This window comes from Kineococcus aurantiacus, from assembly GCF_013409345.1.
Taxonomy (GTDB): domain Bacteria; phylum Actinomycetota; class Actinomycetes; order Actinomycetales; family Kineococcaceae; genus Kineococcus; species Kineococcus aurantiacus.
In genome coordinates this window covers 1,775,282-1,832,952 of the sequence record NZ_JACCBB010000001.1, presented here as the reverse complement: position 1 = coordinate 1,832,952, position 57,671 = coordinate 1,775,282, and the positions used below count along the sequence as shown (strand labels likewise).

Sequence of the window (57,671 nt, the reverse complement as noted above, 5' to 3'; positions counted from 1 at the left end):
CCATGCGCACTCCCCGAGCCGTCAGCGCCCTCGCCGTCCTGGTCCTGGCCCTGTCGGGCTGCTCGGCGCTGGGCGCGTCGAGCCCGGACCCCCGACCCGTGGGCACCGCGACGGCCGTCGCGAGCGAGAACGCCACCGACCCCGCGCTCGCGGCGTTCTACGGCCAGCGGCTGCAGTGGGTCGACTGCTCGGGGGGTTTCGAGTGCACCCGGCTGACCGTGCCCGTCGACTACGCCGACCCGGCGGGCGCCACGGCGTCCCTGGCGGTGGTGCGGACGCGGACGGCGGCGGAGGGGGAGGACCGCCTCGGTTCCCTCGTGCTCAACCCCGGGGGGCCGGGGGCCTCGGGCGTGGAGTACGCGCGGGCCGCGCGCACCGTCGTCTCGCAGGACGTGCGCGACCACTTCGACGTCGTGGGCCTCGACCCGCGCGGGGTGGGGGAGTCGGACCCGCTGCGGTGCCTGCGCGACCGGCAGGTCGACCGGTTCCTCGCCACCGACCCCACCCCCGACGACCCGGCCGAGGTGCAGGCGCTGTCGGCGCGGACCACCGAGCTGGGGCGGGGGTGCGCGGCGTCGGGGGAACTGGCCGCGCACGTCGACACGCTGTCGGCGGCCAAGGACCTGGACGTGCTGCGCGCGGCCCTCGGCGACGACAAGCTGAACTACCTCGGCAAGAGCTACGGCACCTACCTCGGCGCCTGGTACGCCGAGCAGTTCCCGCAGCGCGTGGGGCGGTTCGTCCTCGACGGGGCCATCGACCCGGCCCTGAGCAGCGAGCAGCTCAACGCCGGGCAGGCCGCCGGGTTCGAGGTCGCGCTGCGCTCCTACGTGCGGGACTGCCAGAGCGGCAGGAACTGCCCGCTGACCGGCGGCGTCGACGACGGCGTCGCGCAGGTCCGGCGGTTCCTCGAGGGCCTGGACGCCGAACCCCTGCCCACGGGCACCGGCCGACCCCTCGGGCAGGGCCTGGGGTACCTCGCCGTGGCCAACCCGCTGTACGCGCCGCAGTTGTGGCCGCAGCTGTCGAAGGCGCTGAAGGCCGCGTTCGCCGGGGACGGCTCGGTGATGCTGGCCCAGGCCGACGCCTACACCCACCGGTCCGCGGACGGCAGGTACGCCGACAACTCCGCGACCGTCATCTACGCCGTGAACTGCCTGGACCGCGACGACGACGAGAGCGAGCCGCAGGTCGCCGCGGCCGTCGAAGAGTTCGCGCGGGACGCCCCGACGTTCGGCCCGTACCTGGCCTGGGGCGGGCTGGCGTGCACGAACTGGCCCGTGGCCCCCGTCGGCCAGGTCCGCCCGGTGCACGCGCAGGGCGCGGGCCCCATCGTCGTCGTCGGCACCACGCGCGACCCCGCGACCCCGTACGCGTGGGCGCGGAGCCTGGCCGGGGAACTGTCCTCGGGCCGGTTGCTGACGTACGACGGCGACGGGCACACGGCCTACGCGACGGGGTCGTCGTGCGTCGACTCCGCCGTCGACACGTACCTGATCGCCGGTACCGCCCCCGACGAGGGGACGACCTGCGACTGACCGCTGCCGGCGCACCGGGCCGGGCGTGGCCGTGGTGGGGGTGCGGGTTCCTCAGTCGTCCAGGTGGGCGCGTTCGCCGTCCCGGTCGAAGATCGACAGGACCTCCAGCGGCCCAGACCCCGGGGCCGCGCTGATCCGGTGCGGGACCATCGTGGAGAACTCCGCGGCCTGCCCCGGCCCCACGTCGACGACCCGGTCGCCGAGTTCGAGGCGGGCCCGGCCCGACAGCACGGTGAACCACTCGCGGCCGGGGTGGACGCGCAGCCCGTCCGACGGCGCCGGCGGGGTCCGGGAGGCGGCGAAGCGCATCTTGGCGACCGTCTGCCCGGCGACGGCGCGCTCGCGCGACAGCAGCCAGGTCGTGACCCCCGAGCGGTGCCGCGGTTCGGGGCGCAGCACGACGTCCTCGTCGTCGGTGGTGGCGACGAGGTCGTCGAGGGTGGTGCCGAGGGCGCGGGCGAGGGGGACCAGCTGGTCCAGGGCGATGCGCCGGCCACCGGTCTCCAGCCGGCTCAGCGTCGAGGCGCTCATGGAGCAGCGGGCGGCCAGGTTGTCCAGGGACCAGCCGCGGGCCAGGCGCAGGCCGCGGATCCGGCGGCGGATGAGGTCGTCGATGTCTTGCTCCACGCGCAAGATGCTATGCGCAGCGCGCACGAGCCTCCTACCGTGGACGTCATGAGCCACGGCCACACCCACCCCCCGGCCCACACCCAGGCCCACACCCACCGCGCCGGTCACGAGGACGGGCACCGGCGGGCTCTCGACCTCGATGCCCTCGTCTTCGGCGACCAGCTGACCGCCGTCCTCGACACCGTCCTCGCCGAGCTCGGCGACCGCACCCCCCACCGGGTCGTGGACCTGGGGGCCGGCACGGGCACCGGCAGCCGGCTGCTGCGCGACCGCCTCCCCGGCGCCGACCTCACGGCCGTCGACAACGACCCCGGGATGCTCACCCACCTGCGCGCGCAGGGGTTCACGGCGCTCGCCGCCGACCTCGACGACGGGTTCCCCGACCTTCCCGGCGTCGACCTCGTGTGGGCGTCCTCGTCCCTGCACCACGTCACCGACCCCGCCCCGCTGCTCACCGGGGCCCGGGCCGCCCTCGCCCCCGGCGGCGTCCTCGCCGTCGTCGAGGTCGAGGGCCTGCCCGCCTTCACCACCGACCCCGCCGAGGACCGCGCCCGCACCGCCGCCCTCGCCGCCGGCTGGAACCACCACCCCGACTGGACCGCGACCCTGCGGGCCGCGGGGTTCACCGTCCAGCGCCACGACGTCACGACGACGGCGGAGCCGTCGGCGGCCGCGCAGGAGTACGCCCGGCTGTGGCTGGAGCGGTATCTGCACCTCGACGGCGCCGACGAGGGTGGCGCGCTGACCGCGCTCCTGGCCGGTGACCTCGTCCTGAGCCCCCGCGCCACCCGGGCGCTGTGGCTCGCGCGCGCTGCGTCCTGACGAGCTGCGTCCTGACGGGGGGCGTCGCCCGTGGTGAGAGGACCCCGCCACGTCCTGTAGGCTCACTGTCCGTGCCCGCGAGGGCGCACGCACCACCAGCAGTGCCGCCTTAGCTCAGTCGGCCAGAGCGACGCACTCGTAATGCGTAGGTCCGGGGTTCGATTCCCCGAGGCGGCTCCACGAAGCCCCGCAGGTCACCGACCTGCGGGGCTCTTCGCTTCCCGGTCGCGGTGACCCCCGGAGGACGTGCGCCCTCGTGGTGCTCGCTGCCACCGACCCGCCGGCGGTGCACTGGAACACGCGCGCCTGCGCCGGGTCAGGTCGTCGTACCCGGCGGCCGCCGGGACGGCGGTCACCTCGTCCTCCACCGCGCCTCTCCCAGCGGTTCCGCACCTGGCCTGCCGGCCCTTGACGACGCGGTTCGCCGCGCGCAACATGATCAGGCACTCCCACCGGTTGCCGGAGGCCGGGGCGGACCGCGACGAACTGCGCCGGACCGTCCACACCGGGCGGACGGCACCGGCCGACCTGCTGACGACGCCGGCACCGCAGGAGCGGGGACGCCCCTCGCCGTGCACCGACCGGCGGGTCCGCGACGTGGCGGCGCACGCGACCCCCTCACCCCGGACGGGGCTCACGCAGGTGCCCGCCGCCCCGCCTCCCGCGCCCTCTCAGCACCCCGTCGCACCAGCGTTCCGCACCGGTCCGGTCGTTCCCCCTGGAGGTCGTCATGACGTACGGCATCGTCGTAGAGGTCGCAGCACCGGCCGAGGCCTACGACGCGATCCACAGCGCCGTCGTGCGCGAGTCCGGCCCTCGCGTCGACGGTCTGCTCCTGCACGTCTGTCGCAGCATCGACAGCGGTTTCCAGGTGATCGAGGTGTGGAACTCCCGGGAGGAGTGCGACCGGTACACCGCGCAGGTGCTCGGCGAGGTGATGGGTGCAGTGCTCGGGCAGTACGGGCGGGAAGTCGGCCCCCCGGTGGTGCAGGAGTTCGACGTGCGCGGCCTGGTCCTCCCCGCGGCCGGGATCGCTCGCTGACCCCGGCGGCGAGCTCCGCCCAGAACCTCTCGACCTCCTCCAGCGTCTCCGCGCGGACGCAGAGGCGGAACGGTTCGCTGGTGGTGGTCGTCCCGTTCCCACGGCGCGTGGTGACCTCGTCGCGACCGCCTCGACGGTCGACGCGTCGTAGCCGACGTCGGCGAGGACGTCCAGGGTCGCGTCGAGGAGGGCGACGGCGCAGGTGGGGTCCCGCTCGCCGCCCCGACCCGCTCCCCGGGGGGCGGGGAGCGGGCCGGGCGGGTCAGGACGGGCTCAGAACGGGTAGTGCGGCAGGTCGCCGCGCACCGTGACCCACTGCACCTCGGTGAACGCCTCGAGGTTGGCCTCGGCGCCGCCGTGGCGGGAACCGGTGCCGGAGTAGCCGACCCCGCCGAAGGGGGCGAGCGCCTCGTCGTTGACGGTCTGGTCGTTGATGTGGACCAGCCCCGAGGGGATCCGCTCGGCCAGGGCCAGGCCCTTCATGACGTCCTTGGTGAGGATGCCCAGCGACAGGCCGTACTCGGTGCCCGAGGCCAGCCGCACGGCCTCCTCCACGTCGCCGAAGGCCACCACGGGCGCGACCGGCCCGAAGATCTCCTCGGCGTAGGCGGGGGCGGTCTCGGGGACGCCGGACAGCACGGTGGGCCGGTAGAAGAGCCCCTCGTAGGTGCCGCCGGTGCGCAGCCGGGCCCCGGCCTCGACCGAGGCGGTGACCACGCCGTGGATGCGGTCGCGCTGGCGGGCGTCGATGAGCGGGCCCACGGCGACGTCGTCGCCGGCGGGGTCGCCCACCGGCAGCCGCTCGGCGTGCTCGGCGAGGGCGGCCGCGTAGTCGTCGGCGATGCCCGCCGCCACGAGGTGCCGGCTGGTGGCCATGCAGATCTGCCCGGCGTGGTTGAAGGACCCGAACGCGCCCACCGAGACGGCCTGCTCCAGGTCCACGTCGTCCAGGACGATCAGCGCGCTGTTCCCGCCCAGCTCCAGGTGGACCCGCTTGAGCCGGTCCGCGGCGGCGCGGGCGATCTGCTTGCCGGCCGCGGTGGACCCGGTGAAGGCGATGACGGGGATCCGGGGGTCCTCCACCAGGGCGCCCCCGACGTCGGCGCCGCCGGGCAGGACGTGGAACAACCCCTCCGGCAGCCCGGCCTCCTCGAAGATCCGCGCCAGCACCACGCCGCCGCAGACCGCGGTGCGGGGGTCGGGTTTGCAGACGACGGCGTTGCCCAAGGCCAGGGCGGGGGCGATGGCCCGCACCGACAGGATGACCGGGGCGTTGAACGGGGCGATGACGCCGACGACGCCGACGGGCAGCCGGCGGGCCAGGGACAGCCGCGGCTGGTTCGAGCGCAGGACCTGCCCGTGGGGGTGGGAGGCGAGGGCCGCCGCCTCCCAGCACTCCTCGGCGGCCACGTCGCGGGTCTGGAACCGGGCGAAGGGGCGGATCGCGCCGGACTCGCGCACGATCCAGTCGTCGATCTCGTCGCCGTGCTCCACGAACAGCTGCGCGGCGCGGCGCAGCACCCGGGCCCGCTCGTCGTAGGGCCGGGCCGCCCACTCCCGCTGGGCCTGCTGCGCGGTGAGGGCCGCGCGCTGCACGTCCTGCGCCGAGGCGGCCCCCACAGCGGCCAGGACCTTCCCGGTGGCCGGTTCCACGGCGTCGTACTCCCCGCCGGAGCCGGTCACCCAGCCCCCGGAGTAGACCTTCCCCTGCCACGTCCTCGGCTCGAGCAGCATCTGCGCTGTCCCTCCTGTCGTCCTGCGGCGCGTCGTCGTCGGGCGCCGTCCACGTGCGAACCCCCGGCCGGTGCTCGGGAGGGGGCTGCCCGCCCCCTCCGGCCCCGCCCGGGTCGCTCGCGCACTCTGCGGGAGCCGCCGCCGAACCGCCAGTCGTCCTCCCGCCCAGCGGAAGAGCGGACCCCTCAGCGGGGGACGCGGCTCCACGCCAGCGCGATGACCCGCGCGGCCCGGTCGGCGGCGCGGCGACGGCACGCGCGGACGTTCAGCACCGCACCGGCCACGGCCGCCCCGCACGCCAGCGCGCGCCCGAGCCCGGGCAGGCCGGTCGCGCCGTCGCCCAGGAGGGCGACCCCCACCAGGTCCAGGGCGAGCACCAGCAGGGCCCCCGCCACGAACCCCGCCAGGGCCCCCACGGCCAGCGCCCCCGCCCGCCGGCCGGTCCCGGCCTCGTCCTGCACGAGCAGCGGCCACCCGGCCGGCACCGGACCCCACTCGGGTTCCGGCTGCCAGTCGGCCGGCGGGATCCACGCGGTGTTCACGTGCGGCCAGTTCGGCGGCGGGTTGAACCTCACGGCCGGACCGTAGGCCCGCCCGGGCCGCCGCCGGGACCGAACGGGCCCCGCGTCACCGGGACGGCCCCCGCGCGACCCTGCCGGTGAGGTGCGCTCACCGGCTGCGACGGCACCCTGCGAAACTGCCCCACCGTGCTGACCGACCTGCTCGACCCCGCCGCCCACGCCGACCACTGGCTGTGGGCGCTGTGCGTGCTGCTCGCCGCCGTCGTCGTGGGGGCGGTCCTGCCGGTCCTGCCGACGGGGGCGGTCGTCTCGGCCATGGCCGCCCTGGGCCACCACCGGTCCTGGCTGTCCCTGGGGGAGGTCGTCGTCGTCGGCGCCGCCGCGGCCTACGTCGCCGACCTGGTCCTCTACGCGCTGCTGCTGCGCGGGGCGCACACCGGGCCCGGGCGCTCCCTGCGCCGGCGGGCCGAGCGGTACGGGCACCTCGACGAGCTCGGCGAGCGGCTGGCCCGCCACGACGTCGGCACCCTCGTCACGTCCCGGCTGCTGCCGGGGGCCCGCGTGCCCGTCCTGGTCGCCGCGGCCGCCGCCGAGTACCCCGTCGCCCGGTTCGCCGTCGCCGACGTCGTGCCCGCCGCGAGCTGGGCGCTGGCGTACTCGGTGCTCGGGCTCGCCGGGCGCGGGGTCAGCGACCGGCCCTGGGTGGGTGCCGCGGTGGCCGTCGCGCTCGGGTTCGCGGCCTCGGGCGCCGTCAGCCTCGCGCGGCGGCTGCGGTCGCGCTGAGCTGCGCGGCCAGCTGCTCGGCCGGCAGCGGCCGGGACAGCCAGAAACCCTGCGCCGCGTCGCAGTCGGCGGCGCGCAGCGCCTCCAGCTGCCCCGCCTCCTCCACGCCCTCGGCCACCACGCCCAGGGAGAAGCTGTGCGCGGCGCCGATGACGAGCCGCACCAGGTCGGTGTGCGCGTCTTCGTGGGAGGCCACGAAGCTGCGGTCGATCTTCAGCGTGTCCACCGGCAGCCGGGACAGCTGCCCGATCGAGGTGTAGCCCGTCCCGAAGTCGTCCAGCGCCACCCGCACGCCCAGGGCCCGCAGCGCGCGCAGGTGCTCGCGGGCGGTGGGCTCGTCGAACAGCACCGTCTCGGTGATCTCGACCGTCAGCCGCTCGGGCACGATCCCGGCCCCGGCGCAGGCCAGCGCGACGTCGCCCAGCAGCCGCGGCTGGGCCAGGTGCCGGCCCGAGACGTTCACGGCGGCGTTGACGCCCGCGAGCTCACCGCCGTCCGCGTCCCAGGCGGCGAGCTGCTCGGCGGCCCGCGACAGCGCCCAGCGCCCCACCTCGCACACCAGGTCGGAGTCCTCGGCGACGGGCACGAACGCGTCGGGGCCCACGAGCCCGTGCCCGGGCCGGTCCCACCGCACGAGCGCCTCGACGGACCGCACGGCGCCGGTGCGCAGGTCCACGACGGGCTGGTAGTGCAGGACGAGCTGGCCGGCGTCGAGCCCGGCGCGCAGCGCGCCCTCCAGCTGGGTGCGCCGGGCGATGTCCCGGCGCAGGGCGTCGTCGAAGACCGCGACCGTCCCGCGGCCGGCGGCCTTGGCGCGGTAGGCGGCGGCGTCGGCCTCCAGCAGCAGGCGCTCGGCCGAGCCGCCGCCGGCGGGGCTGACCGCCACCCCGACGCTGGCGCCCACCCGCACCCGCACCCCGGCGTGCCGGCCCGACAGCTCCACGGGCGCGCTGACGGCGGCGATGACGCGGGTGCCGAGGTCGACGAGGCGGGCCTCGTCGTCGACGTGCTCGACCACGACGACGAACTCGTCCCCGCCCAGCCGCGCCGGGGCGTCCCCGCCGCGCAGGGCCCCCGCCATCCGGCCCGCCACGACGCGCAGCAGCTCGTCGCCGGCGGCGTGCCCGTGGGTGTCGTTGACGGTCTTGAAGTGGTCCAGGTCGACGAACAGCAGGCCCACCCGCCCGTCGTGGCGGGTGCTGCGGGCCAGGGCCGCCGCGACGAGCTCGGTGGCGTGCGTCCGGTTCGGCAGCCCGGTCAGCGCGTCGTGGGAGGCCTGGTGGGCCAGGACCTCCTGCAGGAGCTCGCGCTCGCGCAGCGCGCCGACCATCTGCAGCACCGAGGCGTGCACGACCTCCCCGAGCGGGCCGTGCACGGGCCGGCGCACGACCTCGGCGTCCAGCGCCCCGTCGGCCACGGCCCGGGCCTGGTCGCGCACGCGCCGCAGGTTGTCCACGGCCGCGGCCAGCCCCCGGGCCACGGTCCGGACCTCCAGGGGCCCGGACTCCTCGACGTTGACGAGGTCGCCGTCGCTGACCGAGCGCGCCTGCTCGGCCAGCCGGCGCAGCGGCACCGCGACCCAGCGGCGCAGCAGCAGGGCCGCGGCCAGCGTGCCGGCGACGATGAGCGAGCACAGGCCCACGAGCAGCCCCAGGGCCCGGCGGGCCGCGGCGGCCGGTTCCCGGGCCCGGTCCACGGCCCGCTCGCCGGTGGCGCGGACGAGGGTGCGCAGCGCCTCGTCGCGCGTGCCGTTGGCCGTCGTCAGGCCCACCAGCTGCGCCGGGGTGGGCGCCGCCCCGCCCAGCGCGGCGGCCTGCAGCGGGGCGTCCAGGGCGGCCGCGGTGGGGGCGGTGGCCGCGAGCCAGTCGTCGCGGACGGCGGGGGAGGCCTGCTCCAGCACCTCCACCGAGGCGTTGCGGTACCCGCCCCAGGCGGTGAGGAAGGCGTCCCGGTCGCCGGTGCCCCCCGTGCCCGCCGTGCCCGCCGTGCCCGCCGTGCCCGCCGCGGAGCGGACCGCGTCGGCGAGGAACAGCGGCACCTCGACGCTCGCCAGCGCCGAGGCCCGCGAGACCAGGCGCAGGTCCAGGACGGCGCGGGTGCCGGCGTCGTCGAGGCCGGCGATCCGGGAGGCGGCGAGGAGGTCCCCGACGCGGGTGGTCAGGTCGGCGGCGACGGCCTGGTAGCCGGCGAAGACGACGCTGAGGTCGGCCCCGTCGGCCGAGCGGGCCCGCAACCCCGCCACGGTCGCCGCGACCCGGTCGGCGGTCCGCCGCGCGGCGGTGGAGCGGGCGGCGGCCAGGGCCTCGTCGGTGCCGGCCCGCACGGTGCCCAGCTGCGCGGCGAGGGCGGGCCCGGCGACCACCGACAGCGAGGAGACGGTGCCGGCGTCGACGCCCACGGACGTCGCGCTGGCCGGGTCCCGCAGGACGGCCTGGCCCAGCACGGGCACGACCTCGCGGGCGACGGCGGCGCGGACGGCGTCGAGGGCGACGGCGGCGCGGACGGCGTCGGCGGCCTGCCCGGCGGCCCGGGCGCGCCCGGCCTGGTCGTCGACGGCGTACGCCATGAGGCCGACCAGCCCCACGACCGGGGCCAGGACCAGGACCAGGAGGCTGCGGTGCAGGGTGGCGGGCCGGCGCCGGTGACGGCGACCGGGGCGCCGCCGGGGGCGGGACCGCAGCACGAACGCTCCTTCGGGGAGTCACTCACCGTGTGGTGTTCCCCGCAGCGTGTCACGAAATGGTCCCGCGTCCGACGGGGACCCGGCCCGGGCCCCCGTCGGCGGGGCCGTCGTCAGGGCTTCAGCAGCACCTTGAGGGCGCCCCGGCGCGCGCTCAGCTCGTCCAGGGCCGCCCCGGCGTCGGCCAGGTCGAACTCGTGGGTGATGAGCGGGCTGGGGTCCAGGACCCCGGCGGAGAAGGCGCGCACCGCGTAGGCCCACGCCCGGGTGGGGGCCCCGAAGACCGTCAGGACGTGGACGTTGCGCGAGACCAGGTCGAGGGAGGACAGGTCGTCGTGGTCCTCGGCGGGGATGCCGGTCAGGACCACCCGCCCCCCGCGACGGGCCAGGCCCACGGCGGTCCGGGCGATGCCGGGGACCCCGGCGGCCTCGACGACGGCGTCGAACGTGGCGTCCAGCGTGCTCACGTCGCCCGTGTAGTGGGCCGCGCCGCACCGCTCGGCCAGCTCCCGGCGCTCGTCGTTGTGGTGCACGACGGTGACCTGCGCCCCGGCGCCCTTGAGCAGCTGCACGCACAGCAGCCCCAGGGTCCCGGCGCCGACGACGGCGACCTTCGACCCCACGCTGACGTCGGCGAGCAGGACGGCCTCGGCCACGCACGCGGCCGGCTCGATCCCGGCGGCCGCGCGCAGGTCGGCCCCCTCGGGCAGGACGTGCAGGTAGCGGGCGGGCAGCGTCAGCCACGTGGCCCAGCCGCCGGGCAGGGTGAACCCGGTCTCCTCGTACTCCTGCGGCCAGCCCTCGGTGTCGCCCTCCAGCGAGGCGGGGGTCCCCTCGGCGGTGCGGATGCCCTGGCCGACGACGGCGCGGCCCACGAGGGACTGCGGCACGCCCGCGCCGACGGCCGCGACGGTGCCGGACCACTCGTGGCCCGCGACGACGGGGTAGCGGACGAACTCGGCCGGGCGGGTGCCGGCGAACACCTCGCGGTCGGACCCGCAGATGCCGCAGTAGGCGACCTGGACCAGCGCCTCGCCCGGGCCCGGGTCAGGGGTGACGGTGTCGAGGAGTTCGAGGGTGCCGGGCTCGCTGATCTGGACGGCGCGGCCGGTGCGTTGCGTCATGGGCGCAAGGTATCCGGTCCGGCGGGGGTGACCCGACGCGGTGCGGGCGGCTCAGGCGGCCGGGCCCTGCGCCCGCTCGATGACCTCGCTGAGGGCGGCGACGAGCCGCTGGGCCTCGGGCAGCGACAGCTGCGCGATGTCGCCGATGAAGACGCGGGGACCGAAGCGGCGCAGGACGGTCTGGCCGTTCTCGGCGTAGGCGAGGTCGGTGGACTCCAGGCGGACGGGGCAGGGGCGCTCGGCGCCCTCGTCCCCCTCCAGCGGGACCACGCGGGCCTCGAAGCTGTGCAGCCAGCCGCCCTCGACCTCCAGGCCGCGGGCCGCCCAGGCCGGGGCGTCCCAGCGGATGACCTGCAGGTCGTCGTCGGTCACCGGGGCGGGGGCGCCCGCGGGGGTGCGCTGGTCGTCCATCGATGCTCCACAACTGAGTAGTAGGTGCTCAAGGATGCTGCTGAACGTGAGCGATTAATCGCACAGAGTCGCGAGGCTAGCCTGCCAGACCCTCGGTGATTTCGCCGCGTGTTCACAGGAACACTCTCAGTCGATCATGTGGAGACCTGGACCGTCCGTCCGGAGGTCGTCCCCAGGAGCGAGTTGCCCTCGCGTTCACCGCGGCGGCACCATCGGGACGTGCTCCCGACGCTGGTGGTGCTCGACCCGTTCTGGCCGAGCCGACGCGCGTACCTCTTCGACGGGCTGTGTCGGCGCCCCTAGTCGTTCCCCCGACGTGCCCGACACCCACCCGCGACGACCGAGGACCCACCGTGAGCGACGAGACCACCCCTGCCTGGAAGTTCGAGACCCTCCAGGTGCACGCCGGCCAGACGCCCGACCCCGCGACCGGGGCCCGCGCCCTGCCGATCTACCAGACGACGAGCTACCAGTTCCGCGACACCGACCACGCCGCGGCGCTGTTCGGCCTGACCGAGCTGGGCAACATCTACACGCGGATCATGAACCCGACCCAGGACACCGTCGAGCAGCGCATCGCCGCGCTCGAAGGCGGCGTCGGGGCCCTGCTGGTCGCCTCCGGCCAGGCCGCCGAGACCCTCGCGATCCTCAACATCGCCTCCGCCGGCGACCACGTCGTCTCCAGCCCGCGGCTGTACGGCGGGACGTACAACCTCTTCCACCACACCCTGCCCAAGATGGGCATCTCGGTCACCTTCGTCGCCGACCCCGACGACGCCGCCTCCTGGGCCGCGGCCGTGCGCCCGGAGACCAAGCTGTTCTACGGCGAGACCATCTCCAACCCCGCCGGGGACGTCCTGGACATCGAGACCGTCGCGGGCGTCGCCCACGAGCACGGCGTCCCGCTCGTCGTCGACAACACCATCGCCACGCCCTACCTCGTGCGGCCCTTCGAGCACGGCGCCGACATCGTCGTGCACTCGGCGACGAAGTACCTCGGCGGGCACGGCACGTCCGTGGCCGGCGTCGTCGTCGACTCCGGCCGCTTCGACTGGACGGCCTCGGACCGCTTCCCCGGCCTGACCGCGCCCGACCCCAGCTACCACGGCGTCGTCTTCACCGACGCCGTCGGGCAGCTCGCGTACCTGATCAAGCTGCGCGTGCAGCTCCTGCGCGACCTCGGCCCCGCCGTCTCGCCCTTCAACGCCTTCCTCATCGCCCAGGGCCTGGAGACGCTGTCGCTGCGCGTGGAGCGGCACGTCGAGAACGCCGGGGAGGTCGCGCGGTTCCTCGAGGCGCGCGACGACGTCCTGTCGGTGAACTGGGCCTCGCTGCCCTCCTCGCCCTGGCACGCCCAGGCCCGCAAGTACGCCCCGAAGGGCTCCGGGGCCGTGCTGGCCTTCGAGATCGCCGGGGGCCTGGCGGCCGGCAAGGCGTTCGTCGACGCCCTCGTCCTGCACAGCCACGTCGCCAACATCGGCGACGTCCGCTCCCTCGTGGTCCACCCGGCCTCCACGACCCACAGCCAGCTCAGCGAGCTGGAGCAGCTCGCCTCCGGCGTCACGCCGGGCCTGGTCCGCCTCGCCGTGGGCGTGGAGAACATCGAGGACATCCTCGCCGACCTGCGCACCGGCTTCGCCGCGGCAGCCGCCGCGGTGCCCTCCGGCGCGTCCGTCTGAACCGCCCGCGTCGGGGACACTGGAGGAGCAGCGCAGGGCGAGGAGGAGCGGTGGTCGTCGACGTGGGTGTGGGTTCGCGCGAGCTGGCGGAGGACGTCCCGGCGCAGGTGGCGCGCGCGCTGACGCCCGCGGCGCCCCCGGCCTCCGGCGGCTGGCACGACGGTGACCCCGTCGGGCGCCGGCGGTTCGCCGACGTCGGGGACCTGCCCCTGCAGCTCGGCGGGGTCCTGCCGCAGGTCCGGCTGGCCTACGAGACGTGGGGCGAGCTCGACGCGGACGGCTCCAACGCCGTCCTCGTCGAGCACGCCCTGACCGGCGACTCCCACGTCAGCGGCGAGGCCGGCCCCGGCCACCCCACGGCCGGCTGGTGGTCGGCCCTCGTCGGCCCCGGCAAGGCCCTCGACACGCGCCGCTGGTTCGTCGTCGCGGCCAACGTCGTCGGCGGCTGCCAGGGCTCCACCGGGCCCTCCTCCCCGCGACCGGGCACCACCCGCCCGTGGGGCTCGGCCTTCCCCCGGATCACCGTCGCCGACCAGGTCGCGGCCGAGGCCCGCCTCGCCGACGCCCTGGGGATCGCCCGCTTCGCCGCCGTCATCGGCGGGTCGATGGGCGGGATGCGGGCCCTGGAGTGGGCCGCGGCCCACCCCGGCCGGGTGGGCGCGTCGCTGGTGCTGGCCTCCGCGGCGGCCTCCACCGCCGACCAGATCGGCGGGCAGAGCGCCCAGATCACCGCGATCGTCAGCGACCCCGGCTGGCGCGGCGGCGACTACCACTCCGCGCCCGACGGGCAGGGCCCGCACGTGGGCCTGGGTCTGGCCCGCCGCCTCGCGCACCTGTCGTACCGGACCGCGGCCGAGCTCCAGGCCCGCTTCGGCCGCGAGGCGCAGTTCGGCGAGGACCCGCTGTCCCCCGAGGGCGCGGGCCGCTACGCCGTGCAGAGCTACCTGGACCACCACGCCGACAAGCTCGTGCGCCGCTTCGACGCCGGGTCCTACGTCGCGCTGACCGACGCCATGAACACCTGGGACGTCGGGCTGGGCCGCGGCGGCACCGAGGCCGCGCTCGCCGCGGTCACGACGCCGCTGGTCGTCGTGGCCGTCGACTCCGACCGGCTCTACCCCGTCGCGGACTCCCAGCGGATCGTCGACGCGGCCCCGGCCGTCGTCGGGGGCCTGCGGGTGGTGACGTCCTCCTCCGGGCACGACGGGTTCCTGCTGGAGGCCGCGCAGATCGAGCCGCTGGTGGCCGAGACCCTCGCCCTCGGCCGCCGCTGACCCCGGGCCGGCACGGACCCGACGGGCCCGGACGGACCACGACGGCCGGGGACCGCTCCGCGGAGCGGTCCCCGGCCGTCGGGTCGGGTCGGGCTGGGCCAGGTCGGGTCAGGCGGGGACGGCGGCCTGGTCCCGCACGTCGGTGGCCGCCTCGCGGGAGGGGTCCATCGACGTCTCGTCGAACGGGCGCCGCCCGGCGAGCACCTCCGTGAGCTGCTCGCGGTCCAGCGTCCCGGTCCAGGTGGCGATGACGAGGGTCCCCACCGTGTTGCCGATGAAGTTCGTCACCGCGCGGGCCTCGGACATGAACCGGTCGATGCCCACGATGAGCCCCACCCCGTCCAGCAGCGCCGGCTTGTGCGAGGCCAGCCCACCGGCCAGCGTCGCCAGACCCGCCCCGGAGACCCCCGCGGCGCCCTTGGAGGCGATGACCATGAACAGCAGCAGCGACACCTGCTCACCGACCGACATGGGCTGCCCCAGCGAGTTCGCGATGAACAGCGACGCCATCGTCAGGTAGATCGCGGTGCCGTCGAGGTTGAACGAGTACCCCGTGGGGACGGTGATGCCCACCGTCGAGCGGTGCACCCCGGCGTGCTCCATCTTGGCGATGAGCCGCGGCAGCGCCGTCTCGGAGCTGGAGGTGGAGACGATGAGCAGCAGCTCGCGGGCCACGTACCGCAGGACCTTGAAGAGGTTCAGCTTGGCCACGACCCGCAGCAGCAGGCCCAGGACGACGACCACGAACAGCGCGCACGTGACGTAGAACCCGGCCATCACCGTCGCCAGCGCCTTCAGCGCGTCCGCGCCGGTCTCGCCGACGACGGCCGCGATCGCGCCGAACGCCCCGACCGGGGCGGCCCACATGACCATCGCCAGCACCTTGAAGACGACCTTCTTGATCGTCTCGACCGCCTGCAGCGCCCGCTGCCCCGCCTCGCCGAGGCCCTGCAGGGCGAACCCGACGAGCAGGGCCACGAACAGCGCCTCCAGGACCGAGCCGTCGGTCAGGGCCGAGAACAGCGACGTCGGGATGATCCCCAGCAGGAAGTCGACCGACCCGCCGCTCTCGTGCGCGGTCTCGGCCAGCTTCGCGCCCTGCCCGCGCAGGTCGTCGGTCAGCTGCAGGTTCGTCACCGGCAGCAGGTTCCCCACGACCAGGCCGATGACGAGCGCGAAACCGCTCATCACCAGGAAGTACAGCAGCGCCGTCCCGCCGACCCGGCCGACCTTGGCCGCGGCGCGCACCGAGCCGATGCCGAGCACGATCGTGCAGAAGATGACCGGCGCGATCATCATCTTCACGAGGGCCACGAAACCGGTGCCCAGCGGTTTGAGGTCCTTGCCGACGTCGGGGAACAGCAACCCCACGCCGATGCCCAGGGCGACCGCCACGATGACAGCCAGGTACAGGAAGTGCGTGCGGTCCTTCTTCGTGCGGTTCAGAGCGCCAGTGCTCATGGGACCCTCTCAGGACGTCGGGAGCGGTTCTGGAGGTGATGGTGGTCACGTCAGCCCCGCGGTGGCCCGCTTCCGGTCGTTTCGTCCACCGGACCGGGCGCCGGGCCGGTCGTCGCGCCGGTCGTCGCCCAGGGCGTCGGACAGGGCAGAGGCACTGGACGCTGGCCTCCCGCGTCCTCGTCCTGCAGCTGCTCGTCGTCCTGCTCGTCGTCGTCGGCGCCACCGCCGCCCTCGGCTGGCAGCTGCGCACCGACACCCGCCGCGACGCGACCGTCGAGGTCACCGACGTCGCGGCCGCCGTGGCGCAGGCCCCCGACGTCCGCGACGGCCTCGCCGACCCCGCCACCGCCGACCGCGCCGCCATCGCCGCCCACGTCGAGGCCGTCCGGCGGGCCACGGGCGTGTACTTCATCACCGTCATGGACCGCGACCGCATCCGCTGGACCCACCCCGACCCCTCGCGCATCGGCGGGCGGTTCGTCGGGCACGCCGACGCCGCCCTCGCCGGCGGCCGCGTCGTGGAGACCTACACCGGCACCCTCGGCCCGTCCGTGCGCGCCGTGCTGCCGATCCGCGCCCGGGTCGACGGCAGGGACGGGGTGGTCGTGGGGGCCGTCGCCGTCGGCGTCGCGACCCGCTCCGTCACGGCCGACCTGCTCGACCGCCTGCCCGTCCTGCTCCTGGCCCTCGCCCTGGCGCTGGCCCTGTCCGTCGTGGGCAGCTGGGCCCTGTCCCGCTGGGTCCGCCGCCGCACCCACGGCCTGGAACCGGCCGACCTCACCCGGCTGTGGGAGGTCAACGACGCCGTCCTGCACTCCCTGCGCGAAGGGCTCGTCGTCGTCGACCCCGCCGGCCGCCAGCAGGTCGTCAACGACGAGGCCCGCCGCCTGCTGCCCTCCCGCGACGACGGCACCCTCGACGTCCCGCCCGCGCTGCAGCGCCTCCTGGGCTCCGGCGAGGACGTCGTCGACGACGTGCAGGTCACCGACGACCGCGTCCTCGTCGTCAGCCGCCAGGACGCCCGCTGGGAGGGGCGCCGCGTCGGCACCGTCGTCACCCTGCGCGACCACACCGAGCTGCAGGCCCTGACGCGCGACCTCGACGCCGTGCGCGGCCTCGCCGACGCGCTGCGCTCCCAGGCCCACGAGGCCGCCAACCGGCTGCACGTCGTCGTGACCCTCGTCGAGCAGGGCCAGCCCGAACGCGCCGTCGAGTTCGCCACCGCCGAACTGGCTGCGGCGCAGCAGCTCACCGACCTCGTCGTGGCCGACGTCGCCGACCCGGCCGTCGCCGCGCTGCTCGTCGGCAAGTCCGCCCAGGCCGCCGAACGCGGCGTCGAGCTGGAGGTCGAACCCGACACGGCCCTGGCCGACGGCCTCCTGCCGGCCCGCGACCTCGTGACGGTCGTCGGCAACCTCGTCGACAACGGCGTCGAGGCGGCGCTCGCCCACGAGGAGCCGCGCTGGGTGCGGGTCCGGATCACCGCCGCCGACGGCGTCGTGCAGGTCCGCGTGACGGACTCGGGGGAAGGGCTGCGGGCCGCCGAGCTGGACCGGGCCATGCAGCGCGGCTGGTCCCGCAAGGAGCACCGGCTCTCCCCCGAGGGGGCGCACGGGCTCGGGCTGGCCCTCGTCGGCCAGGTCGTGCGCCGGCACGGCGGCCGGGTGCGCGTCGAGGAACCCGTCACCGTCGACGACGGCGGGGGCACCCTCGTCGTGGACCTGCCGGTGGCGCCGTGATCCGGGTCCTGGTCGTCGAGGACGACCCGCTGCTCGCGGCCGGGCACGCCGAGAAGGTGGCGCGGGTCCGGGGGTTCACCGTGATCGCCGTCGCCCACTCCGGCCGCGAGGCGCTCGCCGCCGTCGGGGCCGCCGGGGCGGCCGAGCCCGTCGACCTGGTGCTGCTCGACATGACGCTGCCCGACGTCGGCGGGCTGCAGGTGCTGCGGGCCCTGCGGGCCGCGGCCGTGCCCGCCGACGTCATCGCCGTCACGGCGGCCCGCGACCCCGCGGTGGTCCGGCAGGCGCTGTCGATGGGGGTCGTGCAGTACCTGCTGAAGCCCTTCACGGCCGCGGACCTGGAGGAGCGGCTGCGCGCCTACGCCCGCTTCCGCGCCGACGTCGCCGCGGCGGCGGGGGAGTCCGGCATCGACCAGCAGGCCATCGACGAGGCCCTGGCGCAGCTGCGCACGGCCTCCGGCCCGGCCCGCGGGGTGGCCGCCCCGACGCTGCGCACCGTCGTCGCGGCCCTGCGCGCCGCCCCGGACGGGCGGGGGCTGTCGGCGGCCGAGGCGGCCGCGGTGACGGGGCTGTCACGGGTCTCGGCGCGCCGGTACCTGGAGCACCTGGCGTCGGCGGGCCGGGCCCGGCGCGAACCCCGCTACGGGGGCTCGGGGCGGCCCGAGCTCGCCTACCACCCCACCGCCGCCCTGTGACCCCGCACGTCGGGGACAGCGCCCGGGGTCAGGGCAGCAGGGGGCGGCAGGCGGCGAGGGCGTCGGCGACGGGACCCACGGGCAGCGTCCCGCAGTCGATCCCCGCGTACCGGCCGGCGAACGGCAGCAGGTCGGCGTGGAACTCCCGGGCCGCCCGGGCGTCGCCGAGGCGGGCCGCGGCGTGCGCGTGCAGCGTCGTCAGCGGGAGCCACAGCATGTCCCGGCGCACGGGGGTCCGGGCGGCCCAGCGCTCCCGCGCCTCCTCCACCAGCTCCGCGTCGAGCAGGCACAGCACCAGCGGGGCGGCCGTCGAGCTGCGCCCGGAGGCGTCCGCGAACCGCATGTCCGGCAGGGCCTCGCGCAGCCTGTCGCGGTTCCAGGCCGTCGCGAACCGGCCCACCGCCGCCATGTACGGAGCCGAGGCGTCCCCGGCCGCGGCCATCGCCGCCGTCGCCTCGGCGTACCGGGCCCCGCCCTCCTCGACACGCCCCTCGACGAGGTCCACGACGGCCCGCCACACCGCCAGCACCGACAGCAGGTGCCCCACCTGCCCGGACCCGGCGACCGAGGCCGCGGCGGCGGCCGACGCGTCGGCCCCCACCAGGTCGCCGCGGGAGGCACGGGCCAGGAAGCGCAGCCAGTGCCCCACGGCGAGGAAGTCGTCCACCCCGCACCGGTCGGCGACCTCGACCAGCTCGTCCGCGAGCGCCGGCCGCTCGTCGTCCAGGTCCGGGCCCAGCGCGGCGTACCCGCGCAGGTTCAGCGCCAGGCACAGCAGCCGCGGGTCGCCGGACCCGCGGGCCGCCTCCAGGGCCCTGGCGCTGCAGGCGATCGACGCGGGCACGTCCCAGGTCTCCAGCTCCAGGAACCGGGCGTGCTCCAGGCGGACGCGGTCGGCGGCCGGGGTGGGCGCGGCCAGCAGCCGTTCCAGAGCGGCGAGCCGGCGCGGGTCGCCGGCGGGTTCGCGCCGGACGGTCCACACCAGCGGTGCGTGCCACGACGTCAGGACCGTGCGCAGCAGGTCCGCGTCGTCGCCCGCGTCGGCGAGGGCCGCCGTCTGCGCCGCGCGGGCACCCACGGCGTCCCCGGCGGCGGCCAGGGCTCCCACGAGGGCCGAGCGCAGGCGCACCGCGACGCCGGCGTCCGGGGCCCGGGTCAGGTCGTGGGCGGTCAGGGCCCCGGTGAGCAGTTCCGCGGCGCGCTGCGGGGAGGTCCGCGCCGCGCGGGCCGCCGCGCGCTCGGCGTGGTCGCGGGCGGGCCGGGCCGTCGCGGGGGTCAGCCCGGCGAGGGCGTGGTGGGCCAGGGCGTCGACGTCGTGCGGGGCCAGTTCCTCCAGCACGCGCACGACGTGCCCGTGCAGCCGCCGCCGGCGGCCCGGCGGCAGGTCGTCGGCCAGCACCTCCCGCACGAGGGCGTGCGAGAAGCGCACCCGGCCGGGTGCCGTCTCCTCCAGCAGACCCGCCACGACGGCGGTGTCGAGGGCGTCCTCGGGGTCCTCGGCGCTGAGCCCGGCCAGGACGTCCACGTCGAGCTCGCGGCCCAGCAGCGCCGCCGTCCGCAGGAGCTCGACGGTCGCCGCGGGGAGGCGGGAGAGCCTGGCGCGCAGCACGTCCGCGATCTGGGCGGGGACCCGGCCGGGGGAGCCGGGGCCGGCGAGCAGGCGCGCGAGCTCGCGGACGAACAGCGGGTTCCCGCCGGTGCGGTCGGTCAGCCACTCCACCGTGGCCGGGTCCAGGGCCCGGCCACCGGCCTGCTGCGCCAGGGCCGCGACGGCGGTGCGGTCCAGGCCGGTCAGCGTCAGGTGCCCCGCGGACGCGGGGGCCAGCGCGGCGCGGACCACGGCCAGGCCGGGGCCGGCCTCGGAGGCCCGGTAGGCGCACACGACGAGGGCGGCCGTCCCGTCGAGCTGGTCGACGACCTGCCGCAGGAGCTGCCGGGTGACGTCGTCGGCGCGGTGGACGTCGTCGAGCACGACGAGCGCGGGGGCCGCCGCGGCGAGGTGGGCGGCCACCGCCCGGGCCAGGTGGAAGGTGCCGCGCGGCAGGGTGTCGGGGACCCCCGGGGTCCCCAGGTCGTCGAGGACCTCGTGCCAGGCCCAGCCCGGCGGCGCGCCGTCGACCTCCGGGCACCGGCCCCGGGTCGCCGTCCAGCCCGTCAGGGTCCGGGCGAACGCGTCGAGCAGCGTGCTCTTCCCCTCGCCGGCCTCGCCGTCGACCCACACGACGCGCGCCTCGCCGGCGACGACGGCCTCCGCGGCCGCGGTGCGCAGGGCGGCGAGCTCGGTGTCCCGGCCGACCAGCGCGCGGGGTTCGGCCGCCGGAGCCGGTGCGGGTCCGGTGACCACCGGCGGGGCCAGCAGCAGCGCCGGGTCCTGGCGCAGCACCGCCACCTCGACCGAGCGCAGCACGGGTCCGGGGTCCACCCCGAACTCCTCGGCCAGGTGCCGGCGGGTCCGGTGCAGCGCGGCGAGGGCGTCGGCCTGCCGGCCCGAGCGGTACAGCGCGAGGGCCAGCAACCGCACGGCCTCCTCGCGGGCGGGGTGCTCGGCGGCGTGCCGGTCCAGGTCCGCGACGACGGCCGCGGTGTCCCCGGCCTCCAGGCGGGCCGCCGCCAGGGTCTCGACCCCGGTCAGGCGCAACTCGGTCAGCCGGGCCGCCTCGGGGGCGGCCCAGAGGCTGTCGGCCACCTCGGCGTAGGGCGGCCCCGACCAGCCGGCCAGCGCCCGGTCCAGGTCGCGGCCACCGGTGACGGCGTCCTCGAACCGCCAGGCGTCGACGGTCGCGCGGGGCAGCCGCAGCGCGTAGCCGGGGGCCAGGCTGACGAGGACCGTGGCCTTCCCGCGGGCGGGGCGGTCCGGTTCCAGGGCCCGGCGCAGGTGCGAGACGTGGACCTGCAGCGCGGCCAGCGCCGTGGGCGGGGCGACCCCCGGCCACAGGTCCTCCAGCAGCCGGTCGGTGAAGACCACGTGGCCCTGCGCGGCGACGAGGCGGGCCAGCACCGCGCGCCGGACGGGGCCGCCGAGGTCGACTCCCCTCCCGTCGACCTCGGCGCGGACCGCGCCGAGCACGGACACCCGCACCCTGCCGTCCGCCGGTGCCTGCACCCGGCAGAAGCTACCCGCGGACGACCCGTCCCGTGACCAGGACGCGGTGGGGATCGTACCGATCACCGAGGTCGCGCAGCCGGGCGCGGGTCGCCTCGTCGTAGCAGCGGGCGAACCGGGCGGGATCGTCGCCGCCGGCGAAGTTCGGCAGCGCGCCCGGGGCCGACCAGTCCTCCAGGGCGGCCAGGACGGCGTCCCCGGCCGCGCCGGCGTCGGGCGACCCGGGCAGGGCCAGGCCGACCGTGAGCACCGTGAAGGCCGCGTCGCGGTGGCACAGCGCGCTGGGGTGCTCGGGCTCGGCCGCGACCGCGCCGCCGAGCTGCCGCAGCTCCACCCCCGTCAGCGGGGTGCCGGAACGGGGACCGGCCACGGCCAGCAGCGCGTCGACGGCCGCGGCGGGCAGTTCCCGCAGCAGCCCCGAGCGCTCCGTCGCGGGCAGCGGGTCGGTGGGGTCGGCGTGCACGGAACCGATCGCCGCGCAGGGCAGCACCGCGACCGTGTCGAGGACGGGACCCAGCGCGCGCAGGGGTTCCAGGAGCCGGGCGCCCTCGGCGGGGTCGGCGGTCCAGACGAACCGCACGCTCAGGACGGACTTCCCGGCCAGGGCCGGCGGCAGCCCCGGCAGCGGCGGCACCTGCGCCAGGACGACCGACGTCGTCGCCTGCGGCGGGAGCCCGGCGCACCAGCGGGCCCACGCGTGCAGGGCGGTCCCGGCGTCCTCGGCCGCGAACCACAGCGCACCGCCGTACACCTCGGCCAGCGGCAGCAGGTCGAACTCGACGGCCGTGACGATCCCCAGCGTGGACTTCCCACCGCGCAGCCCCCAGAACAGGTCCGGCTCGGTCGCGGCGGTGACGTGCCGCCTCTCGCCGTCGCCGGTGACGACGTCGAACGCGCGGACGAGGTCCGAGCTCGGGCCGATCGTGCGGGCCAGCGGGCCGAGCCCGCCGCCGGTGAGGAAACCCGCGACCCCCACGCCCGGGGCCGAACCGCAGGGCGCGGCGAGGCCGTGCTCGGCGGCGGCGGCCAGGACGTCGGTCCACAGCGTCCCGGCGCCGACGCGCGCGGTGCGGGCGGCGGGGTCCACCGAGCACCCGTCGAGCCCGGCGGTGTGCACGAGCAGGGTGTCGCGCCCGACCGGACTCGCGCCGTGCCCGGTGCGCTGCACGGCGACCTTGAGGCCGAGCGAGCGGGCCGTGCGCACGGTCGCGGCGACGTCGCGGGCGCTGCGGACCGCGACGACGGCCGCGGGGGTGACGGGCACGGTGACGTTCCACGGGGCGGCCAGTTCGGCGTGGCGCGGGGAGCCCGGCAGGTGGACGTCGCCGTCGAGGTGCTTGCCGAGCTCGCCGAGCAGGTGCAGGTCGTCGGCCGCCGTGCGCGGCGGGCGCGGCGCGAGCAGCAGCAGCGGGATCCGGCGCTCGGTGAGCTCCTGGTAGGTGGCGTAGGTGTCGGCCGCCGCGACCACGAGGGGCCACAGGACGGCGTGCTCGGCGTCGGTGGCGGCCCGGGCCCGCAGCTCCTCGGTGCGGTCGCGGCGGCGCAGCGTGACGTCGGGGTGGGCCAGGGCGTTGCCGAACCACGCGGGGTCGCGCGGGGCCCCCGCGTTCGAGGCGACCAGGACCGTCACGTCGGCGAGCCCGGGGAGCTCGGGGAACCGGAAGCAGGCCAGGGCGCTCGTGCGGGGTTCGCCGCTGCGCCGGCCCGTCGTGGTGATGAGCAGGGCGATCTCGACGGGACCCATGGCCCCGCCGACCTTGCCGCCGGTGGCGCGGTAGAGGCCGACGTGCGCGCGGCTGACCGCGGCGACGAGGCGGGCGGCGCGCGAGCCGGGGGCCGCCGTCGCGGCGAGGGTGGAGAACCTGCGGGACAGGGGTGCGGTGGTCATGGCGACGACGGTGCCCGGCGCCGCCTTCCGCCCACTTGCCGCGGACTTGCCGGGGCCCCGGGAGCACCCCTGCCCTAGGGTGCGGGACGTGGCAGCAGCGGAGCGCATCACCGACCGGCTCGTGGGACACGGCGAAGGGCCGTGCTGGTCACCGACGTGGGGAGGGTTGCGGTTCGTCGACCTCTACGCCGGCGACATCGTGACGCTGGCCGCGGACGGGTCGACCAGCCGGCGGCACTACGGCGAGGTCGTGGCCATCACCCGGCCGCGCGTGGGCGGGGGAGCGGTCGTGGCCGTCGAGCGCGGCATCGTGCTCGAGGACGCCGACGGCACCCTGAACCCGCTGCCGGAGCTGTGGGCCGACGCCGACGGGCTGCGGATGAACGAGGGCGGGTGCGACCCCGACGGCCGCTTCTACGCCGGGAACATGGCCTACGACCAGGCCGACGGCAAGGGGCAGGGGCGCGCGTCGGTGTTCCGGTTCGACGCCGACGGGCGGGCCGAGGTGGTGGTCGGGCAGGTGACGATCTCCAACGGCCTGGGCTGGAGCCCGGACGGGACGCTGGCGTACTACAACGACACCCCCACCGGCCGCACGGACGTCTTCGACTACTCCCGCGACGGCGGCCTGCAGAACCGGCGGCCGTTCGCGCAGGTCAACGACGACAGCGGGCGCAACCGTCCCGACGGCCTGACCGTGGACGCCGAGGGCGGGGTGTGGACGGCCCTGTTCGGCGGGTCGGCGGTGCGCCGGTACGCGCCCGACGGCACGCTGGACCAGGTGGTCGAGGTCGGCGCCCGGCAGGTGACGGCGTGCACGTTCGGCGGTGAGGACCACTCCGAGCTGTTCATCACGACGTCGCGCGAGGGGCTGGACGACGACGACGACCCGGCGGCCGGGAGCATCTTCCGGTACGTGCCGGGCGTGAAGGGGCTGCCGGCGCTGCCCTACGCGGGCTGACAGGGCCCGGCGGCGACGCGGACGAGGGACTCGGCGACGACGAGGTCGCCGGTCCACGTCACGTCGACGCAGTCGCCGGTGCGCAGGCCGGCCACGGCGAGGTGCTCGACGTGCTCGGTCCAGGCAGACGTCGTGGCCGCCGGTGCGCAGGCACACCTCGCCGGGGCGGGCGCCGGTGACCCGGCCGGTCGCGGTGGTGCGCCCGGGCTGGTGCAGCAGGACCGCCGCGGCGAGGGCGAGCAGCACCGCCGCGACGACGACGGGCAGGGCGCGACGGACCACGTCCCCGCGTCGGCGCGCGGCGGGCGCCCCTTGAGTCAGACGGACTCGCGGACGGGCGGTTCGGGGGCGGGGGAGCCGCCGTCGTGCCGGCCGCGGGCTTCGTCGCGCAGCCGCTGGGCGAACTCCTCGGCCATCATGAGCCGCTCGCGCAGCTTCTCGACGCGGGCGTCGGCGGCCTGGCGGAACTCGTCGAGCTTGGCGAACAGCTCCTCGCGCGGGGTCGCCGAGGGGATGCGGCCGTCGAGGGCGTCGAGGACGGACAGCAGCTCGCGCATCTCGTCGAGGGAGAAGTCGAGGGGCTTCATGCGCTTGAGGACGAGCAGCCGGTAGACGTCCATCTCGGTGTAGAGCCGGAAGCCGCCGGGGGTGCGCTGGGTGGGGCTGACCAGGCCCATCTCGTCGTAGTAGCGGATGGTGCGGAAGCTGTACCCGACCCGCTCGACGACCTCGCCGATCTGCATGAGTCCGGACATGTCTCTCCCTGCTCGGCGGTCGGCCGTCGTCGTGACGACGGTCGATCGTAACGGGGGCGCCGCCGCGTCCGGCCCCCTCGCGGGCCCTTTCGCCCGGACGCCGGGTGCCGACGCGCCGGTGGGCGGGTGTTCCCCGCGGGGCGTGTGGTGGCTAACCTTCACGCTGTGACGCGACTGACTACCGTGGGTGACACTCGTGACTGACCGTGCAACCCGGCGCACGCTCCTCGCGGTGGCGACGTCCCTGCCGCTGCTCGCCCTCGGCGGCACCGCCGTCGCCGACCCGGTCTACCCCAGCCAGGACGAGGTCGACCGCGCCCGCGCCGCGGCCGACGGCACCGCCGCCCGCGTCGACGACCTCCAGGCCCAGCTGGGCGCCCAGCAGACCCGCCTGGAGGACGCCCAGACGCAGCTGTCCGTCGCCGCCGAGGACTACGACGAGGCCCGCGCCCTCCTGGACCAGCGCACGCAGGAGACCGCCGCCGCCCAGGACGCCGCCGGGCGCGCCGCCGCCGCGTACGCCGCGGCCCGCGTCGACCTCGGCCGGATGGCGTCGGAGAGCTACCGCGGCACCTCCGACGGGTACTCCCCGCTGGCCACCGTCCTGACCTCCGGCTCGGTCGACGAGTACGTCACCGGCCGCGTCACCCTGGAGCACCTCACCGGCAACCGCGCCGACGTCCAGCAGCGCGCCGCCGACGCCAGGACCCTCGCCGAGTCCACCGCCACCCGGGCCGCCGACGCCGAGCAGGCCCAGCAGGACGCCACCGACCGCGCCGCGACGGCCCGCACCGCCGCCCAGCGCGCCGCCGACACCGCCGACGCCCTCGTCGCCGACACCCGCCGGCGCACCGACGACCTCGTCGCCCAGCTCGCGCAGCTGCGGCAGACCTCCGTCGCGCTCGAGCAGCAGCGCCAGGCCGGCCTCGAAGCCGAACGGCGCGCCGCCGCCGAGGCCGCCGCGAGGGCCGCCGCCGAAGCCGCCGCCCGCGCCGCCGCCGCGGCCGCCGCGAAGGACGCCGCCAGGGACGCTTCGAAGGCCGCTTCGAAGGCCACCGCCGCCCCCGCGCGCCGGTCCGGGGGCAGCTCGCCCGCCGCGACGACCGTGCGCCGGGCCGCAGGACCCACCGCGGGCGCGGACACCGCGGTCGACTGGGCCCTGGCCCAGCTCGGCAAGCCCTACCTGTGGGCCGCCGACGGCCCCGACTCCTTCGACTGCTCCGGCCTCACGCTGCGGGCCTGGGGCGCGGCCGGGATCGGGCTGCCGCACTCCTCGCGGCTGCAGTACTCGGGGGAGGCCAAGGTGGACCTGTCCGACCTCGAACCGGGCGACCTCGTCTTCTACGCCACGGACACCTCGAACGCCTCGACCATCCACCACGTCGGGATGGTCATCGCCCCCGGGACGATGGTGGAGGCCCCGCACAGCGGGGCGAACGTGCGGACCGCCTCGATCTACCGCTCGGGCCTCATGCCCCACGGGACCCGGCCCGCCTGAGGGGGCCGGGGGGACCCAGGGGGACGGATCGCTGTGACAGCGCTCGCAGTGATCGCGAGCGTTGTCACAACGATCCGAACCCCGCGGGCTCAGTGCGCCGAGGCGCCCAGCTCGTACGAGGTGCCCTTGGCGCGCTCGAAGCTCGCCTGGATCTCCTTCTCGGCCTCATCGCGGCCGGCCCAGTTCGCGCCCTCGACGCTCTTGCCGGGCTCGAGGTCCTTGTAGGTCTCGAAGAAGTGCTGGATCTCCAGGCGGTCGAAGTCGGAGACGTCCGACAGGTCCTGGATGTTCGCCCAGCGCGGGTCGCCCGCCGGCACGGCGAGGATCTTGTCGTCGCCGCCGGCCTCGTCGCGCATGTGGAACAGGCCGATCGCGCGGCAGGTGATCAGGCAGCCCGGGAACGTCGGCTCCTCGAGGATGACGAGGACGTCCAGCGGGTCCCCGTCCTCGCCCAGCGTGCCCTCGATGAACCCGTAGTCGTGCGGGTAGCGCGTGGAGGTGAACAGCATGCGGTCCAGGCGGATGCGACCGGTCGCGTGGTCCACCTCGTACTTGTTGCGCTGACCCTTGGGGATCTCGATGGTCGCGTCGAACTCGACTGGGGTGCTCACGTGGCTCCTCTCGACCGGGGCCTGCGGACCCCGCCTGTCGTCGGTGCGTCCTGGGACGCCGGAAGGCCGGCCGGAGGACCCCCGGCCGACGGACCGCGCTAGTGTCGCGCAGAGCAGGCCCGCGCACCGAACCGGGCTGCACCCGCCCGTGACCGGGCACCACCCGAACGCAGCCGGGACGACGGGGGAGCAGCAGCGTGCGCAAGGCCGGACGGGCCCGATCCGCGGCCGTCGTGACCACCGCCGCCGCCCTCGTCCTCGTCGGCGGCTACGCCGGCCTCGACGCCACCGGGGCCGTCCCCGGGCCCCTGACGACCACCCCGCCGCCCACCGCGAGCGCCCTGCCCACCGCGCCCGGCGCCGCCGTCACCGACCCCTCGCCCCCGGCCGTCCTGCCCGCGCTCGACGCCGCCGCCCCCGCCCCCGACCCCGCCGTCCTCGGCGGCACCCTGGGGCCCCTGCTGGCCGACCCCGCGCTCGGGGCGTCCGTCTCGGCCAGCGTCGTCGACGCCCTCACCGGTGACGTGCTGCTCGACGCCGCCGCCGACGTCGCCCGCACCCCCGCCTCCACCACGAAGGTCCTCACGGCCGTCGCGGCCCTGCGCGCCCTCGGCGGCACCTCGCGCGCCACGACGCGCGTCGTGGCCGGCGCCACCGCCGACGAGGTCGTCCTCGTCGCCGGCGGCGACGTCCAGCTCACCGCCGGCACGGGCGACCCCGACGCCGTCGAGGGCCACGCCGGGCTCGGCGACCTCGCCGCGCGGACCGCGGCCGCGCTGCGCGCCGAGGGCCGCACGACCGTCGCCGTCCGCCTCGACGACGGCGCCTTCACCGGCCCCGCCACCTCCCCCGGCTGGGGCAGCGGCGACGTCGGCTCCGGGTTCGTCATGCCCGTCGCGCCGCTGGCCGTCGACGAGGGCCGCCTGGCGCCGGGGGAGACCGCCCCCCGCTCGGCCGACCCCGCCCTGGCCGCCGCCGTGCTGTTCGTGCGGGCCCTGACCGCCACCGGCGTCACCGTCCTGGACCAGGGGTCCGGGCCCGTCGTGCGGGCCGCCGCCGCGCCCGGGGCCCGGCAGCTGGCGGCCGTCGAGTCCGCCACCACCGCCGAGCAGGTCGAGCACATGCTCACCACCAGCGACAACACCCTCGCCGAGGTGCTGGGCCGCCGCGTCGCCCTCGCCACCGGCCGCACCGGCACCTTCGACGACGCCTCCGCCGCCGTCGTCGACGAGGTCGCCGCCCTCGGCGTCGACGTCACCGGCGTCGGCCTGCAGGGCGTCAGCGGGCTGGGTCGCGGCACCCGCGTGCCCGCCCGGGCCCTGACGTCCGTCCTGGCCCTCGTCGCCGGCGGCGAGCACCCCGAGCTGGGGCCCGTCGCGGCCGGGCTGCCCGTCGCCGCCGTCAGCGGCACCCTCGCCGACCGCTACGACCAGCCCGGCTCCGTCGCCGCCGCCGGCGTCGTGCGCGCCAAGACCGGCACCCTCACCGGCGTCAGCAGCCTCGCCGGGTTCCTGCGCGACGCCGACGGCCGGCTGCTCGCCTTCGCCGTGATGTCCGACAGCGTCGCCCCCGGCGGCTCCGTGCAGGCCCGCCGCGCCCAGGACCGGTTCGCCACCGCCCTCGCCGGGTGCGGGTGCCGCTGACCGGCCGCACCCGCCCCGCGTACCGTGCGGGCATGCGCGCACCGGGGGACGAGGACCTGACGGTCTCCGACGACGGGACCGCCCCCGACGGCGGGCGGGACGGCGGGGGGGACGGCCGGGCCGTCGCCGACCTCGTCGACTTCGACCTCGCCGCCCAGGTCGCCGCGCGGCTCGCCCGCCCCGGCCCCCGGCTGGGGCGCGACGAGATCGACGACGTCGTCGCCGAGCTGCGGGTCGCCGCCGACGACGCCGCCGGGCCCGTCGCCGCCACCGCCCGGCTCAGCGCACCCGTCCCCGTCCCGCCCGCGCTCGTCGTCGACCGCGCCTCCTGGACGCGGGCCAACGTCGACGCCTTCCGGTCGCTGCTGGGCCCCGTCGTCGTCCCCACCCGCCCCGGCTCCACGCCCGCCGCCGTGGACCGCGCCGCCACGGCCGTGGGCCGCCGCGCCACCGGCGCCGAGCTCGGCAGCCTCCTGGCCTTCCTGTCCAGCCGCGTCCTGGGCCAGTTCGACGTCTTCACCGGCGTCGACGGCGGCGGTTCGGGCCGGCTGCTGCTCGTGGCGCCCAACGTCGTCCAGGTCGAGCGCGACCTCGACGTCGACCCCCACGACTTCCGCCGCTGGGTCTGCCTGCACGAAGAGGCCCACCGCCTGCAGTTCGGCGCCCACCCCTGGCTGCGCCGCTGGGTCACCGACGAGGCCCGCAGCCTCTCCGGGGACCTGCTCGCCCAGCCCCGCGACCTCGGCGAGCGCCTGGCCGGCATCGCCCAGTCCCTGCCGGACGTGCTGCGCGGCACCTCCGACGGCTCCGGCGTCGGGATCGCCGACCTCCTGCAGACCCCCGCCCAGCGCGAGCGCGTCGCCCGCCTCGTCGCCGTCATGTCCCTGCTGGAGGGGCACGCCGACGTCGTCATGGACGACGTCGGCCCCCAGGTCGTGCCCAGCGTCGCCACCATCCGGGCCCGCTTCACCCAGCGCCGCACCGGGCGCGGGACGCTGGACCAGGTCGTGCGCCGCCTCCTCGGCCTCGACGCCAAGACCCGCCAGTACGCCGACGGCGCCCGCTTCGTGCGCGCCGTCGTCGGGGCCGTCGGCTGGGACGGCCTCAACGCGGTCTGGACCGGCCCCGACCGGCTGCCGCTGCCCGCCGAGATCGCCGACCCCGCGGCCTGGGTCGCGCGCGTCCACGGGTGAGGCGGCGGTGAGCGGGGTGGGGGCGCGGTGAGCGGTCCGCCGCCCGCCGTCGCCGCCGTCCGCGTCGCCGTCCGCCGCACCCTCGCGCGCCTGGACGGGCCCGTCCTCGTCGCCTGCTCCGGCGGCGCGGACTCCCTGGCGCTCGCCGCGGCCACCGCCTTCGAGACCGACCGCGCCGGGCTCGTCACCGTCGACCACGGGCTGCACCCCGGTTCGGCCGCCGTCGCGCGGCGCGTGCTGGAGCAGGGCCGCGCCCTCGGGCTGCACCCGGTGCGCGCCGAGCGGGTCGCGGTGGGCCGGACGGGTGGTCCCGAGGCGGCCGCCCGCACCGCCCGGTACGCCGCCCTGGAGCGCGCGGCCCGGCAGGAGGGGGCCGTCGCGGTGCTCCTGGCGCACACCCTCGACGACCAGGCCGAGACCGTCCTGCTGGGCCTGGCCCGCGGGTCCGGCACCCGCTCCCTGGCCGGGATGCCCGCCGTCCGCGGCCTGTTCCACCGGCCCCTGCTGGGGGTGCCGCGCGCGGTCGTGCGGGCCGCCTGCGACGGGCTGGAACCGTGGGAGGACCCCGCCAACGCCGACCCCGCCCTGACCCGCTCCCGCGTGCGCCACGACCTGCTGCCCGCGCTGGAGGCCGGGCTGGGGCCCGGGGTCGCCGCCGCCCTGGCCCGCACGGCCCGCGCCGCCCGCGACGACGCCGACGCCCTCGACGACCTCGCCGCCGCCAGCACCCCCTTCCGCGACGGCGGCGCCGGCGTCGAGGACCTCGCCGGGGCCCGGCCCGCGTTCCGGCGGCGGTGGCTGCGGGCCGCCGCGCTGGCCGCCGGCTGCCCCGCGGGCGCCCTGGCCGCCGGGCACGTCGACGCCCTCGAAGCGCTCGTCCTGGACTGGCGCGGGCAGGGTCCGGTGCACCTGCCGGGCGGTGCGACCGGTGCCCGGGCGTGTGGCAGGCTCGTGCTCACCCCCCACCGCTGAACACACGGGAGAACTGCGTGGACGCCGCCACCGCCGGGACCGACCTCGAGCACGTGCTCCTGACCAGGGAGCAGGTCGCGACCCGGGTCGCGGAGCTGGCCGCCCAGCTGGACCGCGACTACGCCGACAAGGACGTCCTGCTCGTCGGCGTCCTCAAGGGCGCCGTCATGGTCATGGCCGACCTGTCGCGGGCCATGAGCATCCCGCTGTCGATGGACTTCATGGCCGTCAGCTCCTACGGCTCGGGCACCAAGAGCTCCGGCGTCGTGCGCATCCTCAAGGACCTCGACACCGACATCTCCGGGCGCCACGTCCTCGTCGTGGAGGACATCATCGACTCCGGCCTGACGCTGTCGTGGCTGCTGGCGAACCTGTCCTCCCGCGGCCCGGCCTCGGTGCAGGTGTGCGCGCTGCTGCGCAAGCCCGACGCGGCCAAGGTCGAGGTCGACGTCGCGTACGTCGGCTACGACATCCCCAACGAGTTCGTCGTCGGGTACGGGCTGGACTTCGCGGACAAGTACCGCAACCTCGACTGCGTCGCGACGCTGGCGCCGCACGTCTACAGCTGAGGCCCGGCGCGCGGCTCCGCCGCCCCGTCCGCCCACAGCGAACCCGCGCCCCCGGCCCGGAACACCACTCCGGTCCCGCCCGTTCGACCACCGAAGGACCCGCGAGCAAGGACCCGGGGCGGCGTGTCGCCGCCCCGGTGTACCGTCGATCGTCGGTCAGGAACGAGCAGGAGGGACAGGGGGCGACCCCTCCATCTGATGCCCAACACTCTCAAGCGCATCGTCCGCGGCCCGTGGCTGTGGATCGTCGTGGCCATCGCGGCCGTCGCGATCGGCGCCTCCTTCTTCGCGTCCAGCGGCACCGCCGAGGTCTCCACGACCCGGGCGCTGCAGCTGATCGGCGAGGACAAGGTCCAGAGCGCCACGCTCACCGACGGCAACCAGCGCATCGACCTGAAGCTGAAGTCCGGTGAGGACGTCGACGGCGCGACGACCGTGCGTTCCTACTACATCGCCCAGCGCGGCGGTGACGTCGTCGACGCGCTGGACCAGAACCCGCCGCCCGGTGGCGTGACCGACGAGGTCCCCACCACGGGGGTCCTGCAGTCGCTGCTGTTCACCGTCGGCCCGATCCTGCTGATGCTGGTCCTCTTCTGGTTCCTCATCTCCCAGATGCAGGGCGGCGGCAGCCGGGTCATGAACTTCGGCAAGTCCAAGGCCAAGATGATGACCAAGGACACCCCGAAGACGACGTTCGCGGACGTCGCCGGGGCCGACGAGGCCGTCGAGGAGCTCTACGAGATCAAGGAGTTCCTCTCCGACCGCGAGAAGTTCCAGGCCGTCGGCGCCAAGATCCCCAAGGGCGTCCTGCTCTACGGCCCGCCCGGGACCGGCAAGACGCTGCTGGCGCGCGCCGTGGCCGGTGAGGCCGGGGTGCCGTTCTACTCGATCTCCGGGTCGGACTTCGTGGAGATGTTCGTCGGTGTCGGCGCCTCCCGCGTCCGCGACCTGTTCGAGCAGGCCAAGGCCAACTCGCCCGCGATCATCTTCGTCGACGAGATCGACGCCGTGGGCCGGCACCGCGGTGCGGGGCTGGGCGGCGGTCACGACGAGCGCGAGCAGACCCTGAACCAGCTCCTGGTGGAGATGGACGGGTTCGACGTCAAGACCAACGTCATCATGATCGCGGCGACGAACCGCCCCGACATCCTCGACCCGGCGCTGCTGCGCCCGGGCCGCTTCGACCGCCAGATCGCCGTCGAGGCCCCCGACATGGAGGGCCGGCACAAGATCCTGCAGGTCCACGCCAAGGGCAAGCCGATGGCGCCGGGCACGGACCTGCTGTCGGTGGCGCGCCGCACGCCGGGCTTCTCCGGCGCGGACCTGGCCAACGTGCTCAACGAGGCCGCGCTGCTGACGGCCCGCGCGAACGCGAAGGTCATCGACGACGCGGCCGTGGACGAGGCGATCGACCGCGTCATGGCCGGGCCGCAGAAGCGCACCCGCCGCATGAGCGAGAAGGAGCTGAAGGTCACCGCGTACCACGAGGGTGGTCACGCGCTGGTGGCCGCGGCCCTGCCGAACACCGACCCGGTGACGAAGGTGACGATCCTGCCGCGCGGCCGCGCGCTGGGGTACACGATGGTGCTGCCGACGGAGGACAAGTACTCCACGTCGCGCAACGAGATCCTCGACCAGCTCGCGTACGCCCTCGGCGGCCGCGTCGCCGAGGAGCTCGTCTTCCACGACCCCACCACGGGCGCCTCGAACGACATCGAGAAGGCCACCGGGATGGCCCGCAAGATGGTCACCCAGTACGGCATGAGCGAGCGCGTCGGGGCGATCAAGCTCGGCAACGGCGGCGGCGAGGTCTTCCTGGGCCGTGACATGGGCCACGAGCGGGACTACTCCGAGGGCGTCGCCGGGATCGTCGACGAGGAGGTGCGCCGGCTCATCGAGGCCGCGCACGACGAGGCGTGGGAGATCCTCGTCGAGCACCGCCCTGTCCTGGACGCGCTGGTGCTGGCGCTGCTGGACAAGGAGACGCTGAACCAGGCGGAGCTGGCCGAGATCTTCGCCCCCGTGGTGAAGCGGCCGCAGCGGCCCGTGTGGCTGTCCTCCGAGCGCCGCCACGTCTCCGACATCCCGCCGGTGAAGGGCCCGGGGGAGAACGGTTCCCTCAACGGGCACGCGGGCGGGTTCCAGACGCCCGTCACCTACGAGAACGGGTCGAACGAGCAGCCGTGAGCACGACGGGGACGCCCGCCACGGACGGTCGGGCGTTCGACCGGGCACGGGCTGAGAACGCGGTCCGGGAGTTCCTCCTCGCCATCGGGGAGGACCCGGACCGCGAGGGCCTGCGGGACACCCCGAAGCGGGTGGCCAAGGCCGCCACGGAGCTGTTCGCGGGGCTGTGGCAGGACCCGGCCGACGTCCTGGTCACCGACTTCGGCCTCGAGCACGACGAGCTGGTGCTGGTCAAGGACATCGAGGTCCAGTCCACCTGCGAGCACCACCTGCTGCCCTTCCACGGCGTCGCCCACGTCGGGTACATCCCCGGTGAGCACGGCCGCGTGACGGGCCTGTCGAAGCTGGCCCGGCTCGTCGACGTGTACGCGCGTCGTCCGCAGCTGCAGGAACGGCTCACGACGCAGGTCGCCGACGCGCTCGTGGAGCACCTGCACCCGCGCGGGGTGATCGTCGTGGTGGAGGCCGAGCACTCCTGCATGACGTACCGCGGGGTCCGCAAACCCGGTGCGAAGACCGTCACCTCGGCCGTGCGGGGGGCGCTGCGCAACGCCGCGACCCGCGCCGAGGCCATGAGCCTCATCGTCGCGGGGCACCGGTGAACCCGCTGCTGGCGCCGGGCCCGACGCGGGTCGTGGGCGTCCTGAACGTCACCCCCGACTCCTTCTCCGACGGCGGCCGGCACACCGCCGACCCCGTCGCGCGGGGGGTCGCGCTGCACGCCGCGGGCGCCGACCTCGTCGACGTCGGCGGGGAGTCGACCCGGCCCGGCGCCACGCGCGTGGGGGCCGCCGAGGAGCTGCGGCGCGTCCTGCCCGTCGTGGAGGGGCTGGTCGCCGCGGGGGTGCCCGTGAGCGTCGACACGATGCGCGCCGCGACGGCCCGCGCGGTCGTCGCCGCGGGCGCGGCCGTCGTCAACGACGTCTCCGGCGGCCTGGCCGACCCGGGCACCGCGGCCGCGGTCGCCGAGCTGGACTGCGTGTACGTGCTGAGCCACTGGCGCGGGTTCTCCGACGTGATGGGCTCGCTCGCCGTGTACGCCGACCCGGTCGCCGAGGTCCGCGCCGAGCTGGCCGACCGCCTCGCCGCCGTGACCGCCGCGGGGGTCGCCCGTGAGCGCATCGTGCTGGACCCCGGCCTGGGGTTCGCCAAGACCGCCGAGCACGACTGGGCGCTGCTGGCCGGGCTCGACGAGCTCGCCGCGCTCGGGCTGCCGCTGCTCGTGGGCGCCTCCCGCAAGCGCTTCCTCGGGGCGCTGCTGGCCGCCGGCGGGGACGTCCCCCCGCCCGCCGAGCGCGACGCCGCGACGGCGGCCGTGTCCGCGCTGGCCGCGGCGCAGGGGGTGTGGGGCGTGCGGGTGCACGACGTGCCCTCGACCGTCGCGGCCGTCAAGGTCGCCGCGGCGTGGACCGCGGCCCGCCGCGGGGTCCCCGCGTGAGCTCCCTGGAGGCCGCGGGCCCCGTCCTGGACGCCGAGGGCCGCGTCCTGGACCGCATCGTCCTGCGCGGGCTGACCGGCCGCGGCCACCACGGCGTCCTGGGCTTCGAACGCGAGCAGGGCCAGCCCTTCGGCCTGGACGTCGCGCTGCACCTGGACACCCGCGAGGCCGCCGCGGGGGACGACCTGACCGCCACCGTGAACTACGGCACCCTCGCCGTGGAGCTCGTCGCGGTCCTCACCGGCGACCCCGTCGACCTGCTGGAGACGCTCGCCCAGCGGGCCGCCGACGTCTGCCTCGCCGCCTCGCCGCGGGTGCGGGCCGTCGACGTCGTCGTCCACAAACCGCACGCCCCCGTCCCCACGCCGTTCGACGACGTGGAACTGGCGATCCGGAGGACCCGCTAGTGCACGCCGTGCTCGCCCTGGGGGCCAACGTCGGCCACCGCGCCGCGACCCTGCGCGCCGCCGTCGACGCGCTCACCGCCACCGACGGCATCACCGTCGACGCGGTCTCGACGTTCGTGGAGTCCGCGCCCGTCGGGGCCGTGCCCGACCAGCCGGACTTCCTCAACGCCGTCGCGCTGGTCACCACGACCCTCGGCCCGCACGAGCTGCTGGCCGCCGCCCACGCCGTCGAGGCCGCGCTGGGGCTGGACCGGTCGACGAAGGTGCCCGACGGCCCGCGCCCGATCGACGTCGACGTCGTCGCGTACGGCGACGTCGAGCTCGACGAGGACGGCCTGGTCCTGCCGCACCCCCGCGCCCACGAGCGCGCCTTCGTCCTGGGGCCCTGGCTGGAGCTGGACCCGCACGCGCGGCTGCCGCAGGGCCCGGTCGCGGACCTGCTCGCCCGGGTCGCGCCGTGAGGCCGTCGCGGCCCGGGCTGCTCGTGGGCCTGGGGGTCCTCGCCGCCGTCCTGGCCTGGTCGGGGCTGCGGATCTGGGTGTCCGGCGGGCACTCCGAACCCGACCTGATGTGGCGCACGACGCTGACCATCGGCCTGCTCGCCGTCGCGGTCTTCGGCGTCGGCTGGCCCGTCAAGCAGTGGGTCGACGGCGACAAGTCCCGGCGCATCGACGCCCTGCGCGCGGCCCGCACCGCCGCGCTGGCCAAGGCGGCCTCGGTCGCCGGGTCGATGCTCGTGGGGGTCTTCGCCGGCTGGGGCGTGCACTACGTCCCGACGCTGCACATCGCCGCGCGGCGCAGCGAGGGGGTCGTCGCGGCGGCCGACGTCGTCGTCTCGGTGCTGCTGCTGGTGGCGGGCCTGCTCGTGGAGCGCTGGTGCCGCGTCCCGGCCGACGAGGACGACGACCGGGGGGCGCCCGCGTGAAGCTGTCCACCCGGGCCGCGACGACCGAGCCGTTCCACGCCCTCGCCTTCGGGGCGCGGGCCGCGGCGCTGGAGGCCGCCGGCCACCACGTCGTGAAGCTGTCCATCGGCGAACCGGACTTCGGCGCCCCGCCGGACGTGCGGGAGGCCATGCGCGCCGTCGTGGACGGCCGTCCGCTGCCGTACACCCCGGCGCTGGGCCTGCCGGAGCTGCGCGCGGCCATCGCCGCGGACTACCGCACCCGCCACGGCGTCGACGTCGACCCGGCCCGCGTGCTCATCACCGCGGGGGCCTCCGCGGCGCTGCTGCTGGTGCTGGCCGCCACGGTCGACCCCGGCGACGACGTCCTCCTGGCCGACCCGTCGTACCCGTGCAACCGGCAGCTCGTCTCGACGTTCGGCGGCCGGGCGGTGACGCTGCCGACGACGGCGGCCACGCGGTACCAGCTGAGCGCGGACCTGCTGCGCGCGGCGTGGACGGACCGGACGAGCGTCGTCATGGTGGCCTCCCCGTCGAACCCGACGGGGACATCGGTGCCGTTCGCCGAACTGGCCGCGGTGTGCGCGCAGGCCCGCGACCGCGGGGCCTGGCGCGTCGTCGACGAGATCTACCTGGACCTGGCCGACCCGGCCCCCGACGGCAGCCCGGCGCGCACGGTCCTGGCGGCCGACCCGGACGCGGTCGTCGTCGGCAGCTTCTCGAAGTTCTTCGGCATGACGGGCTGGCGGCTGGGCTGGGCGGTGCTGCCGCCGGACCTGGTGGCGCCCGTGGAACGGCTGGCGCAGAACTACTTCATCGCCGCCTCCACCCCCGTGCAGCACGCAGCGCTGGCGTGCTTCACCCCCGCGTCGCTGGCGGTGTGCGAGGAACGCCGGGTCGAGTTCACGCACCGCCGCCGCCTCGTCCTCGACGGGCTGGCCGCGCTCGGCCTTCCCGTCCCGGTGGTTCCCGACGGCGCGTTCTACGTGTACTTCGACGTGGCCTCCACGGGCCTGGACGCGTGGGAGTTCTGCGCCCGCGCGCTGGCCGAGCACCACGTCGCGCTCACCCCGGGCCGGGACTTCTCGGCGACGACCGCCGCGACGCACGTCCGGTTGTCGTACGCCGCCTCGCGGGCGGAGCTGACGGAGGGGCTGCGCCGGGTCGGGGAGTTCCTCAAGACGGTTCCCGCCGCACCGGCACGTGCGAGCGCGACGCCGCGGTGAACTCCGGCCGGTGCCAGCCCGGCGGTGCGGGCCACGAGGTCGTGCCCGGCGGGCCGGGTCGAGGGCCAGGTCGAGAGCGGCGGCGCCGTCCTCGGCGCGCAACCGGTCCAGCACCGGCCCGGACAGCTCGATCCCGCTGACCGGGACCGCGCGGGCGCCGGGCGGCGAGGAGTTCTCAGCCCGGCCAAGCGAGGTCGGCGACGACGGGGGAGTGGGTGCTGTCGCCCGGGGCGCCCTCGAGCGTGGCGACGGGGTCCAGACCGGCCACGAGGACGACGTCGACGCGCGCGAACCCCGGGGAGGAACCCCGGGTGAGGCCCGGTCTCGTCCCGACGGCCAGGTGGGTGTCGACGAGGCCGTTCGAGCGCAGTTCCCGCAGCGGCTCGTTGAGCTCGGCGGAGTTCAGGTCCCCGGCGACGACGACGGCGTCCCCGGCCGCGCGCAGCTGCGAGGCCAGCGCCGAGAACCGCTGCGCCTCCCCGACGCGGACGCGGGCGGCGTGGCCCGTCGTGCCGGCGGGGCTGCTCGCGGCGGCCCGCGGTGAGCACAGCAGGCACGGGGAGGCGAGGTGGACGGACAGGACGGCCAGCGGGCGGCCCTCGACGTCGAGGGTCACGACGTCGGCGGGGCGGGCCCCGTCGGGCAGCCCCGTCACGGCCCGCACGGAGGTGATGGGGTGCTTCGACCAGACGGCGTCCCCGTCGCCCTGGCTGCTGGTGGTCGTGTAGCTGCGGTACGGGTACCGGGCCGCGAACCACCGGTCGTACCCGGTGCGCTGGGCGGGCGCGATCTCCTGCAGCGCCAGCACGTCGGGGTCGTGCTGCTGCACGAGGTCGGTCAGCCCGGAGGCGCCCTTCCAGGTGGAGGTGTTGAACGTGGCGACCCGCAGGTCCGCGGCCGTGCGGACGGGGGTGAGCCGGTTCAGGGCGTAGGGGCCCAGCAGCGCGCCCGCCGCGACGGCGGGGACGAGGACCGCGGCGAACGCCGCGCGGGAGCGGAACGCCGTGGTGAACGGCACGAGGACGAGGGCCGGGGCCAGCCACCACACGGCGAACAACCCGAGCACGTAGCTGACGGTGTGGCCGTCGGAGACGACCAGGACGACGACGAGGGCCGCGGTGGCCAGGACGCCGTACCCGACGGTGAGGTCGCGGGGGACGCGGCGCCACCCCGGGCGCCGGCTCGGCGTCGGGGGCACCCGCCCATCCTGCTACAGCGCTCCGGCGGTCAGGGCGGCGGGAGCGGTGGGCAGGGACCGGGTGCGCAGCGCGTACAGCTCCTCGAACCGGGCGAGGGTGTGCCGCTCGTCGTGCTCGGCGGCGATCTCGTGGCTGCGCGCGCCCATCCGCGACCGCAGGCCGGGGTCGGCCAGCAGGAGGGCCAGCCGGGCCGCGAGCGCCGACGGCCGGGCGTGCGGGAAGAGGAACCCGTTGTCGCCGTCGCGCACCAGGTGCGGCAGGGCACAGGCGTCGACGCCGAGCACCGGCAGACCGCAGGCCATGGCCTCCAGCACGACGAGCGACTGCAGTTCCGCGGTCCCGGCGTTGGCGAACACGTCGCACGCCAGGTACGCGGCGGGCAGGTCCTCGTCGGGGACGAAACCGGTGGACACGACGCGGTCGGCGACGCCGAGGGCGGCGGCCCGCTCCAGCAGGGCCGGTCGCTGCGCGCCGTCGCCGACGAGCAGCAGCTGCGCGTCGAGGTCGGGTCGCAGGCGGTGGACCAGGGCGAGGGCCTCGACGAGTTCGCCGACGTTCTTCTCCGGCGCCAGGCGGCCGACGTACCCGATGGTGGGGCGGTCGGGGACGGCGTGCTTCGCGCGGAAACCCCGGCGCAGCTCCCCGCCGGGGTCGGGGGCGAACCGGCCCAGGTCCATGCCGCAGGAGATCGGCAGGACGGGGCCGGGGATCCCGGCGCGTTCGGCGAGGGCCGCCGCGTAGGGGGTGGGGGCGGTGACGACGTCGGCGCGGGTGAACACCGCGGCCGCGTCGGCCCAGGCCCACGCGTGCAGCCGCCGCTGCGCCCCCGCGCCCAGCGGCACGTGGTGGGTGAGGTTCTCGGGCATGAAGTGGTTGGTGGCGACGACGGGGATGCGCAGCCGGTTCGCCGCGGTCACCAGGGCGCGCCCGACGAGGAAGTGGCTCTGCACGTGCACGACGTCGGGACGGACCTCGCGCAGCACGCGCGTCGCGGCCCGCACGAGCCCGACGGGCGGGCAGAACCGCAGCCCGGTCCCGCCGGCGACGACGGGGAGGGCGGGCAGCCGGTGCTCGGTGACGCCGGGGGGGACCCGCCGGGTGGTCGCGCGCAGGCCGCGGGCGGGGGCCACGACGTGCACCTCGTGGCGGGCGGTCAGCCCGGCGGCGAGGCGCTGGGCGAACGTCGAGGCGCCGTTGACGTCGGGGGCGTAGGTGTCTGCTCCGATGAGGATCCGCATGGGTCGATCGAAGCGCCCGGCCCCGGTGGCGGTCATCGCACCGCGGGACCGTTCCGGCCCGGACCCCCGTCCCGCCCGGGGTAGCTCCGCCGTAGGGGGTCAGGGCCCGGTGGTCTCCCGCCGCAGGGCCCGCAGCACCACGTCGGGCGTCAGGGCCCCGGCGTACCCGCCGTCGTCCAGGACCGGCAGCAGCGGCGCGTCCTGGGCCAGCAGCGCCGAGAAGGCGGCGCGCAGGTCCTGGCGGGTCGTGGCGGTGGCCCGGAACGGGCGCAGGACGTCGCGCACCCGCGCGTCGCGGGGACCGGAGCGGGCCGCCTCCCGCAGCGCCCCGCGCGGCACCCAGCCCACGACCTCCCCGCGGGAGACGACGACCGCGAACTGGCCGCGGTCGACGTCGAGGGCCGTGGCGGCGTAGGCGGCGCCGTCCTCGGGGGCCACCACGAGGGGTTTGTCGAGGTCCTCGGCGCGCAGCGGCGTGACGGCCAGCCGCCGCAGCCCCCGGTCGGAACCGGTGAACGCGACGACGGTGTCGTTCGCGGGCGCGGACAGCAGCGTCTGCGGGTCGGCGAGCTGCTCCAGCACCCCGCCGCTGGAGAACACGGCGACGCGGTCGGCGATCCGGACGGCCTCGTCGAGGTCGTGGGTGACGAACAGCACGGTCTTGCGCAGGTCGGTCTGGATGCGCCGGAACTCCGTCTGCAGCCGGTCCCGGACGACGGGGTCGACGGCGCCGAACGGCTCGTCCATGAGCAGCACGGGCGGGTCGGCGGCCAGCGCGCGGGCCACGCCGACGCGCTGCTGCTGGCCCCCGGACAGCTGGGCGGGGTAGCGGTCGCCGTAGGTGGCGGGGTCCAGGCCGACGAGGTCGAGCAGCTCGTCGACGCGGCGGGCCGTGACGTCGCGGTCCCAGCCGAGCAACCGCGGCACGGTGCCGACGTTGTGCCGGACCGTGCGGTGCGGCATGAGCCCCGCCGCCTGGATGACGTAGCCGATGCCGCGGCGCAGGGTGACGACGTCGACGTGGCCGGTGTCGCGGCCGTCGACGACGACGCGGCCGGCGGTGGGCTCGACGAGCCGGTTGACCATCCGCAGGATCGTCGACTTCCCGCAGCCCGAGGGCCCCACGAGGGCGACGAGCTCCCCGCGGCGGACCGAGAACGTCAGGTCGGTCACGGCGGGGGCCTGCCGCCGCCCGTAGCGCTTGACGACGCCCTCGAAGCGGATGACCTCGTCGACGCCGGTGTCCAGCTCCTGCGGGTCGGTGATCACCTCGCCAGCCTCGCCGACGGTCGCGGCCCCCGGCAACCGCGCGGGGGTCCGGCCGCCCGGCGCGGGCGAGACCTTCGGCGGAGGACCCGCGGGCCCGGTCTCTGCCAAGGTGGACGCCATGGCCGGCGTCGACCCCGCAGCTCACGGGCCCCTCGAGGAGCCCTTCGCACCCTCCGACGTCGCCTGGCAGCGCATCGACCCGGCGTGGGCGACGGCGCAGCGCCTCGTCGGCGGCATCGTCTTCGGTCTCGTCGCGGTCGTGCTGGTGGTGCTGGCGGTGCTGCTGACCCCGTGGGTCTGGCTGGGGTTCGCCGTCGCGGTGCCGTTGTGGTGGTGGGACTTCCGGTGGGCGGCGCGGCAGGTGCGGGCGTGGGGGTACGCCGAGCGCGACGACGACCTCCTCGTGGTGAAGGGGATCCTGTTCCGCTCCCTGGTCGTGGTGCCCTACGGGCGGTTGCAGTACGTCGACGTCGAGGCCGGCCCGGTGGACCGCCGGTTCGGGCTGGCGAAGGTGCAGCTGCACACGGCCAGCTCGGACACCGACGCGGCGATCCCGGGGCTGCGGCCGCAGGAGGCGGCGCGGCTGCGGGACCGGCTCGCCGCGCGCGGTGAGGCCCGGCTGGCGGGGCTGTGAGCGAGGAACCGGCGGTCGAGGCGGTCCCCGAGGACGTCGCCGCCCGCCTGGACGCCCCGACCCGCGCGGTCCTGGCCGACGCCGGCTGGCGCAAGCTGCACCCGGTCACCCCGGTGCTGCGGGCCTGGAAGGTCGTCGCCGCGGTCCTGGCCGTCGTGGTGGGGCAGAACGTCGACGACATCCTGCGGCTGGACCTGCCGGGGTGGGTGCTGACGGTGAGCGTCCTGGGCGGGTTGCTGCTGCTGGCGGTCGTGGGGGCCGCCTACAGCGCCCTGGCCTGGCGGCGCCTGCGGTACCGCATCGACGCCGAGGCCGTGCACGTCGAGCGCGGCATCCTGTGGCGGCAGCAGCGCCGGGCCCAGCTGGACCGGTTGCAGGCCGTCGACGTGGTCCGCCCGCTGCTGGGCCGGTTGTTCGGGCTGGCCGAGCTGCGGCTGGAGGTCGCGGGCGGGTCGGGGTCGCGGGTGTCGCTGGCGTACCTGAAGGAGGAGGAGGCCCAGCGCGTGCGCAACGCGCTGCTGGCGGCCTCGGCGGGGGTCGTCGTCGCCGAGGGCGAGGAGGCGCCCGAGGCGCCCGAGCGGGAGGTCGTGCAGGTCCCGCCGGTGCGGCTGATCACCTCCACGCTGCGCTCGGGGCTGACGATCTGGATGGTCCTGGGCATCGTCGGCATCGGGGTCGGGTGCTGGTTCGCGAAGAGCCTCGCGCCGCTGTTCGGGTCCGCCGCGGGGGTGCTGGGCATCGTCTCGGCGGTGTGGCAGCGGTTCAGCACGGGGTTCGGCTTCACCGTCGGGGACTCCCCGGACGGGCTGCGGATGACGCACGGCCTGCTGGAGCAGCGGTCCCAGACGGTCCCGCCGGGGCGGGTGCAGGCGTTGCGGATCACCCAGCCGCTGCTGTGGCGCAGCAAGGGGTGGTGGCGCGTGGAGGTCAACGTGGCGGGCTACTCGGGGGAGAACGGCAAGGCCTCGGAGCAGAGCACGACGCTGCTGCCGGTGGGGACGGTCGACGAGCTGGGCCTGGTCCTGGCGATCGTCCTGCCGGGTCTGCGCACGGACGGGGCGTCGCCGCTGGACGTCGTGCGGGCGGGCCTGACGGGTTCGGGCACCGACGGCGGGTTCACGCCCGTGCCGCGGCAGGCGCGCTGGCTGGACCTGCTGAGCTGGCGCCGCCGCGGCTACCTCGTCACCGAGCACGCGTTCCTGTCCCGCAACGGCCGGTTCCTCCGCGGCCTGGACGTCGTCCCGCACGCCCGCACCCAGTCCCTGGGCCTGACGCAGGGGCCGTGGCAACGCCGCCTGGGCCTGGCCAGCGTCCGGCTGCACTCCACGCCCGGGAAGGTCTCCCCCCGCGTGGACCACCTCGACCAGGCCGTCGCGGCCCGCCTGCTGCGCGAGCAGACCGCGCGGGCGCGCGCGGCCCGCGTCGGCGCGGGCCCCGAGCGGTGGATGACGGGCCCCGCGCAGGGCTGACCCGTGCTCGACCACCGCCGGCCGCTCAGTCGTGATCGAGCACTGTCGTGATCGAGCGCGGGTCAGCCGGCGCTGACCCGCCCGGCGAGCCGGTCGTAGAAGGCCGCCGTCGTCGCGTTCATCCCCACGATCTCGGCCTCCTTGCCGTGGTCGGCGTACTTGCGGCTCACCGCGTCGAGGGCGGCGACGGAACTGGCGTCCCACACGTGGGCGTCGCTGAAGTCGATCGTCACGCGGTGGGGGTCGCCGGCGTAGTCGAACTGCGTGACGAGGTCGCCGGAGGAGGCGAAGAACACCTGGCCGTGCACGGTGTAGCGCCCGGGCGCGCTGGGGCGGACCTCGACGAGGTGGGCGACGCGGCGGGCGAAGAGCACGCACGCCAGCAGCGTCCCGCCCAGGACGCCGTAGGCGAGGTTGTGGGTCAGCAGCACGATGACGACGGTGACGACCATGACGCCCGTCTCGCTGCGGGGCAGGGCCCGCAGCGTGGCGGGACGCACGCTGTGCCAGTCGAAGGCGCCGTAGCAGACCAGGAACATGACGGCCACGAGCGCCGCCATCGGGATCCGCGCGACGACGTCGCCGAACCCGACGACCAGGACGAGCAGGAACGCCCCGGCGAGGAACGTCGAGAGCCGGGTGCGGGCCCCGGAGACCTTCACGTTGATCATCGTCTGCCCGATGACGGCGCACCCGCCCATCCCGCCGAACAGCCCGGTGAGGATCTGGGCGGTGCCCTGCCCGACGCACTCGCGGGTCTTGCTGGAGCCGGTGTCGGTGAGCTCGTCGACGAGCTGGGCCGTCATGAGGGACTCCATGAGCCCGACGAGCGCGACGCCCACGGAGAACGGGGCGATGGTCCGCAGCGTGTCCAGGGTCAGCGGGACGTCGGGCAGGCCGAGGGAGGGCAGCGCGTGCGGCAGGGCCCCGTCGTCGCCGACGGTGCGGACGTCGACGTGGGCCACGACGGTGACGAGGGTGAGCAGCGCGACGGTGAGCAGGGGCGCCGGGACGGACTTGACGAAGCGCGGCACGAGGACGAGCAGGACGAGCCCGGCGGCGAGCACCGCGTACCCGGCGGCACCGGCGCCGCGCAGGTTCGGCAGCTGGGCCAGGAAGATCGAGATGGCGAGCGCGTTGACGAACCCGGTCGTGACGCTGCGGGGGACGAACCGCATGAGGCGGGCCACGCCCAGCAGCCCCAGGCCGATCTGCAGGACCCCGGCCAGCAGGATCGCGGCGACGAGGTACCCCACCCCGTGGCTGTGGGAGAGGGGGGCCACGACGAGCGCGACGGCCCCGGTGGCGGCGGAGATCATCGCGGGCCGGCCGCCGACGAACGACGTCGTGATGCCCATGACGACGGAGGAGACGAGGCCGACGCGGGGGTCGACCCCGGCGACGACCGAGAACGAGACGGCCTCGGGGACGAGCGCGAGCGCGACGACGAGCCCGGCGAGCACCTCGGTGCGCAGGACCCGGGCCGACCGCCACCACGCGGGGCGGCGCGCAGCGCCGGGCAGGGCGGAGGGGGTGGCCACCGGCGAACTCTAACCCTGCGTCAGGGTGCCGTCGGCCGCCGCCCGCCCGCCCGGGTCCGGCGCCTCACCCGGTCAGCGGCGGCCGCTGCCGCCCTTGCTCCGCAGTTGCGCGACGGCGTCCGTGAGCTTCCGGCGCGTCGCCGGGTCCTTGGCCGCGCGCTGCACCTGCTGGCTCAGCCGCTTGCCCTCGGGCGACTTCAGGAACGCGCCCAGCTTTCCGACCAGCCCTGCCACGTCGAACCTCCTCGGTGTCCGTCCCAGGGGTCAACGGTGCAGGAGGATCGACGGTTCCGCACTACTTGCGCAGGACGACCGCGACGTCGGTGACGGCGAACAGGAAGGTGCCGTGCCGGGCGTGGCGGCGCAGGCCCTCGATCCAGCCCGCGGCGCGCGCGGTCAGCTCGTCGTCGTCGCCGACGGCGGCCAGGACGCCCGTGGCGACCTTCCAGGCGACCGAGCCCTCGTCGAAGCGGCGGTGCGGGTCGGCCCAGGAGTGCACCGACTCCACCGTGAAGGGGCTGGCGGCGGCGTGCCGCAGGAGCTTGCGCCCGGCGAAGCCGTCGGTGCGGGCGCCGCGGGCGGGCACGTGGGCGACGAAGCGGTCCAGCAGCTCGCGGGTGAGGTCGTCGTCGTCGCTGGTGAACAGGGCGGTGTCCCAGTCGGAGTGGGCCAGGACGGCGGTGCCGCCGGGGCGCAGGACGCGATGCACCTCGTGCAGGTGGGCGCCGACGTCGGCGAGGTGCTCGACGGCGTTGAGGGTCACGGCGTGGTCGACGCTGCCGTCCTCCAGGGGCAGGCTGTCGAGCTCGGCGATGTGGGCGCGGACGCGGGGGTCGAGCAGCAGGTCGTCGTCGAGGGCCGCCCCGACGTCGACGGCGTGCACGAGCCGGGGGCCGGCGGCGAGCAGGGCGCGGGTCGTGCGCCCGGAGCCGCAGGCGAGGTCGAGGGCGGTGGAGCCCCGGGCGATGGCGGCGAGGTTCGCGACGTTCTCGAATCGACCCACGTCGGCAGCCTACGATCACGGGGAACCCGCCGCCCACCACCCGTTTCCGTCACTGCCGGTGCGCAGGCTGCGGCGGGGAGTCACGACCTTCGCCCAGCTGGTCGAAGATTGCGTGAACGCCCACTCTCCCGTGGCGTCAATGTTGCGCGACCTGACCTAGAGTCGGGCGCAGCGCCGGACGGGGCGCTCGCACGGCCGGGGGGCGGTGCGGTCGAAGCAGACGGGGGTCCGGCCCGCAGCGGTCACCCCCGTGCCAGGGGGGAAGGCGGAGCCGCGCAGTGGTGGACACGACGCACCAGGAGAGCCCCACGACCGGGGGGCCCGGCCGGCCGCGCAAGCACGGCCGCCGCGGGGTCATCGGAGCCGGCGTCGGCGTGCTCGCCGCCGCCGCGGCGGGAGCCGGCGTCTGGTGGGGCACGCGCGACACGTCCGCGCCGATCACCCCCCAGCCGACCCCGTACGCCTGGCGGCCCAGGGCCCACACGCCCGCCGCCGACCTCGACTCCAAGTGGGTCGGCGTCCAGACCCACGACGTCGCCGTCGCCGAGCGGTTCGAGGACTACCTCGGCCGCCCGCTGGACTGCGTCGTCGTCTTCGGCGCCGAGACCGACTGGCCCGCCATCGAGGGCCCCTGGTTCGCCATCGACGCCCCCGAGGGGCAGGACTGGGCGCAGTGGGTCCGCGACGACCCCGACAACCGCACCCTCGTCATCTCCACCGCCATGGTCCCCAAGGACCCCGACGAGGACTGGCGGGCCCGCGGCGCGGCGGGGGAGTACGACGAGCACTGGAGGAAGTTCGGCCAGAACCTCGTCGACGTCGGCCTGGGCTCCTCGATCGTCCGCATCGGCTGGGAGCTCAACGGCAAGTGGTACGCCACCCACTACGTCGGCGACACCGAGGAGAAGCGCGAGCAGTGGAAGGAGTACTTCCGCCGCATCGTCATGGCCATGGAGGTCGAGGGGTCCGACTTCGAGGTCGACTTCACCATCGCCGAGGGCCCGCAGAACTCCGTGTCCATCGAGGAGCTCTACCCCGGTGACGACTACGTCGACATCATCGGCGTCGACGTCTACGACTCCTACATCTCCCCGATCGACCCGACCGCCCGCTGGCAGGCCAAGGACGAGAAGGTCAACAGCGTCTCGGCCGTCGTCGCCTTCGCCGAGGAGCGCGACAAGCCCGTCAGCTTCCCCGAGTGGGCCATGGTCGCCGAGGGCGACACCCAGGGCGGCGGCGACAGCCCGGACTTCGTCAACCGGATGGCCGACGTCATGGCGTCCGCGAACCTGCGCTACCAGGCCTACTTCAACACCACCGACGGCGGCGTCGGCATGACCCTCGCGGACGCCCCGAACGGCTCCGCGGCCTACCTGGCGCGCTTCGGCGCATCGGGTGACGTGGTGCCGACCGGTACGTGACGCGCGGTAACGTCGGGGAGGGTCGCCGTGCGCCAGCGCGCGCCGGCGGATCGGAGGGGGAACGACGGTGGGTCTGCTCGCCAAGCTGCGCCGCGGGGGCATGACCCGCGGGGTCTGGAACATCGGCGACCAGCTGATCTCCAGCGCCAACAACTTCCTGGTGCAGATCGTCATCGCCAAGTCCGTCAGCGACGACGACTTCGGGACGTTCGCCATCGTCTTCTCGATCTTCTCCGTCGCCATCGGGTTCTTCCGGGCCCTGTCGACGACGCCCCTGGGCATGCGCTTCGCCGACGCCGACGACCGCGAGTTCAAGCGCGTCACCGCCGCCTCCGTGGGGCTCACCCTCACCGGCAGCGTGCTGCTGGGCCTGGTCCTCGTCCTGGCCGGCCTGCTCTTCCCGTTCCCGCAGGTCCTGGGCCACTCGCTCATCGCCCTCGGCGTGATCATCCCCGGCCTGCTCCTGCAGGACGCCTGGCGCCAGGTGCTGTTCGCCCGGCTGCGCCCCGCCGCGGCCTGCCTGCTCGACGGCACCTGGGGCCTGCTGCAGCTCACCGCCGTCCTGCTGCTGTTCACCCGCGGCGTGGACTCCGTCTCGGCCTACGTCATCGCCTGGGGCGGGGCCGCGCTGGCCGCCTCCTTCGTGGGGCTGGCCTCGATGCGGACCCGGCCGCGGCCCGCGAAGGCGTGGGCGTGGCTGCGCGAGCAGTCTTCGGTGACCCGCTACCTCGTGCCCGAGTACGTGCTCCTGCAGTCCGGCGCCCAGATCGCCGTCCTCGTCGTCGCCGCCGTCGCCGGCACCGTCGCCGCGGGCTCGCTGCGCGGGGCGAACATGCTCACCGTCCCGGCGACCATCCTGTCCACCGGGCTGATGAGCTTCGCCGTCCCCGAACTGGCCCGCCGCCGGTCGCGGACCTCGCTGCGGCAGTGGACGGCCGCCGCGTGGGTCATCTCCGGGCTCGTGGCCACCACCGGCGTCGTGTGGGGTTCGCTGTTCCTGCTGCTGCCCGACGCCGTGGGCCTGGCCGTCCTCGGGGACTCCTGGGCCGGCACCCGCGAGGTGCTCGTGCCGATCGTCATCGGCCAGGCCGGCTCGGCGCTGTCCGTCGGCCCCGCCGCCGTGCTCTACGCCAGCGACGGCGCGAAGGTCACCATCCGGCTGCACACCGTCTACGCGGTCCTGCTCATCGGCCTGTCGACCCTCGGCGCCGTCCTCTGGGGCGCCGTCGGGACGGCCTGGGGGATGGCGGCCGCGTTCTGGCTCACCGCCCCCTGGTGGTTCCTGGCCGCCCACCGCCACGTGCGCCGGACGGTCACGCCCGCCCCCCGCGCCGAGGAACCCGCGGCCCCGATCACCTGACGGCCCGGCACGACGGCACGACGGCCCGGCTCCCCGAGGGGGCCGGGCCGTCCGCGTCCCCCCGCGTCCCCGTCCCCCCACCGCGGGAGCCCGGGGTTCGGATCGTTGTGACAACGCTGCCGTTCACCGCGAGCGTTGTCACAACGATCCGAACCCCCCGGACCCCCGACGCCGCCCCGGGACGACGGAGGGGGCCCCGCCCACGGGCGGGACCCCCTCCTCCAACCGGCCCCCGAGGGCCTCAGGCCCGGCGCAACCCGCCGTCCGGCGAGGCCGGCGGGACCGTCACGGGCAGCGGGCCCCCCGCGCTCGCGGCGGTCGCCACCCGGTGGTGCTGGTGCTCCAACCGGTACGTCCGCCGGTCCCGGTCGCGGTCCCGCTCGAACCGGTACCCCAGGAACAGCGAGCACAGCGGCAGCATCACGTACAGCACCTGCGGCTGCAGCAGGGAGCCGGTGAGGAAGGCGCTCGCGAACACCGACGCCAGCGACAGCGTCGGCGAGGGCGAGCGGACGATGACCGCGTACGCGACGAAGGCGCAGAACAGGACGGTGGCGGGGATCCCGTACTCCATGAGGAGCTTGGCCAGCCCGGAGAAGTTGATGGGCAGCCCGGTGGCGGCGAAGATCTGGTCGGCGAGCCGGTCGGCGCTGCCGGCGCCGCGGCCGATGAGCAGCGTCAGCGGGTCCTGCCCCCACTGCTCGGCGATCCGCTCGTACGGCTGGACGAAGCGCAGGCTGCCGGAGGAGTTCGTCTGCGACGTCTCGGTGGTGCGGCTGAGGATGATCCGCCCGAACGGCGTCAGGAGCGCCCCGCCGCCGATGACGACGACGGCGGCGACGATGCGGGCGGTCCAGCGGCCGCCGCGGCGCAGGGCCAGCACGGCGATGCCGAAGGCCAGGAACAGCAGGCCGGTGCCGGAGATGGTGCACACCAGGGCGATCGCCATGACGATCGCGCGGAACGTGCCGACGCGGCGGACCATCGAGGACAGGATCGCCAGCGCGAGGAACTGCGCGTACACCGAGGGCTCGACGAACACGAACGCGTTGGCCTTGACGATCGAGGACCCGTACTGGATCGGGTAGGACGTGTTGTACCCGAGGAACAGGAACGCGTTGGGCACGACCTGCTTGACGACGTCGACGTACGTCCACGCCCCGACGGCCTGCGCGACGGTCTGCAGGACACCGACACCGCCCAGGACGGCCATGACGGTCTCGAAGCGGTCGACGACCCGCTCGTAGAGGTGGTGGCGGGCCGGGTGGAGCCGGAAGCAGAACACGACCCAGATCAGCGGCAGGTAGACCAGCGACGTCAGCGCCCCCGAACCGTCGCCCACCATGACGAGGCCGGCGACGAGGAAGGCGACGGCCATCGCGACGACGAAGACCCGCGTCGCGCGCGCGTTCTCCACGGCGTCGCCGTGGTAGAGCAGGTAGGCGATCCCGCCGAGCGCGACGGGGACGCTGACCGACAGCTGGGTGCCCCCGAGGGGGATCCCGACGCGCTGCAGCAGGGTGATCGAGACGATGACGACCGTCAGCACGGTGAGGGCGCGGCGGTCGGCGACGGTGCTGGCGCCGGACCGGCCCCACCGACCGCGGGCCGTCCCGCCCGGCGTCGTCAGGTCGGAGGTCGTCGTCACGCGCCGCTCCCGGGGTCGGAGGTAGGAGATCTGTGAACGGCGGTCGAGGACGGCGCCGTGCGTGTCATCGTAGGTGGCGGCGCGCCGGCCGGGGGGTCCGATCAGCTGTGGATCCCGCATCCGTGCGCTCGGGGTCGCCGCTTCACCCGGTCGGAGTGGCGGAAGGCTGCTCCGGACGGGTCACACCGCGCTCCGAGGCTCTCCCGGGAGACCGCGGACCGGCGGACGGGTGGGATAGTGACCGCGACACGGACCGCCCGCGGGCGGTCAGCCGGGTGGGGGACATCCGAGGAACCAGGAGGGGCTCGAGTGGCGGCGACGACGACGGGGATGACGGAACGGAACGGCCCGGGGGCCTGGGCGGCCGTCTTCCGGCACCGCTGGAAGGTGCTCGCGGTCGCCGTCGTGATGGCGGTGCTCGGCTACCTGGGGGCGGCGAACTTCATCCCGCCGGTCTACACGGCGACGACGACGATCACGCTGTCCAAGGACCGCCCGTTCGACGCGACGGCGACGGGCAACAACGGCGCCCAGCTCGGCGACCCCACGCAGTGGGCGGCGCTGCAGGCCGCCGTGGTGAAGTCCAGCGCGGTCCTGCAGGCCGCCACCGCGCCGGTGCCGACGGGGACCGGCGCCGCGACGGTGCAGGTGCCGGCCGAGGACGTCGACACGTTCCGCGACGGCCTGACGGTGACGGCCCAGACCGACACCAACCAGATCACCGTGACGAGCTCGGCCTCCAGCGCGCAGGACGCCGCGGACACCGCCGACGCCGTCGCGTACGCCTACCAGGCGCTGTCCGCGCAGAACGTCACGACGGCCCGCGACGCGGCGCTGGCGAACGTCGAGAGCAGCGACACCACGACGGTGCAGCAGATCAACCTCGCCGCGACGACGTACGGCTCGGGCGTGGCGAGCGTCGACGCCGCGACGGTGCCGAACGGCGCGGCCGCGCCGTACCCGTGGCAGATCGCTCTCGTCGCCGGGATCGTCGGCCTGCTCGCCGCCGCCGGTGCGGTGGCGTGGGCGGCCCACCTCAAGCAGCGCGTCACCGCTCCGCCGCTGGGGGGCATCGCGGAGCTGGCGCGCTGGGGCAACCTGCCCTCCTTCCGCGCGCTGAGCGACCCGCTGAGCGAGCCGAGCCGCTCCACGGGGGTCGTGCTCGTCGGTCTGCAGCACCTGGGCCACCTGCGCACCCCGCGCCTGGAGGTCAGCAGCGTGCTGGTCACGGCGGCCTCGGGCAACGCCGGGGCGCTGGCCCTGGGGCTGGCCGCGTCGGCCGCCCGCTCGGGCCGTCGCGTCGTCATGGTCGACGCCGACGAGTCCGGCAGCCGGCTGGCCGTCTTCGGCGCGCCGGTCGCCGAGGCGAGCGCCAACGTCCCGCAGGGCCGCTGGAGCGAGGAGATCCGCCCGTGGGTCGTCGGCGGCGGGGCCGTCGTCGGCATCCTGCCGCTGGACGCCCGCTCGCTGCAGCCGCACGCCGTGGGGTCCGGTGTCCGCCACCTCGTCGAGGCCGGCTACCTGGTGATCTTCGTGGGTGGCTCGGTCGTCTCCAGCCCGGTGGCGTTCGCGGTGGCCGGTGAGGTCGACGCCGTCCTGGTCCAGGTGGAGGCCGACCCGCGCGCCGAGGTCGTCAGCAAGACGCTGGCCCAGCTGTCGATCGCGGCGCCGGACGTCGTGGCGCAGGTCGTCGTGGGTGACACGTCGAGCTCGGGCGGCGGGGAGAACCACCGCCTGGAGCAGCGGCCGCGCCCGGCCGGCGGCAGCCAGCAGGTCTCCCCGGAGGTCGCGGGCCGCCGCGGCTGACCCGGTCCCGCAGCACCGCACGCGCGAAGAGGGGCACCCCCACCGGTGGGGGTGCCCCTCTTCGCGCGTGCGGGCCCGGTCGCGCTCAGAGGTCGTGGGCGTCGCGGGCGACCTGCTCCCAGGGGCCGGGGGAGATCCAGCCCTCCTCCATGTGCGTGGCCAGCGCGGGCTGCGCGCCCAGGAGCACGCGCCGGCGCGAGGGCCGGCGCAGGGAGCGCAGGTCCACGGCCGTGCGCATGCCGGTCAGGTAGACGCCGCGCGCGAGCGCCCGCAGCGGTGAGGAGCCGCCGTCCTCGGCGTGGTGGTCGAACAGCTCCCGCAGGCCGAAGCGGCGCCGGCCCTGCAGCGTCAGGCAGCTGGCGTAGTCGAAGTCCCCGCCGGAGTAGGCGCACAGCTGCAGCAGGCGCTCGTCCTGGCGCAGGGCGCGCACGCGCACGGCGAAGGTGCTGGTCGTGGACTCCAGGGGCGCCCAGCGCGCCGGCCGCCCGTCGTCGGGGACGGGCTCGCCGTAGGGGGCGAAGTAGTCCGCGCGGGCCGAGCGCGGGTCGCTCGCGGCGTCGAGGAGGCTGACGAGGGCCTCGGGGCGCCACAGGTAGTCGTCCTCGGCCAGCAGCACGAGGTCGTCGTCGGCCCAGCCGCGACGGCGGGCCAGCGACAGCCCGGTGAGGTAGCTGCGGCGGTTGGACCCGGCCGTGATGGTCACGGGGTCGCCCCAGGCGGCCATGAGCGCGGCGCGGTCGGCGGGGAGGGGCCCGTCGTTGAGGAAGACCACCTCCGGGCCGGCCGCGGGGCGCTGCGCGGTCAGCGTCTGGACCGCGCGGCAGAAGGACTGCAGGCCCACGAGCTTGGAGTACCAGTTCGGCCGAGCCTTGCTGTTCTCACCGCCGTGGGAGCGGTAGACGACGTGGATGAGCACCCCCCGATCGTAGCGAGGAGCCCTCACCCGTTCGGGTGTCGTGATCACGCGTGGGCATCCCCTATCGCTGGCGGGAGCCTGCGCGTTACAGGTCCGTCAGAACTTTTTCCTCAAGGCCTCGCGGCCCCGGCCCGATGACTCCTTTGTCACCCCGAACGGGCCTTACCGGTTCCGCCGCCCCCCTCCTGCGGCTGGGACCCTGACCACAGCGAGGTTGATCCACCCCCATGTCCAAGGTTTCGAAGTTCCTCCTGTCCGCCGCTGCCGTCGCCACCGTCGCCGGCGGTTTCACCACGGCCGGTGCCTCGGCCGCCTCCGCCGACACCGGCGTCACGATCCGCCAGGGCACCGGCAAGGTCGACTACACCGACGCGGCCGGCAACGTCTGGAAGAAGGACGCCGGTTTCGTCGGCGGGTACCAGGTCTCGAACGTCACCACCGCGAGCATCGCCGGCACCACGTCCTCCGGGCTCTACCAGAACGAGCACTGGGGCATGTCGAAGTGGGCCGCGCAGGTCCCCAACGGCACCTACGACGTCACGCTGAAGTTCGCCGAGACCTACTTCACCACGGCGAACACCCGCGTGTTCTCGGTCACCGCCGAGGGCCAGAAGGTCGTCGAGAACCTGGACATCTTCGCCGCGGTCGGCAAGAACGCCCGCCTGGACAAGACGTTCCAGGTGAAGGTGGCCGACGGTTCGATCGACCTGGGTTTCTCGGCCACGAAGAACAACGCGAAGGTCGACGGCATCCTGGTGAAGTCGGCCGGCACGACCAGCGGCACCGGTTCGACGCCCGTCGTGACGCCGAGCCCGCGTCCCACGCAGCCGACCCCCACGCCGACCACCCCGGCGCCGACCACCCCGGCGCCCACCACGCCCAGCACCCCGGTGACCTCCGGTGACTGGCACTCCGGCGCCTCCGGTGTCGGTGTCGCCTCCGGCACGTTCGCCTCCTGGCGCGGTTCGGCCGTCGAGGTCTCCGCCACGTGGGCCGACAACAACACCGCGGCCGCGAACTTCTGGCAGCTCGACCGGGGCGCCGAGTTCGGTTCCTGGGACAAGGACCTGGACATCGCCGTCGGCGGCATCGGTTCCGGTGAGACCTGGGCCAACGCCGCGCGGGGTTCCTACGACGCCCGCTGGCGCGCCTCGCTGACCACGCTGAAGAACAAGTGGGGCAACCGTCCCGGCACCGCGTACATCCGGTTCGCGCACGAGATGAACGGCAACTGGTACGCCTGGTCGGTCAACAAGAACAACTACCAGGACTTCATCACCTCCTGGAAGCGCTACCGCGCGCTGCAGAAGGAGATCTTCCCGGGCGCGAAGCTGGTCTTCAACCTCAACCGCGAGTCGGTCGGGACGGGCATGGACTGGCGTCAGACCTTCCCGGGTGCGCAGTACGTCGACGTCATGGGTGTCGACTACTACAACCAGTACCCGTACGCGGGTGACGCGGCGACCTTCGCCTCGGCCATCCAGGAGAAGGACGGCTTCGGCGCCCCCAAGGGCCTGGCCCAGCACCTCGCCTTCGCCAAGAGCGTGGGTCTGCCGCTGTCCATCTCGGAGTGGTCCGGCAACGCCGACAACGGTGACTCCCCGGCCTTCATCCAGGGCATGCACGACTTCTTCGAGGCCAACGGCGGCACCGGCGCCGGCAAGCTCCTGTACGAGGTGCAGTTCAACGTCGACCGCGACAACAAGCGCTGGATCCTCACGGGCGACACCCGCATGCCGAAGTCGGCCGCGAAGTACCGCGAGCTCTTCTGAGCGGTGCGCCGCGCCGGCTGAGCTGAACCGCTGAACGGGTCAGGACCTCCACGGTCCTGGCCCGTTCCGCGTTCCGGCGCGACTCGTGGTGCCGGTCGTATCACTCTGAGTGACCAAGTGGGGCATCCCCCCGACCCGCTGCGCCATCCGGGGGTGTCGAGCGCTTCCCCGGGACTCCCTGCGCCGCTACCCTTGCGGAGACCGCAGTGCGGGGCCGGGGGGCCCCGACGGGGGCGAGGGCGGTCGGGGAACGAGCCGGACGGTCACCGTCCGTCGATGCTTGGGGGGAAACGCATGGCGAGCAAGACGTCCGTCCTGGCGGTCGCGCTGGGGGTCTCGGCTGCCGTCGGGCACGTCGTCTACCCGCTCGCGGTGGCCGCCGCGGCCCGGCGCCGCACCGACGAGCCCGTCCCCGCGCCCGCCCAGTGGCCGGCCGTGACGGTGCTCGTCCCGGCCTACCTGGAGACCGGCGTCATCGCCGCCAAGATCGACAACGTCCGCAAGAACGGCTACCAGGGCGAGCTGGAGGTCCTCGTCGTGGCCGACGGGGACCCGCAGACCGCGGACGTCGCCCGTGCGGCCGGGGCCCGGGTGCTGCTCCTGGAGGAGCGCCACGGCAAGTCCCAGGCGCTCAACAAGGGCGTCGCGGCCGCCTCCCACGACCTCATCGTCATCTCCGACGCCAACTCCGAGCTGGAGTACGACGCGCTGGCCTACCTCGTCTCCCGCCTCGTGGTCGACGGCACCGGTGCCGTCGCGGGCGAGAAGCTCGAGGGCACCGGCGGCGAGCTGGCCTACTGGCGCTTCGAGTCCTGGATCAAGCGCAACGAGGCCCGGCTGGGCACCACCCTGGGCCTCGACGGCGGCCTGTGCGCCGTCCGCCGCGAGGCGTGGGAGCCGATCCCGGCCGACATCTCCAACGACGACTTCTGGATCGCCCTGGACCAGATGGAGCGCGGCTGGGCCGTCGGCTACGAGCCGCGCGCCCTCATGACCGAACCCTCCATCGGGGCGTTCAACCTGTCCTGGGAGCGCAAGACCCGCGTGCTCGGCGGCGGGCTGCACGTCATGTGGCGCAAGCGCCGGCTGCTGGACCCCCGTCGCGGGCTCGTCAGCGCCGAGCTGTGGGGCCACAAGCTGTGGCGCTCCACCGTCGGCCCCGTCTCGCACCTGGCCCTGCTGGGCGTCGCGGCCGCCTCCGCGCGGCGCAGCCGCACCGCCCGGGTGTTCCTCGCCGGCCACGCGGTCGGCGCCGCGGCCCTGGTCGCCCAGGAGAAGGGCGTCCGCGTCCCGCTGCCCGGTCGCGTCGTGGCCCAGGTGCTGTACCTGCAGATCGTGGCGTTCGGCGGCATGCGGCGCTACCTGCGCGGCGACCGCGTGCTGCGCTGGGAGAAACCCGCCCGCTGAGGACCGCACGACGAAAGGCCCCGGGAAACCCGGGGCCTTTCGTCGTGCCGGTCCCGCCCGCCGCCCCTCCGGGCGCGCGGGCGCGGGCCGTTCAGCGGGACATGACGACCCGCCCGGCGACCGTGGCGGTCCCGGTGAGCACCCCGCGCACGTAGGCCCAGTGCTGCTCGGCGAGGTCGTGCTGCTTGAGCACCCGGCGCTGGGCGGTCCGCACGGCGTAACCGCTGGCCAGGGCGAGCGTCAGGAGCTTGTGCGTCGCGGGGGAGTGGTACCGCGACAGGTACCGCGACATGGCGGCCCCGCGCAGCTGCAGCATCTCCAGCGACGGGGCGCCCGAGCCGCCCGCGGAGTGCGGGACGAGGAGGTCGGTGCGCAGCTTCTCGTGCAGCCCGCGGTCGCGGGCGGCGCGGCCGAAGGCCATGTCCTCGTTGTAGACGTAGAAGTCCTCGTCGAAACCGCCGAGCTCCAGGAAGGTGCTGCGCCGCACCGCCATGCAGGCACCCGTGGTCCAGTCGACGGTGATGTCCTCGTGGGGGCGCGGGCGGGCGTACAGCCCGGCCTTCGGCAGCAGCTTGTGCAGCCCGCTGGAGTGCACCAGGGCGCGGGCGACGGTCGGTTCCCAGCCCCCGACGCCGAGTTCGACGTGCCCGTCGACGCCGACCATCGTGGCGGCGCTGGCCGCGCACCGGGCGTCGGTGGCGACGTCCTCGACGAGGGCCTCCAGGACCTGCGCGGTGGGGCGGGAGTCGGGGTTGCCGAACACGACGAACTCGTGGGTGGAGGTGCGGGCGCCGAGGTTGGCGGCCTTGGCGAAACCCTTGCCGCCGCCGGAGTCGACGTAGCGGCCGTGCGGTCGCGCCTCGACGACCTCCTTGACCCCGTCGGAGTTCCGGGCGTTGTCCACGACGACCACGGGCAGGTCGGCGGGCAACCCGTCGAGCAGCCCGGAGATCTGGTGGGCGCTGCGGTAGCTGACCAGGACGAGTTCGACGTCGCGCACGGCGTCAGGTTACCCACGTGGCACCCTGGCGGGAGCGGTCCGCGACCTGTGCGGGGGCCCGGAGCCACACGTCCGGGTGCACCCGGGAGGGTTCGCGCGCGGCGTCCGGGGCCGGGACCCGCACCCGGCGCCCCGGGAGCACCGCCGCGGTGGTCCATGCTGGGGCCACGACGACGAGGGTTCGACGTGACGGGGGGCGGCAGTGCAGGGGAACGGGAACGTGGGCGGTCCGGGGCGGCGGACGGCCTGGGTGGTGGCCAAGCAGTTGCCGGCGACGACCGACTCCGGGGGGCGCCAGCGCACCCGCGCCGTCATCGACGCCTACGCCGCGGTCTTCGAGGAGGTCCACGTCGTCGGCTTCGACGCCTGGCCGGACTGGCGGGCCCAGCTGCCCGGGCACGTGACGGTGCACGAGGTCGGTTCGCCGTCCCCGCGGCCGGGGGCGGTGCTGCGCGGTTCGGTGTTCGCGGGCAAGTGGTTCTCCCCGGCGATCCACCGGC

Annotated in this window: 49 protein-coding genes and 1 tRNA gene (1 of these 50 cut by a window edge); 30 read left to right on the top strand and 20 right to left on the bottom strand. The window is 75.7% G+C overall.

Annotation, left to right across the window (positions count from 1 at the left end; translation table 11 throughout):
* Positions 1-2: 2 nt before the first annotated feature.
* Positions 3-1,538, top strand: a complete 1,536-nt coding sequence (locus BJ968_RS08830; protein WP_179751023.1) for an alpha/beta hydrolase — start codon at positions 3-5, stop codon at positions 1,536-1,538.
* A 51-nt stretch (positions 1,539-1,589) separates the two neighbouring features.
* Here the strand turns inward: BJ968_RS08830 and BJ968_RS08825 are convergent, their stop codons facing one another.
* Positions 1,590-2,165: a cupin domain-containing protein gene (locus tag BJ968_RS08825; protein WP_179751021.1), complete on the bottom strand. Its 576-nt coding sequence runs from the start codon at positions 2,163-2,165 to the stop codon at positions 1,590-1,592.
* A 48-nt stretch (positions 2,166-2,213) separates the two neighbouring features.
* Between BJ968_RS08825 and BJ968_RS08820 the strand changes: the two genes are divergently transcribed.
* From BJ968_RS08820 to BJ968_RS08810, 3 genes are all read left to right on the top strand, one after another.
* Positions 2,214-2,990, top strand: a complete 777-nt coding sequence (locus BJ968_RS08820) for a class I SAM-dependent methyltransferase (protein ID WP_179751019.1) — start codon at positions 2,214-2,216, stop codon at positions 2,988-2,990.
* Between the two features lie 103 nt (positions 2,991-3,093).
* Positions 3,094-3,170: transfer RNA gene (locus BJ968_RS08815), tRNA-Thr, on the top strand.
* A 550-nt stretch (positions 3,171-3,720) separates the two neighbouring features.
* Positions 3,721-4,032, top strand: coding sequence for a hypothetical protein (locus tag BJ968_RS08810; protein ID WP_179751017.1), 312 nt, complete (start codon positions 3,721-3,723; stop codon positions 4,030-4,032).
* 273 nt (positions 4,033-4,305) lie between these two features.
* Here the strand turns inward: BJ968_RS08810 and BJ968_RS08805 are convergent, their stop codons facing one another.
* The gene (locus tag BJ968_RS08805) at positions 4,306-5,766 is read right to left on the bottom strand and encodes a benzaldehyde dehydrogenase (protein WP_179751015.1); all 1,461 of its coding nucleotides are present in this window, start codon (positions 5,764-5,766) and stop codon (positions 4,306-4,308) included.
* A gap of 185 nt (positions 5,767-5,951) precedes the next feature.
* On the bottom strand, positions 5,952-6,341 hold the full coding sequence (locus BJ968_RS08800) for a hypothetical protein (protein WP_179751013.1): 390 nt from the start codon (positions 6,339-6,341) through the stop codon (positions 5,952-5,954).
* Positions 6,342-6,473: 132 nt separating this feature from the next.
* On the opposite strand from BJ968_RS08800, the gene BJ968_RS08795 reads away from it, so the two are divergent.
* Entirely contained in the window at positions 6,474-7,070 is a 597-nt protein-coding gene (locus BJ968_RS08795; protein ID WP_179751011.1) for a VTT domain-containing protein, read from the top strand.
* Here the strand turns inward: BJ968_RS08795 and BJ968_RS08790 are convergent.
* From BJ968_RS08790 to BJ968_RS08780, 3 genes are all read right to left on the bottom strand, one after another.
* Positions 7,039-9,753: a putative bifunctional diguanylate cyclase/phosphodiesterase gene (locus BJ968_RS08790; protein ID WP_343077911.1), complete on the bottom strand. Its 2,715-nt coding sequence runs from the start codon at positions 9,751-9,753 to the stop codon at positions 7,039-7,041. The two genes, BJ968_RS08795 and BJ968_RS08790, sit on opposite strands and share 32 nt — an antisense overlap.
* A 110-nt stretch (positions 9,754-9,863) precedes the next feature.
* A complete protein-coding gene (locus tag BJ968_RS08785) occupies positions 9,864-10,874 on the bottom strand; it encodes a zinc-dependent alcohol dehydrogenase (RefSeq protein ID WP_179751009.1) in 1,011 nt (336 codons plus the stop codon).
* A 51-nt stretch (positions 10,875-10,925) separates the two neighbouring features.
* Entirely contained in the window at positions 10,926-11,285 is a 360-nt protein-coding gene (locus tag BJ968_RS08780; protein ID WP_179751007.1) for a hypothetical protein, read from the bottom strand.
* A gap of 353 nt (positions 11,286-11,638) precedes the next feature.
* On the opposite strand from BJ968_RS08780, the gene BJ968_RS08775 reads away from it, so the two are divergent.
* Positions 11,639-12,964 (top strand): bifunctional o-acetylhomoserine/o-acetylserine sulfhydrylase, encoded by a 1,326-nt coding sequence (locus BJ968_RS08775; protein ID WP_179751005.1) that lies wholly within the window; start codon positions 11,639-11,641, stop codon positions 12,962-12,964.
* 107 nt (positions 12,965-13,071) lie between these two features.
* Positions 13,072-14,238 carry a homoserine O-acetyltransferase MetX gene (metX, locus tag BJ968_RS08770; protein ID WP_179756430.1) on the top strand — a complete coding sequence of 389 codons (1,167 nt, stop codon included), beginning with the start codon at positions 13,072-13,074 and terminating at the stop codon, positions 14,236-14,238.
* 108 nt (positions 14,239-14,346) lie between these two features.
* Here metX and BJ968_RS08765 read toward each other — a convergent pair whose 3' ends face one another.
* On the bottom strand, positions 14,347-15,699 hold the full coding sequence (locus tag BJ968_RS08765) for a cation:dicarboxylate symporter family transporter (RefSeq protein WP_179751003.1): 1,353 nt from the start codon (positions 15,697-15,699) through the stop codon (positions 14,347-14,349).
* 41 nt (positions 15,700-15,740) lie between these two features.
* Here BJ968_RS08765 and BJ968_RS08760 point away from each other — a divergent pair, with 41 nt between their 5' ends.
* Positions 15,741-17,438, top strand: a complete 1,698-nt coding sequence (locus tag BJ968_RS08760) for an ATP-binding protein (protein ID WP_218884946.1) — start codon at positions 15,741-15,743, stop codon at positions 17,436-17,438.
* On the top strand, positions 17,435-18,133 hold the full coding sequence (locus BJ968_RS08755; RefSeq protein ID WP_179750999.1) for a response regulator: 699 nt from the start codon (positions 17,435-17,437) through the stop codon (positions 18,131-18,133). Before BJ968_RS08760 ends, BJ968_RS08755 begins: the two co-directional genes overlap by 4 nt.
* 28 nt (positions 18,134-18,161) lie before the next feature.
* On the opposite strand, the gene BJ968_RS08750 is transcribed toward BJ968_RS08755, so the two are convergent.
* Positions 18,162-21,236: a BTAD domain-containing putative transcriptional regulator gene (locus BJ968_RS08750; protein WP_179750997.1), complete on the bottom strand. Its 3,075-nt coding sequence runs from the start codon at positions 21,234-21,236 to the stop codon at positions 18,162-18,164.
* A gap of 10 nt (positions 21,237-21,246) precedes the next feature.
* Positions 21,247-23,124: a nitroreductase/quinone reductase family protein gene (locus tag BJ968_RS08745; protein ID WP_179750995.1), complete on the bottom strand. Its 1,878-nt coding sequence runs from the start codon at positions 23,122-23,124 to the stop codon at positions 21,247-21,249.
* Positions 23,125-23,212: 88 nt separating this feature from the next.
* On the opposite strand from BJ968_RS08745, the gene BJ968_RS08740 reads away from it, so the two are divergent.
* The gene (locus tag BJ968_RS08740) at positions 23,213-24,085 is read left to right on the top strand and encodes an SMP-30/gluconolactonase/LRE family protein (protein ID WP_343077910.1); all 873 of its coding nucleotides are present in this window, start codon (positions 23,213-23,215) and stop codon (positions 24,083-24,085) included.
* 317 nt (positions 24,086-24,402) lie between these two features.
* On the opposite strand, the gene BJ968_RS08735 is transcribed toward BJ968_RS08740, so the two are convergent.
* Positions 24,403-24,840: a MerR family transcriptional regulator gene (locus BJ968_RS08735; protein ID WP_179750990.1), complete on the bottom strand. Its 438-nt coding sequence runs from the start codon at positions 24,838-24,840 to the stop codon at positions 24,403-24,405.
* 196 nt (positions 24,841-25,036) lie between these two features.
* Here BJ968_RS08735 and BJ968_RS08730 point away from each other — a divergent pair, with 196 nt between their 5' ends.
* A complete protein-coding gene (locus tag BJ968_RS08730) occupies positions 25,037-26,338 on the top strand; it encodes an NlpC/P60 family protein (protein ID WP_179750988.1) in 1,302 nt (433 codons plus the stop codon).
* An 89-nt stretch (positions 26,339-26,427) separates the two neighbouring features.
* Here BJ968_RS08730 and BJ968_RS08725 read toward each other — a convergent pair whose 3' ends face one another.
* A complete protein-coding gene (locus BJ968_RS08725; RefSeq protein WP_179750985.1) occupies positions 26,428-26,949 on the bottom strand; it encodes an inorganic diphosphatase in 522 nt (173 codons plus the stop codon).
* A gap of 197 nt (positions 26,950-27,146) precedes the next feature.
* Between BJ968_RS08725 and dacB the strand changes: the two genes are divergently transcribed.
* The 11 genes from dacB to BJ968_RS08670 all read left to right on the top strand — a co-directional run bounded on the left by dacB (position 27,147) and on the right by BJ968_RS08670 (position 37,488).
* Positions 27,147-28,592, top strand: a complete 1,446-nt coding sequence (gene dacB, locus BJ968_RS08720; protein ID WP_179750983.1) for a D-alanyl-D-alanine carboxypeptidase/D-alanyl-D-alanine endopeptidase — start codon at positions 27,147-27,149, stop codon at positions 28,590-28,592.
* Between the two features lie 32 nt (positions 28,593-28,624).
* Positions 28,625-29,785 carry a zinc-dependent metalloprotease gene (locus tag BJ968_RS08715; protein ID WP_179750981.1) on the top strand — a complete coding sequence of 387 codons (1,161 nt, stop codon included), beginning with the start codon at positions 28,625-28,627 and terminating at the stop codon, positions 29,783-29,785.
* 27 nt (positions 29,786-29,812) lie between these two features.
* Entirely contained in the window at positions 29,813-30,757 is a 945-nt protein-coding gene (gene tilS, locus BJ968_RS25575; RefSeq protein ID WP_179750979.1) for a tRNA lysidine(34) synthetase TilS, read from the top strand.
* A gap of 17 nt (positions 30,758-30,774) precedes the next feature.
* A complete protein-coding gene (gene hpt, locus BJ968_RS08705; protein WP_179750977.1) occupies positions 30,775-31,326 on the top strand; it encodes a hypoxanthine phosphoribosyltransferase in 552 nt (183 codons plus the stop codon).
* Between the two features lie 198 nt (positions 31,327-31,524).
* A complete protein-coding gene (gene ftsH / locus BJ968_RS08700) occupies positions 31,525-33,513 on the top strand; it encodes an ATP-dependent zinc metalloprotease FtsH (RefSeq protein ID WP_179750975.1) in 1,989 nt (662 codons plus the stop codon).
* Entirely contained in the window at positions 33,510-34,115 is a 606-nt protein-coding gene (gene folE / locus BJ968_RS08695; RefSeq protein ID WP_179750973.1) for a GTP cyclohydrolase I FolE, read from the top strand. The genes ftsH and folE overlap by 4 nt, the downstream gene beginning before the upstream one ends.
* Positions 34,112-34,951: a dihydropteroate synthase gene (gene folP / locus BJ968_RS08690; RefSeq protein WP_343077909.1), complete on the top strand. Its 840-nt coding sequence runs from the start codon at positions 34,112-34,114 to the stop codon at positions 34,949-34,951. The genes folE and folP overlap by 4 nt, the downstream gene beginning before the upstream one ends.
* Entirely contained in the window at positions 34,948-35,358 is a 411-nt protein-coding gene (gene folB / locus BJ968_RS08685; protein ID WP_343077908.1) for a dihydroneopterin aldolase, read from the top strand. The genes folP and folB overlap by 4 nt, the downstream gene beginning before the upstream one ends.
* Positions 35,358-35,819: a 2-amino-4-hydroxy-6-hydroxymethyldihydropteridine diphosphokinase gene (gene folK / locus BJ968_RS08680; RefSeq protein WP_218884945.1), complete on the top strand. Its 462-nt coding sequence runs from the start codon at positions 35,358-35,360 to the stop codon at positions 35,817-35,819. Before folB ends, folK begins: the two co-directional genes overlap by 1 nt.
* Positions 35,816-36,283 carry a DUF3180 family protein gene (locus BJ968_RS08675; protein WP_179750971.1) on the top strand — a complete coding sequence of 156 codons (468 nt, stop codon included), beginning with the start codon at positions 35,816-35,818 and terminating at the stop codon, positions 36,281-36,283. The genes folK and BJ968_RS08675 overlap by 4 nt, the downstream gene beginning before the upstream one ends.
* A complete protein-coding gene (locus BJ968_RS08670) occupies positions 36,280-37,488 on the top strand; it encodes an aminotransferase class I/II-fold pyridoxal phosphate-dependent enzyme (protein WP_179750969.1) in 1,209 nt (402 codons plus the stop codon). The genes BJ968_RS08675 and BJ968_RS08670 overlap by 4 nt, the downstream gene beginning before the upstream one ends.
* A gap of 175 nt (positions 37,489-37,663) precedes the next feature.
* Here BJ968_RS08670 and BJ968_RS08665 read toward each other — a convergent pair whose 3' ends face one another.
* The 3 genes from BJ968_RS08665 to BJ968_RS25570 form a co-directional block, all read right to left on the bottom strand.
* Positions 37,664-38,686, bottom strand: coding sequence for an endonuclease/exonuclease/phosphatase family protein (locus tag BJ968_RS08665; RefSeq protein ID WP_179750968.1), 1,023 nt, complete (start codon positions 38,684-38,686; stop codon positions 37,664-37,666).
* Between the two features lie 12 nt (positions 38,687-38,698).
* Complete coding sequence (locus BJ968_RS08660) at positions 38,699-39,925, bottom strand: glycosyltransferase (protein WP_218884944.1); 1,227 nt, start codon at positions 39,923-39,925, stop codon at positions 38,699-38,701.
* 99 nt (positions 39,926-40,024) lie between these two features.
* Positions 40,025-41,194, bottom strand: coding sequence for an ABC transporter ATP-binding protein (locus tag BJ968_RS25570; RefSeq protein WP_343077907.1), 1,170 nt, complete (start codon positions 41,192-41,194; stop codon positions 40,025-40,027).
* 118 nt (positions 41,195-41,312) lie between these two features.
* Between BJ968_RS25570 and BJ968_RS08650 the strand changes: the two genes are divergently transcribed.
* Both BJ968_RS08650 and BJ968_RS08645 read left to right on the top strand, forming a co-directional pair.
* Entirely contained in the window at positions 41,313-41,828 is a 516-nt protein-coding gene (locus BJ968_RS08650) for a PH domain-containing protein (RefSeq protein WP_179750965.1), read from the top strand.
* A complete protein-coding gene (locus tag BJ968_RS08645) occupies positions 41,825-43,297 on the top strand; it encodes a PH domain-containing protein (RefSeq protein WP_179750964.1) in 1,473 nt (490 codons plus the stop codon). Before BJ968_RS08650 ends, BJ968_RS08645 begins: the two co-directional genes overlap by 4 nt.
* A 62-nt stretch (positions 43,298-43,359) precedes the next feature.
* Here the strand turns inward: BJ968_RS08645 and BJ968_RS08640 are convergent, their stop codons facing one another.
* The 3 genes from BJ968_RS08640 to BJ968_RS08630 all read right to left on the bottom strand — a co-directional run bounded on the left by BJ968_RS08640 (position 43,360) and on the right by BJ968_RS08630 (position 45,841).
* Positions 43,360-44,838: a SulP family inorganic anion transporter gene (locus BJ968_RS08640; RefSeq protein WP_179750963.1), complete on the bottom strand. Its 1,479-nt coding sequence runs from the start codon at positions 44,836-44,838 to the stop codon at positions 43,360-43,362.
* Between the two features lie 72 nt (positions 44,839-44,910).
* Complete coding sequence (locus BJ968_RS08635) at positions 44,911-45,072, bottom strand: hypothetical protein (RefSeq protein WP_179750962.1); 162 nt, start codon at positions 45,070-45,072, stop codon at positions 44,911-44,913.
* Positions 45,073-45,133: 61 nt separating this feature from the next.
* Positions 45,134-45,841, bottom strand: coding sequence for a methyltransferase domain-containing protein (locus BJ968_RS08630; protein ID WP_179750961.1), 708 nt, complete (start codon positions 45,839-45,841; stop codon positions 45,134-45,136).
* Positions 45,842-46,122: 281 nt separating this feature from the next.
* Between BJ968_RS08630 and BJ968_RS26485 the strand changes: the two genes are divergently transcribed.
* The gene (locus tag BJ968_RS26485) at positions 46,123-47,262 is read left to right on the top strand and encodes a glycosyl hydrolase (protein ID WP_179750959.1); all 1,140 of its coding nucleotides are present in this window, start codon (positions 46,123-46,125) and stop codon (positions 47,260-47,262) included.
* 67 nt (positions 47,263-47,329) lie between these two features.
* Positions 47,330-48,622 carry an MATE family efflux transporter gene (locus BJ968_RS08620; RefSeq protein WP_179750957.1) on the top strand — a complete coding sequence of 431 codons (1,293 nt, stop codon included), beginning with the start codon at positions 47,330-47,332 and terminating at the stop codon, positions 48,620-48,622.
* Positions 48,623-48,863: 241 nt separating this feature from the next.
* Here the strand turns inward: BJ968_RS08620 and BJ968_RS08615 are convergent, their stop codons facing one another.
* Positions 48,864-50,270 carry a hypothetical protein gene (locus tag BJ968_RS08615; protein ID WP_179750955.1) on the bottom strand — a complete coding sequence of 469 codons (1,407 nt, stop codon included), beginning with the start codon at positions 50,268-50,270 and terminating at the stop codon, positions 48,864-48,866.
* A gap of 330 nt (positions 50,271-50,600) precedes the next feature.
* Here BJ968_RS08615 and BJ968_RS08610 point away from each other — a divergent pair, with 330 nt between their 5' ends.
* Positions 50,601-52,076 carry a Wzz/FepE/Etk N-terminal domain-containing protein gene (locus BJ968_RS08610; protein ID WP_179750953.1) on the top strand — a complete coding sequence of 492 codons (1,476 nt, stop codon included), beginning with the start codon at positions 50,601-50,603 and terminating at the stop codon, positions 52,074-52,076.
* 85 nt (positions 52,077-52,161) lie between these two features.
* Here the strand turns inward: BJ968_RS08610 and BJ968_RS08605 are convergent, their stop codons facing one another.
* Positions 52,162-52,992 (bottom strand): hypothetical protein, encoded by an 831-nt coding sequence (locus BJ968_RS08605; protein WP_179750951.1) that lies wholly within the window; start codon positions 52,990-52,992, stop codon positions 52,162-52,164.
* Positions 52,993-53,219: 227 nt separating this feature from the next.
* On the opposite strand from BJ968_RS08605, the gene BJ968_RS08600 reads away from it, so the two are divergent.
* Together BJ968_RS08600 and BJ968_RS08595 are read left to right on the top strand one after the other, a co-directional pair.
* Positions 53,220-54,764 (top strand): malectin domain-containing carbohydrate-binding protein, encoded by a 1,545-nt coding sequence (locus BJ968_RS08600; protein ID WP_179750949.1) that lies wholly within the window; start codon positions 53,220-53,222, stop codon positions 54,762-54,764.
* Positions 54,765-55,058: 294 nt separating this feature from the next.
* Entirely contained in the window at positions 55,059-56,171 is a 1,113-nt protein-coding gene (locus tag BJ968_RS08595; RefSeq protein WP_179750946.1) for a glycosyltransferase, read from the top strand.
* A gap of 91 nt (positions 56,172-56,262) precedes the next feature.
* Here the strand turns inward: BJ968_RS08595 and BJ968_RS08590 are convergent, their stop codons facing one another.
* Positions 56,263-57,171, bottom strand: coding sequence for a glycosyltransferase (locus BJ968_RS08590; protein ID WP_179750944.1), 909 nt, complete (start codon positions 57,169-57,171; stop codon positions 56,263-56,265).
* A 253-nt stretch (positions 57,172-57,424) separates the two neighbouring features.
* On the opposite strand from BJ968_RS08590, the gene BJ968_RS25565 reads away from it, so the two are divergent.
* A protein-coding gene (locus tag BJ968_RS25565) for a glycosyltransferase (RefSeq protein WP_179750942.1) crosses the window boundary here: on the top strand, positions 57,425-57,671 show its 5' end (the start). The gene runs 875 nt beyond the window's last position; only the first 247 of its 1,122 coding nucleotides appear in the window; it begins with the start codon at positions 57,425-57,427; its stop codon lies beyond the right edge, outside the window.

Coding starts and splice junctions, on each gene's coding strand:
- BJ968_RS08830 (WP_179751023.1), top strand. CDS start 3: ATGCGCACTCCCCGAGCCGTCAGCGCCCTCGCCGTCCTGGTCCTGGCC.
- BJ968_RS08820 (WP_179751019.1), top strand. CDS start 2,214: ATGAGCCACGGCCACACCCACCCCCCGGCCCACACCCAGGCCCACACC.
- BJ968_RS08810 (WP_179751017.1), top strand. CDS start 3,721: ATGACGTACGGCATCGTCGTAGAGGTCGCAGCACCGGCCGAGGCCTAC.
- BJ968_RS08805 (WP_179751015.1), bottom strand. CDS start 5,766: ATGCTGCTCGAGCCGAGGACGTGGCAGGGGAAGGTCTACTCCGGGGGC.
- BJ968_RS08785 (WP_179751009.1), bottom strand. CDS start 10,874: ATGACGCAACGCACCGGCCGCGCCGTCCAGATCAGCGAGCCCGGCACC.
- BJ968_RS08780 (WP_179751007.1), bottom strand. CDS start 11,285: ATGGACGACCAGCGCACCCCCGCGGGCGCCCCCGCCCCGGTGACCGAC.
- BJ968_RS08765 (WP_179751003.1), bottom strand. CDS start 15,699: ATGAGCACTGGCGCTCTGAACCGCACGAAGAAGGACCGCACGCACTTC.
- BJ968_RS08745 (WP_179750995.1), bottom strand. CDS start 23,124: ATGACCACCGCACCCCTGTCCCGCAGGTTCTCCACCCTCGCCGCGACG.
- BJ968_RS08735 (WP_179750990.1), bottom strand. CDS start 24,840: ATGTCCGGACTCATGCAGATCGGCGAGGTCGTCGAGCGGGTCGGGTAC.
- BJ968_RS08715 (WP_179750981.1), top strand. CDS start 28,625: ATGCGCGCACCGGGGGACGAGGACCTGACGGTCTCCGACGACGGGACC.
- ftsH (WP_179750975.1), top strand. CDS start 31,525: ATGCCCAACACTCTCAAGCGCATCGTCCGCGGCCCGTGGCTGTGGATC.
- BJ968_RS08660 (WP_218884944.1), bottom strand. CDS start 39,925: ATGCGGATCCTCATCGGAGCAGACACCTACGCCCCCGACGTCAACGGC.
- BJ968_RS08650 (WP_179750965.1), top strand. CDS start 41,313: ATGGCCGGCGTCGACCCCGCAGCTCACGGGCCCCTCGAGGAGCCCTTC.
- BJ968_RS08610 (WP_179750953.1), top strand. CDS start 50,601: ATGACGGAACGGAACGGCCCGGGGGCCTGGGCGGCCGTCTTCCGGCAC.
- BJ968_RS08600 (WP_179750949.1), top strand. CDS start 53,220: ATGTCCAAGGTTTCGAAGTTCCTCCTGTCCGCCGCTGCCGTCGCCACC.
- BJ968_RS08595 (WP_179750946.1), top strand. CDS start 55,059: ATGGCGAGCAAGACGTCCGTCCTGGCGGTCGCGCTGGGGGTCTCGGCT.